The organism is Streptomonospora sp. PA3 (assembly GCF_009728995.1).
Taxonomy (GTDB): domain Bacteria; phylum Actinomycetota; class Actinomycetes; order Streptosporangiales; family Streptosporangiaceae; genus Streptomonospora.
On sequence record NZ_VTZW01000019.1, the window covers coordinates 1 to 57,671 of the forward strand.

44 protein-coding genes (1 of these 44 running past the window's edge) are annotated in these 57,671 nt (G+C 75.1%); 27 read left to right on the forward strand and 17 right to left on the reverse strand.

The window, feature by feature from the left end; genetic code table 11:
- Positions 1-966, forward strand: a 966-nt coding sequence (locus tag FZ103_RS19500; protein ID WP_186356554.1) for a glycoside hydrolase family 18 protein, incomplete at its 5' end; no start/stop codon positions are given.
- Positions 967-2,036: 1,070 nt separating this feature from the next.
- Entirely contained in the window at positions 2,037-3,302 is a 1,266-nt protein-coding gene (locus FZ103_RS19505; protein ID WP_186356555.1) for a multidrug effflux MFS transporter, read from the forward strand.
- Positions 3,303-3,457: 155 nt separating this feature from the next.
- Here the strand turns inward: FZ103_RS19505 and FZ103_RS19510 are convergent, their stop codons facing one another.
- Complete coding sequence (locus tag FZ103_RS19510) at positions 3,458-4,189, reverse strand: pentapeptide repeat-containing protein (protein ID WP_156003111.1); 732 nt, start codon at positions 4,187-4,189, stop codon at positions 3,458-3,460.
- Between the two features lie 56 nt (positions 4,190-4,245).
- Positions 4,246-5,874 carry a PucR family transcriptional regulator gene (locus tag FZ103_RS19515; protein WP_156003113.1) on the reverse strand — a complete coding sequence of 543 codons (1,629 nt, stop codon included), beginning with the start codon at positions 5,872-5,874 and terminating at the stop codon, positions 4,246-4,248.
- A 250-nt stretch (positions 5,875-6,124) separates the two neighbouring features.
- On the opposite strand from FZ103_RS19515, the gene FZ103_RS19520 reads away from it, so the two are divergent.
- The 5 genes from FZ103_RS19520 to FZ103_RS19540 all read left to right on the forward strand — a co-directional run bounded on the left by FZ103_RS19520 (position 6,125) and on the right by FZ103_RS19540 (position 12,177).
- A complete protein-coding gene (locus FZ103_RS19520) occupies positions 6,125-6,985 on the forward strand; it encodes a xanthine dehydrogenase family protein subunit M (RefSeq protein WP_156003116.1) in 861 nt (286 codons plus the stop codon).
- Positions 6,986-7,516, forward strand: coding sequence for a (2Fe-2S)-binding protein (locus FZ103_RS19525; protein ID WP_156003118.1), 531 nt, complete (start codon positions 6,986-6,988; stop codon positions 7,514-7,516).
- Positions 7,517-7,577: 61 nt separating this feature from the next.
- Positions 7,578-8,933 carry an 8-oxoguanine deaminase gene (locus FZ103_RS19530; protein ID WP_156003121.1) on the forward strand — a complete coding sequence of 452 codons (1,356 nt, stop codon included), beginning with the start codon at positions 7,578-7,580 and terminating at the stop codon, positions 8,931-8,933.
- A complete protein-coding gene (locus FZ103_RS19535) occupies positions 8,930-11,356 on the forward strand; it encodes a xanthine dehydrogenase family protein molybdopterin-binding subunit (protein WP_156003124.1) in 2,427 nt (808 codons plus the stop codon). Before FZ103_RS19530 ends, FZ103_RS19535 begins: the two co-directional genes overlap by 4 nt.
- 59 nt (positions 11,357-11,415) lie before the next feature.
- Complete coding sequence (locus FZ103_RS19540) at positions 11,416-12,177, forward strand: SDR family oxidoreductase (protein ID WP_156003127.1); 762 nt, start codon at positions 11,416-11,418, stop codon at positions 12,175-12,177.
- A 156-nt stretch (positions 12,178-12,333) separates the two neighbouring features.
- Here the strand turns inward: FZ103_RS19540 and FZ103_RS19545 are convergent, their stop codons facing one another.
- The 3 genes from FZ103_RS19545 to FZ103_RS19555 form a co-directional block, all read right to left on the reverse strand.
- Positions 12,334-12,837 carry a hypothetical protein gene (locus tag FZ103_RS19545; protein ID WP_156003130.1) on the reverse strand — a complete coding sequence of 168 codons (504 nt, stop codon included), beginning with the start codon at positions 12,835-12,837 and terminating at the stop codon, positions 12,334-12,336.
- A 103-nt stretch (positions 12,838-12,940) separates the two neighbouring features.
- The gene (locus tag FZ103_RS19550) at positions 12,941-13,246 is read right to left on the reverse strand and encodes a hypothetical protein (RefSeq protein WP_156003133.1); all 306 of its coding nucleotides are present in this window, start codon (positions 13,244-13,246) and stop codon (positions 12,941-12,943) included.
- A 9-nt stretch (positions 13,247-13,255) separates the two neighbouring features.
- Positions 13,256-13,948, reverse strand: coding sequence for a TetR/AcrR family transcriptional regulator (locus FZ103_RS19555; RefSeq protein ID WP_156003136.1), 693 nt, complete (start codon positions 13,946-13,948; stop codon positions 13,256-13,258).
- An 83-nt stretch (positions 13,949-14,031) separates the two neighbouring features.
- Between FZ103_RS19555 and FZ103_RS19560 the strand changes: the two genes are divergently transcribed.
- Both FZ103_RS19560 and FZ103_RS19565 read left to right on the forward strand, forming a co-directional pair.
- Entirely contained in the window at positions 14,032-16,626 is a 2,595-nt protein-coding gene (locus tag FZ103_RS19560; RefSeq protein WP_255430165.1) for a molybdopterin-dependent oxidoreductase, read from the forward strand.
- Positions 16,623-17,567 (forward strand): FAD binding domain-containing protein, encoded by a 945-nt coding sequence (locus tag FZ103_RS19565; protein WP_343233609.1) that lies wholly within the window; start codon positions 16,623-16,625, stop codon positions 17,565-17,567. Before FZ103_RS19560 ends, FZ103_RS19565 begins: the two co-directional genes overlap by 4 nt.
- A gap of 526 nt (positions 17,568-18,093) precedes the next feature.
- Here the strand turns inward: FZ103_RS19565 and FZ103_RS19570 are convergent.
- Positions 18,094-18,834, reverse strand: a complete 741-nt coding sequence (locus tag FZ103_RS19570) for an FCD domain-containing protein (protein WP_343233610.1) — start codon at positions 18,832-18,834, stop codon at positions 18,094-18,096.
- Between the two features lie 286 nt (positions 18,835-19,120).
- Here FZ103_RS19570 and FZ103_RS19575 point away from each other — a divergent pair, with 286 nt between their 5' ends.
- The 3 genes from FZ103_RS19575 to FZ103_RS19585 all read left to right on the forward strand — a co-directional run bounded on the left by FZ103_RS19575 (position 19,121) and on the right by FZ103_RS19585 (position 22,028).
- Positions 19,121-19,861, forward strand: coding sequence for a (Fe-S)-binding protein (locus tag FZ103_RS19575; protein ID WP_156003145.1), 741 nt, complete (start codon positions 19,121-19,123; stop codon positions 19,859-19,861).
- Between the two features lie 74 nt (positions 19,862-19,935).
- A complete protein-coding gene (locus FZ103_RS19580) occupies positions 19,936-21,402 on the forward strand; it encodes a lactate utilization protein B (RefSeq protein ID WP_156003762.1) in 1,467 nt (488 codons plus the stop codon).
- Positions 21,399-22,028 (forward strand): LUD domain-containing protein, encoded by a 630-nt coding sequence (locus tag FZ103_RS19585; protein ID WP_156003148.1) that lies wholly within the window; start codon positions 21,399-21,401, stop codon positions 22,026-22,028. Before FZ103_RS19580 ends, FZ103_RS19585 begins: the two co-directional genes overlap by 4 nt.
- 188 nt (positions 22,029-22,216) lie before the next feature.
- Here the strand turns inward: FZ103_RS19585 and FZ103_RS19590 are convergent, their stop codons facing one another.
- From FZ103_RS19590 to treY, 4 genes are all read right to left on the reverse strand, one after another.
- Positions 22,217-22,678 carry a PPOX class F420-dependent oxidoreductase gene (locus FZ103_RS19590; protein ID WP_156003151.1) on the reverse strand — a complete coding sequence of 154 codons (462 nt, stop codon included), beginning with the start codon at positions 22,676-22,678 and terminating at the stop codon, positions 22,217-22,219.
- 133 nt (positions 22,679-22,811) lie between these two features.
- Positions 22,812-24,572 carry a malto-oligosyltrehalose trehalohydrolase gene (treZ, locus tag FZ103_RS19595; protein ID WP_186356556.1) on the reverse strand — a complete coding sequence of 587 codons (1,761 nt, stop codon included), beginning with the start codon at positions 24,570-24,572 and terminating at the stop codon, positions 22,812-22,814.
- A gap of 53 nt (positions 24,573-24,625) precedes the next feature.
- Positions 24,626-25,522, reverse strand: coding sequence for a putative RNA methyltransferase (locus FZ103_RS19600; protein WP_156003154.1), 897 nt, complete (start codon positions 25,520-25,522; stop codon positions 24,626-24,628).
- Positions 25,523-26,374: 852 nt separating this feature from the next.
- Positions 26,375-28,702 carry a malto-oligosyltrehalose synthase gene (treY, locus tag FZ103_RS19605; protein WP_156003157.1) on the reverse strand — a complete coding sequence of 776 codons (2,328 nt, stop codon included), beginning with the start codon at positions 28,700-28,702 and terminating at the stop codon, positions 26,375-26,377.
- Between the two features lie 172 nt (positions 28,703-28,874).
- On the opposite strand from treY, the gene aroQ reads away from it, so the two are divergent.
- From aroQ to FZ103_RS19620, 3 genes are all read left to right on the forward strand, one after another.
- A complete protein-coding gene (aroQ, locus tag FZ103_RS19610; protein ID WP_156003159.1) occupies positions 28,875-29,330 on the forward strand; it encodes a type II 3-dehydroquinate dehydratase in 456 nt (151 codons plus the stop codon).
- Between the two features lie 731 nt (positions 29,331-30,061).
- The gene (gene pstS, locus FZ103_RS19615) at positions 30,062-31,180 is read left to right on the forward strand and encodes a phosphate ABC transporter substrate-binding protein PstS (protein ID WP_186356557.1); all 1,119 of its coding nucleotides are present in this window, start codon (positions 30,062-30,064) and stop codon (positions 31,178-31,180) included.
- A 382-nt stretch (positions 31,181-31,562) separates the two neighbouring features.
- Positions 31,563-32,135, forward strand: coding sequence for a hypothetical protein (locus FZ103_RS19620; RefSeq protein ID WP_156003162.1), 573 nt, complete (start codon positions 31,563-31,565; stop codon positions 32,133-32,135).
- 383 nt (positions 32,136-32,518) lie between these two features.
- On the opposite strand, the gene FZ103_RS19625 is transcribed toward FZ103_RS19620, so the two are convergent.
- Complete coding sequence (locus FZ103_RS19625) at positions 32,519-33,529, reverse strand: methyltransferase (protein ID WP_156003165.1); 1,011 nt, start codon at positions 33,527-33,529, stop codon at positions 32,519-32,521.
- A 262-nt stretch (positions 33,530-33,791) separates the two neighbouring features.
- On the opposite strand from FZ103_RS19625, the gene FZ103_RS19630 reads away from it, so the two are divergent.
- The 5 genes from FZ103_RS19630 (at position 33,792) to FZ103_RS19650 (ending at position 41,858) form a co-directional block, all read left to right on the forward strand.
- Positions 33,792-35,117 (forward strand): SWIM zinc finger family protein, encoded by a 1,326-nt coding sequence (locus FZ103_RS19630; RefSeq protein WP_343233611.1) that lies wholly within the window; start codon positions 33,792-33,794, stop codon positions 35,115-35,117.
- Between the two features lie 495 nt (positions 35,118-35,612).
- Positions 35,613-37,082 (forward strand): DUF5691 domain-containing protein, encoded by a 1,470-nt coding sequence (locus FZ103_RS19635; RefSeq protein ID WP_156003171.1) that lies wholly within the window; start codon positions 35,613-35,615, stop codon positions 37,080-37,082.
- A complete protein-coding gene (locus tag FZ103_RS19640; protein WP_156003174.1) occupies positions 37,079-38,176 on the forward strand; it encodes an AAA family ATPase in 1,098 nt (365 codons plus the stop codon). The genes FZ103_RS19635 and FZ103_RS19640 overlap by 4 nt, the downstream gene beginning before the upstream one ends.
- On the forward strand, positions 38,176-40,506 hold the full coding sequence (locus tag FZ103_RS19645; RefSeq protein WP_156003176.1) for a DUF5682 family protein: 2,331 nt from the start codon (positions 38,176-38,178) through the stop codon (positions 40,504-40,506). The genes FZ103_RS19640 and FZ103_RS19645 overlap by 1 nt, the downstream gene beginning before the upstream one ends.
- Before the next feature lie 113 nt (positions 40,507-40,619).
- On the forward strand, positions 40,620-41,858 hold the full coding sequence (locus FZ103_RS19650; RefSeq protein ID WP_156003179.1) for a VWA domain-containing protein: 1,239 nt from the start codon (positions 40,620-40,622) through the stop codon (positions 41,856-41,858).
- Positions 41,859-41,931: 73 nt separating this feature from the next.
- Here the strand turns inward: FZ103_RS19650 and FZ103_RS19655 are convergent, their stop codons facing one another.
- On the reverse strand, positions 41,932-43,101 hold the full coding sequence (locus FZ103_RS19655) for a magnesium and cobalt transport protein CorA (RefSeq protein ID WP_156003182.1): 1,170 nt from the start codon (positions 43,099-43,101) through the stop codon (positions 41,932-41,934).
- A gap of 285 nt (positions 43,102-43,386) precedes the next feature.
- Here FZ103_RS19655 and FZ103_RS19660 point away from each other — a divergent pair, with 285 nt between their 5' ends.
- A complete protein-coding gene (locus tag FZ103_RS19660) occupies positions 43,387-44,040 on the forward strand; it encodes an alpha-ketoglutarate-dependent dioxygenase AlkB (RefSeq protein WP_156003185.1) in 654 nt (217 codons plus the stop codon).
- A gap of 99 nt (positions 44,041-44,139) precedes the next feature.
- Here FZ103_RS19660 and FZ103_RS19665 read toward each other — a convergent pair whose 3' ends face one another.
- Positions 44,140-45,945, reverse strand: a complete 1,806-nt coding sequence (locus FZ103_RS19665; protein WP_156003188.1) for an NPP1 family protein — start codon at positions 45,943-45,945, stop codon at positions 44,140-44,142.
- 149 nt (positions 45,946-46,094) lie between these two features.
- Between FZ103_RS19665 and FZ103_RS19670 the strand changes: the two genes are divergently transcribed.
- Positions 46,095-46,322, forward strand: a complete 228-nt coding sequence (locus FZ103_RS19670) for an ECF-type sigma factor (protein ID WP_156003191.1) — start codon at positions 46,095-46,097, stop codon at positions 46,320-46,322.
- Between the two features lie 55 nt (positions 46,323-46,377).
- Here FZ103_RS19670 and FZ103_RS19675 read toward each other — a convergent pair whose 3' ends face one another.
- Positions 46,378-47,373: a DMT family transporter gene (locus FZ103_RS19675; RefSeq protein ID WP_156003194.1), complete on the reverse strand. Its 996-nt coding sequence runs from the start codon at positions 47,371-47,373 to the stop codon at positions 46,378-46,380.
- 71 nt (positions 47,374-47,444) lie between these two features.
- On the opposite strand from FZ103_RS19675, the gene FZ103_RS19680 reads away from it, so the two are divergent.
- On the forward strand, positions 47,445-48,404 hold the full coding sequence (locus FZ103_RS19680) for a LysR substrate-binding domain-containing protein (RefSeq protein ID WP_156003197.1): 960 nt from the start codon (positions 47,445-47,447) through the stop codon (positions 48,402-48,404).
- Positions 48,405-48,416: 12 nt separating this feature from the next.
- Here FZ103_RS19680 and FZ103_RS19685 read toward each other — a convergent pair whose 3' ends face one another.
- Together FZ103_RS19685 and FZ103_RS19690 are read right to left on the reverse strand one after the other, a co-directional pair.
- On the reverse strand, positions 48,417-49,358 hold the full coding sequence (locus FZ103_RS19685; RefSeq protein WP_156003199.1) for a LysR family transcriptional regulator: 942 nt from the start codon (positions 49,356-49,358) through the stop codon (positions 48,417-48,419).
- 102 nt (positions 49,359-49,460) lie between these two features.
- A complete protein-coding gene (locus FZ103_RS19690; RefSeq protein ID WP_156003202.1) occupies positions 49,461-50,396 on the reverse strand; it encodes a ketopantoate reductase family protein in 936 nt (311 codons plus the stop codon).
- Positions 50,397-50,832: 436 nt separating this feature from the next.
- Between FZ103_RS19690 and FZ103_RS19695 the strand changes: the two genes are divergently transcribed.
- From FZ103_RS19695 to FZ103_RS19710, 4 genes are all read left to right on the forward strand, one after another.
- A complete protein-coding gene (locus tag FZ103_RS19695) occupies positions 50,833-51,387 on the forward strand; it encodes a GNAT family N-acetyltransferase (RefSeq protein WP_156003205.1) in 555 nt (184 codons plus the stop codon).
- A 2,196-nt stretch (positions 51,388-53,583) separates the two neighbouring features.
- A complete protein-coding gene (locus tag FZ103_RS19700) occupies positions 53,584-54,246 on the forward strand; it encodes a pyridoxamine 5'-phosphate oxidase family protein (RefSeq protein WP_156003209.1) in 663 nt (220 codons plus the stop codon).
- Between the two features lie 37 nt (positions 54,247-54,283).
- Positions 54,284-55,534 (forward strand): hypothetical protein, encoded by a 1,251-nt coding sequence (locus FZ103_RS19705; protein ID WP_186356558.1) that lies wholly within the window; start codon positions 54,284-54,286, stop codon positions 55,532-55,534.
- 204 nt (positions 55,535-55,738) lie between these two features.
- Positions 55,739-56,410, forward strand: coding sequence for a cyclase family protein (locus tag FZ103_RS19710; RefSeq protein ID WP_156003212.1), 672 nt, complete (start codon positions 55,739-55,741; stop codon positions 56,408-56,410).
- 168 nt (positions 56,411-56,578) lie between these two features.
- Here the strand turns inward: FZ103_RS19710 and FZ103_RS19715 are convergent, their stop codons facing one another.
- Positions 56,579-57,671: the 3' portion of an FUSC family protein gene (locus tag FZ103_RS19715; RefSeq protein ID WP_156003215.1), read on the reverse strand. Its footprint extends 1,031 nt past the window's final position; only the last 1,093 of its 2,124 coding nucleotides appear in the window; the start codon falls outside the window, past its right edge; the stop codon is at positions 56,579-56,581.

Genomic DNA, 57,671 nt, shown 5'->3' on the forward strand with positions numbered 1-57,671 from the left:
ATCAACCAGCTGCGCGAACTCAAGGAGAAGCACCCCCACCTCAACGTGCTCATCTCGCTGGGCGGCTGGACCTGGTCGAAGAACCTCTCCGACGCCGCGCTGACCGAGCAGTCGCGCGAGCGGCTGGTCAGCTCCTGCATCGACATGTACCTGCGCGGCAACCTGCCGGTGATCGACGGCGCCGGGGGCACCGGAGCCGCCGCGGGCGTCTTCGACGGCATCGACCTGGACTGGGAGTGGCCGGCCTCGGCGGGGCACCCCGACAACACCTTCCGCCCGCAGGACAAGCAGAACTTCACCGCCCTGGTCCAGGAGTTCCGCGAGCAGATGGACGCCCTGGAGGCCGAGAACGGGCGCGAGTACCAGCTGACGTCGTTCATGGCCGCCGACCCGGAGAAGATCGAGGCCGGCTACGAGGTGGACGCCCTGATGGAGGACTTCGACTTCGTCACCGTGCAGGGCTACGACTTCCACGGCGCCTGGGAGGAGACCACCAACCACCAGTCCAACCTCACGCCCATCCCCGGCGACCCCGGGCCGCGCACCTACAGCGTGCAGGAGACGATCCAGGCCTACATCGACCGCGGCGCCGATCCGGCCGACCTGGTGCTGGGCGTGCCGTTCTACGGCCGCGGCTGGACCGGCGTGCCCGGCGGTCCCGACGGGGACGGCCTGCACCAGACCTCGACCGGCCCGGCGCCGGGTCCCTTCGAGGACGGGATCGACGACTACAAGAACCTGAAGGGCCTGAGCGGCTACACGCTCCACCGCGACGATGAGGCCGGGACCGCCTGGCTGTACAACGGCTCCACCTTCTGGACCTTCGACGACCCCACCGCCATGCGGCAGAAGGTCGCCTGGGCCAAGGAGCACGGCCTCGGCGGGATCATGGCCTGGTCGCTGGACGGCGACGACGCCCAGGGCAGCCTGATGGCGGCGATCGACGGCGCCCTCGACGGCGGCTGAGCCGCCCTCCCCCGGGGCCGGGCGCACTCCTCCCGGCCCGGCCCCGCCGGGCATAAGAACGGCGGCAGCCGCTTTCCGGGAAGCCACCTGGAACCACCCGGGGCGGCCGCCATCGAGGCTGCGGCAATGGGCGCGTCTCGCGAAGCGCAGTCGCAGCCTGCCGCTAAGCGCACGCTGAACGTGTCAGGCGGAGCCGTGCCACCAGTGGCGGGACTCCGGCGCAAAAGCGCGCCGTGCGCTCGGCGGCAAGCCGGCTCTGAACAGGTACGTGGCGCGAAGCGCCTCCGTTGGGGCGGCGGCGGGTGACGGGCGGGCGCTTCGCGCATCACAGCCCCATTGCCGCAACCGCTGCGGTGACCGACTTCTCAAAGAGGAAGTCATAGCCCGATCGGCGGTGGAGGACCGCGTCGGGCGGGCGCTCCTGGCGGCTGGAGAGCCCAACCCGACCGCAGACGGGCCGGGGCGCGGCGCCGCGTTGGGACGGACGCGCCGCGCCCCGGCCCCACCCCCTGCGGACCCGGCGGGCGGGCACGCTGCCCGCCGGGGTGGAGCGCTGACGCGCTCCGGTCGGCGCCTCCGGCTCCCCCCGAAGACCGGGAGGCGCCGACCTGGGGACGGTTTCCGCGTGGCGCGTACTCCCGTCCGGGGCGGTCCGGGTGTCCGTGTGAAGGAAGCCGGACACCCGCACGCGGAAGAGGCCCTCAACTCTCCCTTGTGCGTGCACGGGATCAGCTATCCGGGTGCGTAGGGATCATGCACGCCGATCGCCAAAGATTCGCCAATCATCCGGGCCGGGTTCCCCGCGGGGCTTTACCTCCGCCCAGCGCGATCGGTCGGGCGTGCGCCCGTTCACAACGCCCGAATCCCTGCACACAGGGCGTTCCAGCACCGTAATTCACATCACGGGCAGATCAAGGACATACCGGGACTTCGCAAAGGGGGTCCCGTGTTGCAGGCTCCGGTGTCCCGCGATGGGACGTCTCCCGAGCACCGGCCCTCCCGCGGCCTCGACGGTGCCTTTCTTTCCACCTTTGTCCCGGTGACCCTTCGTCATGCCTGCTGGAGTATGAGTGAGCCTTACCGCTGTGCGTCCGCGTCTGAGGAGCAACCCCGCACCGCAGACGCCGTCCCACCGCGCCGACCGTCCGCGCCGGTCGATCGTCCTTCTGGTGTTCATCCTGGGAGTCCTCTCCGCGACGAGCTCCCTGGCCACCGACCTCTACCTGCCCGCGTTCCCGCAGATCGCGGCCGACCTCAACGCCCCCGAGTCCCAGATCCAGCTCACGCTGACCGCGGTCATGGTCGGCCTGGCGCTGGGCCAGCTGATCATCGGCCCGCTCAGTGACCAGCTGGGCCGCCGCAAGCCGCTGCTGGTGGGTATCGGGGTCTTCGCCGCCACCTCGGTGCTGTGCATGGTCGTGCAGTCGGCCGAGGTGTTCACCGCGGTGCGCTTCGTCCAAGGGCTGGCCGCCGCGGCCGGCATGGTGATCTCGCGCGCCGTGGTGCGCGACACCTTCGACGGCGACTCCGCCGCCAAGTTCTTCTCCCGGCTGGTGCTGCTTGTCGGGCTGGCCCCGATGCTCGGCCCGCTGCTGGGCGGGCAGCTGCTGCTCATCGGTCCCTGGCAGCTGATCTTCGCGGTGCTGGGCGCGGCCGGGCTGGCCGGGTTCGCGCTGGTCTACTTCGGCCTGCCGGAGAGCCTGCCGGTGCACCAGCGCGAGCGCCAGGACCCCAAGGCGATGCTGCGGCACTTCGCCCGCCTGGTGGTCAACCCGCGCTTCATCGGCCCCACGCTGACCATGGGCCTGAGCTTCGCCATGACCTTCACCTACATCTCGGCGTTCTCCTTCGTCTCCCAGGAGGAGTTCGGGGCGACGCCGCAGCAGTTCAGCCTGATCTTCGGGATCAACACGCTGGGCATGATCCTGGGCAACCAGGTCAACGCCGCCCTCATCGGCAGGATGCACACCACCCGCCGGCTGCTCACCGGCCTGCTCGGCGCCGTCGCCGCCGTGGGCCTGCTGATGGGGCTGCACATGATCGGCCAGACCAACCTGGTCTCGGTGACCGCGGTGCTGTTCGTGATGATGTTCTGCACCGGTCTGATCTCGCCGAACGCCACGACGCTGGCCATCGTCAGCCAGCCGGCCTCCTCGGCCGGCAGCGCCTCGGCCCTGCTGGGCACCCTGCAGTTCGCCATCGGCGGCACCCTGGCCGCCACGGCCGGCCTGCACGGGGGCACCACGATGGCGAGCATGCTGGTCGTCATGCTGGTGACCGGCCTGGCCGCGACGGGCGTCTTCGCCCTGACGGCCGCCCGGGGACACGCCAAGTAGCCGGTCCACCGGCCGACTCAGGCCACTGAAGGAACCGGCGGCGCCGGCCCACCACCGGCACCGCCGCCGATCGGCACCCGCGCTCCAGGGCGCATGAGGCGGCCGGCGGCCCGAGGCTCACCGGGCCGCCGGCCGCACTGCTTGTGCGACGGGTCTCAGTGGGCGGGTTCGCCGGGCTCGCCCGCCACAACCTGGATGCCCAGGCTCGCGAGCAGCATGTGGGCCTGGTCCGGCGAGACCGCCGCCCCGCGCAGCACCGCGGCATCGGCCAGACCGATCTCGCCGAGGTCGGCGCCGCGCAGGTCGGCTCCCGCGAAGTCGGCTCCGCTCAGCACGGCGCCGCGCAGCCGGCTCTCCCGCCACACCGTTCCGCGCAGATCGGCCTTGGCCAGATCGGCCTCGTCCATGCGCACCCCGGTGAGCTCCTGGTCGCGCAGCACCGCCCCCTTCAGGCGCGCCAGCATCAGGTTGCAGCGGGTGAAGGAGTAGCCGATTCCGCGCACCTCGCACAGCCCGGCGCCGGTCATCCGGCAGGCGGTGAAGACCGCCTCGGTCAGCACCGCGCGGGCCCACTCGGTGTTGGCCAGATCGGTGCGGTCGAAGACGGTGCCGATGCACTCCGCTCCGGTGAAGCGGGCGCGCGCGGCGGTGCCGCCCGTGAACCGCGCCCCGTCCAGCGCGGCCTCGTCGAACAGGGCGCCGTCCATCCGGCAGTCGGCGAAGACCGCGTCGACGAGGTGGGCCCCGCGCAGGTCGGCGCGGGAGAGGTCGCACTCGGCGAACACCCGCGGAGCCTCGGGCCCGCCTTCGAGTTCCTCGCGCAGATCGCGGTCGGCCAGGTCGGCCCCGCGCAGTTCTCCGCCCGCCGCCAGGTCGTGGTCGTCCATGCCGCGACGTTAGCCGGGCCCGGTGACAGTCCCCGCCTCCGCGCGGTCGGGGGCCGCTAGCGGTGCAGTTTCAGCGCCAGGTAGAAGTCCACCCGGTTCTCCAGGCTCGCCAGGTCGCGCCCGGTGAGTTCCTCGACACGGCCGATGCGGTAGCGCAGGGTGTTGACGTGCACGTGCATGGCGGTGGCGCAGCGCTGCCAGGAGCCGGAGTAGGTCAGGAACCGCTCCAGGGTGGCGACCAGGTCCGAGCGGTGGGTGCGGTCGTAGTCCAGCAGCGGGCCCAGCAGGCGGTCGCGGTAGGACGTGCGGATCTCCTCGGGGACCGACGCCAGCAGCAGTTCGTGGGAGTCGAGCTCGGTTCCGGCGGCCACATGGGAGCGGCCGCCGCGCATCTCGGCCAGGCGGCGGGCGTTGTCGGCCTCCATCGCGGCGCCGCGCAGGGCGGCGATGCCGGGGACGGCGGCGCTGACGCCGATGGCCAGGCGGTGGTCGCGCAACCCCGCTTCCAACACCGCGGCGCGGCGCGCCAGCTCGGCGCGCAGCGCCTGGGCGTCGGCATCGGCGCCCGGTGCGGCCCCGCCGTCCCCGCCTTCGCCGGCGGCCGCCGCGTTCCGCCCGCCGCCCGCCACCGGAACCACGGCCATCGCCGCACCGTCGGCGGCCACCGCGACCGCGGAGAGGTCGGCGACCAGCTCGCCCAGGACGCGCCGCGCCAGGTCGGCCGCGGGGGGCTCGGGCAGCAGCACCGCGCTGACCACGACGTGGCGGGCGCGGGCGCGCTCCTCCTCGTCGGGGGACCCCGCCACCTGCAGCAGTGCGGCGACCTCGTCGAAGCGCTGGGCCGCCAGCAGCCGCGGCAGGCCCTGCACGTGGCGGGCGTCGTCGGCCGCCCGCTGCTCGACCAGGTTGCGGGCCAGGCCCGCCAGGGCCGCCAGCTCCTCCACCGAGTCCGCGCCGTCCTCGGGCCAGTCCTCGGCACGGCCCTCGACCACCAGCACCCACTCCGCCAGCGGATGGGACTCGCGCCCGCCCACCGGCACCAGGGTCACCCGGCGAGGCCGGGCGCTGGAGGCGGGCAGTTCGACGCTGTGCCGGCGGGGGCGCCGCAGCGCCTGCTCGGCGATGCGCTCGCGCTCCTCACGTGCCAGTTCGCCGCCGGCTCCGGCCACCGCCCGGCCGGTGCTGGAGACCACCCAGCAGCTCAGGCCCGCCTGCTCGGCGGCGGAGGCGAAGACGCCCGAGAAGTCCGCGCCCGCGGCCAGGTCGGCCATCAGGCGCCGGTGGCGCTGGCGGGTCTCGGCGATGCCGGCGAGCAGGCTGCCCGTCTGCGCGCGCTGCACCTCGTCGGCGACCGCGGCGAAGGAGGTCTCGGCCGGGACCTCCACCAGCGGCAGGCGGTGGCGTTCGCAGGCGGCCACCAGGTCGGCGGGGGCGGCTCCCAGGGCGGCGCCGGCGCCCAGGCCGGCCGCTCCGGACTCGGCGAGGCCGCGGACGAAGGTGTCGCTGTCGTCGGGGCCGCGGCGCCACATCAGCCCGGTCAGCACCAGTTCGCCGCCGCCGAGGTAGCGCTGGGGGTGCAGCAGGTCGGTGGTGTAGACCCGGCTGATCTCGCGGTCGGCGTGCTCGGAGGCGGCCAGGAAGCGCAGCCGCAGGTGCGTGACGGCGACCAGATCGCTGATCCGCATCGGCGCTCCCTCGCTTCCCAGACCGCGCGCGGCGCGCCGCGGTGTGCGCCCGCCTCCGCGTGGCGGACACGTTAGTGCACTCCCGGGGTTGTAGGAAACGACGAAGAGCACGAGGTGGCCGCCCGTGTACTTCATGCCATCATGCGCTGGTCGCGGAGGGGTGTGCGGGGGTCTACTGCTGCACAGGGCTGCGGCCGCGCCGGCGCGGTGCGGCGCCCGCCCGACCCCCGGCCCGACGAGGAAGCCGCCGATGGAGTTTCTGAGCCCGTCCACCTGGGAGGAGGCCCTGGCCGCCAAGAGCGGCCGCCCCGAGGCGGTGCCGATCACCGGGGGCACCGACGTCATGGTGGAGCTGAACTTCGACCGGCGCCGCCCCGGTGCCCTGCTGGATCTCTCCCGCCTGCCCGAGCCGGCGCAGTGGCGCGCCGAGGGCGGCCACCTGCGCCTGGGCGCGGCGGTGACCTACACCGCGATCGTCGAGCACCTGGCCGGGCACGCGCCGGCGCTGGCGCAGGCGGCCCGGTCGGTGGCCTCGCCGCAGATCCGCAACCGCGGTTCGGTCGGCGGCAACCTGGGCAGCGCCTCACCTGCCGGGGACTGCCATCCGCCGCTGGTGGCCGCCGGCGCCGAGGTCGAGCTGGCCTCGGTGCGCGGCGTGCGGCGCGTGCCCGCACGCGAGTTCTATCTGGGGCCGGGCAGCAGCGTGCGCGAGGCGGACGAGCTGATCTCCGCGGTGCTGGTACCCGCCCCCGCCGGCCCGCAGCAGTTCAGCAAGATCGGGACGCGCAACGCCATGGTCATCGCGGTCGCCTCGTTCTGCCTGGTCCTCGACGCCGGGGCGCGCACGGTCGGCACCGGGATCGGGTCGGCCGGCCCGCGGCCGCTGCGCAGTCCCGAGGCCGAGGCGTTCCTGGCGGCGGAGTTCGACTGGGAGGGCGGCGCCGAGCCGTCGGAGGCGGCGGCGCGGCACTTCGGCGCACTGGTGGCCGCGGCCGCCGAGCCCATCGACGACGTGCGCGGCACCGCCGCCTACCGCCGGCATGCGCTGGCGGTGATGGCGCGCCGCGCCTGGGTGTGGTGCGCCGCCGACTACCGGAAGGGAGCGCGCTGAATGCGTGTCGCGTTCACAGTGAACGGTGAGGACATGGCCGCCGAGGACGTGTGGCCCGGCGAGAGCCTGCTGTATGTGCTGCGGGAGCGCCTGGGGCTACCGGGGAGCAAGAACGCCTGCGAGCAGGGCGAATGCGGCTCGTGCACGGTGTATCTGGACGGGGTGACGGTGTGCGCGTGCATGGTGGCCGCCGGCCAGGCCGCGGGCCGCGCGGTGCGCACCGTCGAAGGGCTCGCCGCTTCCGGGGGCGCCGGCCCGGCGCCCGACTCCCGGCTCTCTTCGGTGCAGGAGGCGTTCGTCGAGGCCGGCGCCGTGCAGTGCGGCTTCTGCACCCCGGGACTGGTGGTGCAGGCCGACGACCTGCTCGCGCGCACGGTGAGGGCCGGCGGCCCCGCGCCCGGCGACGCCGAGATCCGCGAGGCGCTGGCGGGCAATCTGTGCCGGTGCACGGGCTACGAGAAGATCATCGAGGCGGTGCGCACGGCCGCCGAGCACGAAGAGCGCGCCGTCCGCCGGGGCGGTGCCCGATGAGGCCGCCGGAGGCGCCCGGCCCCGGCTCTCCCGGGCGGCACCCCGGCAGAGGAGGAAGCCGATGAGCACCGTCGTGATCGACGGAGCCCACATCGCCGCGGGCGACGGCACGGAGTACGAGGACGGCCACATCGTCGCCGCCGACGGCGTCGTCACCCGCGTGGGCGCCGGCCCCGCGCCGGAGGCGCGCGGAGCGCGGCGCATCGACGGCCGCGGCTGCCTGGCCACGCCCGGACTGGTCAACACCCACCACCACCTCTACCAGTGGGCCACCCAGGGGATGTTCGCCGACGCCACCCTGTTCGAGTGGCTGACCGGCTCCTATGAGCTGTGGCGCCGCCTGGACGCCCGAACCGTCCACGAGACCACCACCGCCGGTACGGCGTGGCTGGCGCTGTCGGGCTGCACCACCGCATCCGACCACCACTACGTGTTCCCGCGCGAGGCCGGCGCCATGGTGGCGGCCGAGGTCGAGGCGGCGCGCGCGGTGGGCATCAGGCTGGACCTGGCGCGCGGGTCGATGGACCGCGGCCGCTCGGCGGGCGGGCTGCCGCCCGACAGTGTGACCGAGACGTTCCAGGGCGCGCTCACGGCGACGGAGGCGGCCGTCGACGCCCACCACGACCCCGCTTTCGGCGCGATGACGCGGGTGGCCGTAGCACCGTGCTCGCCGTTCACCGTCAGCCGCGAGCTGATGGCGGCCTCGGCCGAACTGGCCCGTGCCAAAGGGGTGCGCCTGCACACCCACCTGGCCGAGACCCGCGACGAGGAGGAGCAGTGCCGAGCCGAGTTCGGCGCCGCACCGGTGGACTACGCCGAGCAGTTGGGGTGGCTCGGCGAGGACGTGTGGCTCGCCCACGCCGTCCACCTCTCCGACGGCGCCATCGCGCGGGTCGCGGACACCGGCACGGGCGTCGCGCACTGCCCCAGCTCCAACGCGCGCCTTGGTGCGGGCATCTGCCGCACCCCCGAACTGCTGCGGGCCGGCACCGCGGTGGGACTGGGCGTGGACGGGCCCGCCTCCAGCGAGCTCACCGGACTGGCCGGGGAGATGCGCCAGGCGGTGCTGATGGCGCGGGCCCGGAGCGGTCCGCGTGCGCTCAGCGCGCGCCAGGCCCTGCACATGGCCACGCTCGGCGGAGCGCGCTGCCTGGGCCGGCAGGCCGAGATCGGCTCGATCGAGACCGGAAAGCTGGCCGACATCGCGCTGTGGCGCATCGACGGCTTCGGCCACGACGCGATCGACGACCCCGTGGTGGCGCTGGTGTTCGGCCCGCAGGCGCGGCTGGAGCACCTGCTGGTGGGAGGTTCCGCCGTGGTCGAAGGCGGCGAGCTGCGCACCGTCTCCGCCGATTCGGCCGCGGCGGCCGGCCGCAGGGCCCACCGCAGGATCACCGCGCGGGAGGGAACGCGATGAGCCAGACCCCGGCCGCTCGTGCGCGCGGGGACGCCGGCTCCGCCGCCGGCACCCGCGCCGGCCTGTCGAGCACCGCCCGCGGCGGGGTGGGCACCAGCCCGCCGCGGCCCGACGGCGCCCTCAAGGCCGCGGGCGAGTTCGCCTTCTCCTCCGACATGTGGATGGAGGACATGCTCTGGGGCATGACGCTGCGCAGTCCCCATCCGCACGCGCTGATCCGCGCGATCGACACCGCCGAGGCGCTGGCCGTCCCAGGCGTCCACGCCGTGCTCACCCACGAGGACGTTCCCGGCGAGAAGCGCTACGGGCTGGAGACGCGCGACCAGCCGGTGCTGGCCTTCGGGAAGGTGCGCTACAAGGGAGAGCCGGTGGCGGTCGTCGCCGCCGACCACCCCGAGACCGCGCGCCGGGCACTGGCGCGCGTCCGGGTCGACTACGAGGTGCTGGAGCCGATCGCCGACGCGCGCCGTGCCGCGTTCGACCCCGACTGCCCGCTGGTGCACGAGGAGGGCGTCCCCGCGCACCCGGAGTACAATCAGCGCGGCAACATCGTCCGCCACCAGCCCGTGCGGACCGGCGCGTTCGCCGAGGGCGCCGATGCGGCCGACCTGCGTGCACGGGCCGCTGCGGTGGTGCGCGGGGAGTACCGGGTGGGCATGCAGGACCAGGCGTTCCTGGGCCCGGAGTCGGGCCTGGCGGTTCCCGCCCCCGACGGCGGGGTGGACCTCTACATCGCCACCCAGTGGCTGCACGTGGACCAGAGCCAGATCGCGCCGTGCCTGGGGCTGGAGCAGGAGCGGGTGCGGATGACGCTGGCGGGGGTCGGGGGCGCGTTCGGCGCACGCGAGGACCTGTCCATGCAGATCCACGCCTGCATGCTCGCGCTGCGCACCGGCCGCCCGGTCAAATTCGTCTACAACCGCGAGGAGTCGTTCTTCGGCCACGTGCACCGCCATCCCGCCGCCATGCGCTTCGAGCACGGCGCCGACGCCGACGGGCGGCTGCTGTACGCGACCCTGGAGATCGTGCTGGACGGCGGCGCCTACGCCTCGACCACCGCCGCGGTGGTGGGCGTGGCCTCGTCGCTGGGTGTGGGCCCCTACGAGATCCCGCATGTGTCGGTGGACGCCTACGGGGTCTACACCACGAATCCGCCCTGCGGCGCGATGCGCGGGTTCGGCGCGGTGCAGGCGTGCTTCGGCTACGAGTCGCAGATGGACCGGCTCGCCGCCAAGCTGGGGATGCACCCGGTGGAGCTGCGCCGCCGCAACGCGCTGGCCCAGGGCTCGCGCGTCGCCACCGGCCAGCGGATCGACATGCCGCTGCCCATGGCCGAGATGCTGGAGCGGGTGCGCGCGATGCCGATGCCTGCGCGCCGCGGCGAACTCGCCGATCCGGCCGACCCCCGCACGCTGCCGGGCGGCCTCGCGAACACCAGCCGCGGCGAGCGCGTGGTGCGCGGCGTCGGCTACGGGGTCGGCCTGAAGAACCTGTGCTTCTCGGAGTCCTTCGACGACTACTCCACCGCGCGGGTGCGCCTGGAGGCCATCGGCGGCGAGCCGGCGGCGCTGGTGCACACCGCCGCGGCGGAGGTGGGCCAGGGCCTGGTCACGCTCCAGGGGCAGATCGCGCACACCGAGCTGGGTGTGGAGCGGGTGACGGTCCATCCGGCGGACACCTCGGTGGGGTCGGCGGGCTCCTCCTCGGCGTCGCGCCAGTCCTATGTGACCGGCGGCGCGGTCAAGGCGGCCTGCGAAGCGGTGCGCGAGCGGGTGTTCGCGCTGGTGCGCGAGCGCGGCCTGGTGGCGCCCGACCACCCCGCCGGCGACCTGGCGCTGGAGGGCGGCAAGGTGGTCTCGGCGGCGCGGGGCGTCCTGGCGCCCCTGGCCGAGGTGCTGGGCACCGGCGCCGTCGAGGAGACGCGGGTGTTCCGCCACCGCCCCACGCGCGCGCTCGACCCGACCACCGGGCAGGGCGACTCCCATGTGCAGTTCGGCATGTGCGTGCACCGGGCGGTGGTCGACGTCGACGTGGAGCTGGGGCTGGTGAAGGTGGTGGCCCTGGACGCGGTGCAGGACGTGGGGCGGGCCATGCATCCCCGGCAGCTGCTCGGCCAGATCCAGGGCGGCTCCGCCCAGGGGCTCGGGCTGGCGCTGATGGAGGAGGTCCAGGTGGCCGACGGCGTGATCCGCAACCCCTCGTTCACCGACTACCTGATCCCCACCATCCTGGACACGCCGCCGATGCGCATCGAGGTCCTGGAGCACGCCGACCCGCATGCGCCCTACGGGCTGCGCGGCGCGGGCGAGCCGCCGACGCTGTCCTCGACGCCGGCGATCGTGGCGGCGGTGCGCGATGCGACGGGCCGGCCGCTGACACGCGCCCCGGTGCGTCCCGAGGACATCGCGGGCGTCGGGGACTGAGCCTGCGCGGCGCGCCGGGCAGGCGAGCGGGGCGGCGCACGGTCGCTAGTCTCTGGGCCATGAAGATCTCCACAGCATTCGTGACGGGGGCAAGCACGGGTTTCGGCGCCGAGATCGCGCGCCGCTTCGCGGGTTCGGGCGTGCGCGTGGTGGCGGCCGCCCGCCGGGGCGAGCGGCTGGCCGACCTCGCCGAGGAGCTGGCGCCCAACATGCACCCCCTGGAGCTGGACGTGCGCGACCGGTCGGCGGTCACCGCGGCGATCGACGGGCTGCCGGCCGAGTTCGCCGAGGTGGACGTGCTGGTCAACAACGCCGGGCTGGCCAAGGGGATGACGAGTGCGGCCGAGGCCGATCTGGACGACTGGGAGCAGATGGTCGACACCAACTGCAAAGGCGTCATGTACGCGACCCGCGCACTGCTGCCGGGCATGGTGGAGCGCGGGCGCGGCCACGTCGTCAACATCGGCTCCACGGCCGGGAACTACCCCTATCCGGGCGGCAACGTCTACGGGGCGACCAAGGCGTTCGTGCGCCAGTTCAGCCTGAACCTGCGGGCCGACCTGCACGGCACCGGGGTACGGGTCACCGATGTCGAGCCCGGTCTGGTGGGCGGCACGGAGTTCTCCGAGGTGCGCTTCGGCGGCGACCGGGAGCGCGCGCAGGCGGTGTATGAGGGCACCCGGCCGCTGGGGCCCGAAGACATCGCCGAGACGGTGCACTGGGTGGTGTCGCAGCCGGCGCACGTCAACGTCAACACCATCGAGCTGATGCCGGTCGCGCAGTCGTTCGCGGGGCTGAGCGTGTGGCGCGAGCAGGACTGAGAGCACCCCGCCGGACGGGCGGTCGCGGCCGGGCGCTACCCGGCCCGGTCCGGGCCGCCCCGCCGGTCGGGACCGTCCGGGTGCGGGCGAGCGGGCGGAGGAGCCGGTCGGCGCGGCGAGTGCGAGCGGACGGCACCGCCCTGTCCCGCGGCCGGATCAGTCCAGCGAGTCGACGAAGCGGGCGGCGTCGGACTCGCCCATCCCCGTCTGCTCGACGACCAGGCGCACGGCCTCGTCGCCGCGCTCCTCTGCGCGCAGCTGCCGCACCCGCCGGACCAGCTCGGGATCCGGCCGCTCCTCCGGCTGCCCGAAGCAGGGCACCGGCCGCCCGGCCTCGATCGCGTCGGAGATGTCCTTGGCCTCCTGCAGCCCGTACCCGGTCGCCTGGCGGATCTCCTTGATCGCCTGGAGGCGCTTGTTTCGGGCGAGGAGCTCGCGGGCCCGGTCCGCGGTGTCGGGCGGCACGGGCTTGGGCGGGCCGGACGGGGGCAGGCGGCGCGGCCGGTAGGTGTGGCGCACCCCGGGGTCCCAGAGCCCTCGGACCGTCCGCAGGCTCCGGGGGACCGACAAGAGCAGGACCAGTATCGCCGCCAGGATGAGCAGGGTCTCGGGAGGGAGTCCGAGGATCATGGCGGGCGGGCCGAGGGTTCCGGGGAGCATGGCGGGAAGCCTAGAGCCTGCCCGCACCGGCCGGAAGCCCACGGGGGTGTCCGCCCGCGGCGGGGTTCCCGGCGCCGTGTGCGGACACGGGCCCCCTGCCGGGTCAGTCGGCCGCGGCGTCGCCGAGGGTGGGGACGCGGCGGCCCTCGCTGATCGCGTCCACCACCGCCTTGGCCGAGCGCAGGTCGTAGCCGGTGGCGGCGCGCAGCTCCTTGATGGCGTGTACGGGCTTGCCCTCGTCGATGCGCTGCTGCACGCGCGCGACGACCTCGGCCGGCAGCGGCGCGTTCAGGGGCGCGGCGGGCGAGCTCCGGCGCTGGGCGTTCCGCCGGGACTGGCGGTAGAAGCCGAGCCCGAGCCCGGCGAGGACGACGGCAGCGGCCGCGGCGATTGCGATGTAGCTCTCCACGCCGCGATTCTAGGGTTCGCCGGCGGGGCCGCGGCCGCTCCGCCGGGCGGGCTCCCGCTCCTCGCGCACGGTCAGGCCGGCGACCAGGTCGGCGACGAGGTGGGTGAGCTCGCCGCCCTCGGGGGTGTCCAAGCCCTTTCGCGCCAGGTGGCCGGAGGTGGCCAGGGTCACCAGGCCGTGCAGGGCCGACCAGGCCAGGATGGCCATCGCCCGGGGGTCGCCCGCGCGGATGACACCGGCGCGCTGGCCGTCGGTGAGGGCCGCCACGCACGACTGCATGATCTCCTCGGCGGTCTCGCGCACGGAGCCGATGTCGGCCAGGTGCTCGCCGAAGGTCAGCCGGTAGTGCTCGGGGCGGTCGACGCCGTCGCGCAGGTAGGCGAAGAAGGCGCGGCGCAGGGCGGCCGGCACCTCGGCCGGCGGGGTGTCGGCGGTGGGCAGGGCGGCGACCACCTCGGTGCGCACCGCGTCGATGCTGCGCTGCGCGACGGCGCGCAGCAGGTCGTTCTTGTCGTCGAAGTGGCGGTAGGGCGCCGCGCGGGAGACTCCCGCCAGCTCGCCGACCCCGCGCATGGTCACGGCCTCGGGGCCGCCGCCGGCAAGCAGGCGGGAGGCGGCCTCGATCAGGCGCTCGCGGGTGTCGCCCGATCCGCCGGCCTCCTCTTCCCGAGCGGCCGCATTCTCCCCGTGGGCTGCGGACATAGGGCGACGATAGCAGGTTGTTGACAACGTCAACCCGGCCGCCTATGTTGACGACGTCAACATCTCTCCTTGGGGAGTCAGCGTTGGATACGACCGTCAACGGGACCACCGCACACCTCGGCCCCGATCCCGAAACCACCGCCGCCGAGTTCGTCCGCGACGGGCTCGGCCTGACCGGAACCAAGACCGCCTGCAACGCCGGGGTCTGCGGATCCTGCACACTGCTCGTCGACGGCACCCCCGCCGCCTCCTGCCTGCTACCCGCGACCGCCCTGGAGGGGCGCACGGTCACCACGGTCGAAGGGCTCGCGGCCCGCGGACCGCACCCGGTGCAGCGGGCCTTCGCCGCCCACGACGCCATGCAGTGCGGCTACTGCACACCGGGCTTCGTCGTCGAGGCCGCGGCCTTCGTCGACCGCCACCGCGCCGCGCACGGCGACACCGAACCCGCCCGCGAGGAGATCGCCGACGCCATGGCCGGCCACCTCTGCCGCTGCGGCGCCTACCCGGGGATCTACGCCGCCATCGCCGCCGCCTGCGCCGGAAAGCACGACCGGGACGGCGACGCGGCACCTCCCCGGGCCGAGGCCGCCGAGAAGGCGGCCGGCCGCGCCCGCTACACCACCGACATCCGACCCGAGGGCTGCTGGGAGGCGGTGATCGTACGCTCGACGCGCGCTCATGCGGTCGTGGCGGCCGTCGACGCCGGCGGCGCGCCGCACGTGGACCTGCTCGGCGCCGACCGCACAGTGCGCTATGTCGGCCAGCCGGTGCTGGCCGTGGCCGCGCCCACGCCGGCCAAGGCGCGGGCGGCCGCCGCGCAGGTCGCCGTGGACTACCGCGACCTGCCCGCCGCGCTGGACCCGGCCACGGCCCACCGCCCCGACGCGCCGGTCGTCTACCCGGCGCGCGCCGAGCGCCGCGCCGCCCCCGCCCACGCCGAGGGCGGGGTTCCGCCGGCCCGCTGGCGCGGCAACGTGCGCGGCCCCTTCAGCCTCAACTGGCGCGGCGCCACCGCGGTCGACCGCATCCGCAAGGCCGCCCGCACCGGCGACCCGCTCCTTGTCACCGGCGTGTTCAGCACGTCGGTCCAGGCGCACACGCCGCTGGAGCCGCACGCCTGCGTCGCGCGCTGGGACGACTCCGGCCACCTGCACATCCACGCCTCCACCCAGACGGTGATGGCGCTGGCCGCGGCCGCGGCCGACCGCTGGGGACTGCCCCGCGAGCACGTCCACGTCACCGCCGAGCACGTCGGCGGCGGGTTCGGCGCGAAGGCGGGGCTGCGGGTGGAGAACGTGGCCGCCGTGGAGCTGGCCCGGATCACCGGTGCGCCGGTGCGGCTGGTCTTCGACCGCGCCGCCGAGCTGACCGACGCCGGCCACCGGCCCGGTGCGCGCATCGAGGTGGGGCTGCTGGCCGGCGCCGACGGCGGCCTCGCGGCGCTGACGATGGACGCGTACTCCGACGGCGGCGCGTCCATCGGCGGCACCGTCGCGATCATGGGCCGGCTGGTGTACGGGCACGCCCCGCGGCGGCTGCGCGACTTCGACGTGGTCACCCACCGCCCGCCGGGCGCCCCGTTCCGCGGGCCCAACGGCGCCCAGCTGCTGTGGGCCCTGGAGCAGTCGGTCGACGAGGCCGCCCACCGCCTGGGCGAGGACCCCATCGCGCTGCGCCGCCGGTGGGACGGCAACCCCAAGAGGCGCGCGCTCTACGACTGGGCGGCGGCGCTGCCGGTGTGGCGCGAGCGCTCCACGGGCGCCGCCTCGGGCCGGTTCCGGCGCGGCGTGGGCGTGGCCGCGGCCAACTGGATCTACCTGCTGGATTCCTCGACCGCGGTGGACCTGGTGGTCGAGGACGGCGCGGTGGTGGCCGAGACCGCGGTGCAGGACATCGGCACCGGCGCGCGGTCGGTGGTCGCCGAGGTGGTGCGCGGCGAGCTGGGCCTGCCGGCCGGACGCGTCCGGGTGCGCGCCGGCAGCAGCGACCTCGCCTATGCGCCCTCCTCCAACGGCAGCCGCACCACCGCGTCGGTGGGGCCTGCGGCGCGCGACGCCGCCGAGAAGCTGCGCGAGGAGGCGCGCCGCAGGCGTGCGGGCGGGTCGGGCGGCCTGGACGCCGCGGCGCTGGCGGCGCTGGAGGGGGTGCGGGTGCGCGGCGGCCGCCGCCGCGACCGGCGCGGCTATGCGACCCCGTTCCCCCTTCCGGACGGCGGCGCCCTGGGCCGCGGGTTCACCGGCGCGGTGCACGTGATGGAGGTGGAGGTCGACACGCTGCTGGGCCGGGTGCGGCCCACCCGCTGCTGGGCCGGGATCGCGGCGGGGCGGATGTATGCCGATCGGCCCGCACGCAACCAGTGCGAGGGCGGCGTGGTGCAGGGCATCGGCTACGCGCTCTACGAGCAGCGCCGCGACGACCCGCACACCGGCGCAGTCCTGACGTCCGATCTGGAGGAGTACCGCATCCCCGGCATCGGCGACACGCCCGAGATCACCGTGCATTTCCACGAGGAGGGCTGGGACCACGTGCCCGGCGGGGGCGTGGGCATCGGCGAGGTGTCCACCATCGGCGTGGCCGCGGCGGTGGGCAACGCCGTCTACGACGCCACCGGCTGGCGGCCGCACGACCTGCCCATCAGGCCCGACCGACTGCTCGAAGGGATCGGTGCGAAGTGACCACACCACCAGTGGACGTCCCCGCGGCCGCCGCGGCGCTGCGCGGCGGCGCGGCCGAGGCGCGGGCCGGCGGCACCGACGTCATGGCGCGGCTGCGCGAAGGACTCGCCGCTCCCCCGTTCACCGACCTGCACCGGGTCATCGGACTGCGCGGGGTGCAGTGGCTGCCCGACGGGTCGGCGCGCATCGGCGCCATGACCACCGTCGCCGAGGTCGCCGCGGACGAGCGGCTGCGCGCGGCCTACCCGGCGCTGGCGGCGACCGCCGCCGCGGTGGCCACCCCGCAGATCCGGGCGGTCGCCACGGTGGGCGGCAACCTGCTGCAGCGCAACCGGTGCCCCTACTTCCGCAGCGCGGCGTTCGACTGCCTGCAGAAGGGCGGCGACACCTGCCCGTCGCGCACGGGCGACCACCTGCACGGCACGGTCGTCGACCAGGGCGCGGCGTGCGTCGCGCCGCACCCGTCGTCGCTGGCCATGGCGCTGCTGGCCTACGACGCCGGCGTGGAGGTCGAGGGCGCGGCCGCGCTGCCGGTGGACGGGCTCTACGACGGTTCCGACTCCACCCGCGACCACGTGCTGGAGCCCGGTCGGCTGGTCACCGGGGTGGCGCTGCCGGCGCCCACCGGCGGCGAGAGCGCGGCCTACCGCCGCGCGACCTCGCGCTCGCGCGGCGAGTGGCCGCTGGTCGAGGCGGTGGCGCGGGTGGTGCGCAGTGGCGGCGCCGTCACAGCGGCGGCGGTCGCCGCGGGCGCGGTGGCGCGCACGCCGCTGCGCCTGACCGCCGTGGAGGAGGCCCTCATCGGCGCGACGGGCCCGGAGGACGCGGCCGCCGCGGTGGCGGGCGTGCCCGACCTGTGCTCGCCGCTGCCGCAGACCGGCTACAAGGCGGCCCTGCTGCGCGACACGGTCCGCGACGCCCTGGAACGGGCGCTGGCGTAGCGGCGATGCCGTTCGGTCGGTGCACTCGGTGGGTCGGACGTCGGCTGCCCCCTCTCGCGGATCGTTTCGGGTGCGCGCCGGCGGAACGTGCGACGAGGCGCCAGAGGGGGCGGTCGACGCGGACCGGTTCGGGTGCCGTTCGGTGCTGGTGGGCGAGGGGGCAGCGCGGACCGCGAAGGTCCGGGACGGCGATCACTGGTTGCCGGCGGCGGATGGCGGGTCGCCCGGCGGAGCGGCAACGGCGGTGGATGGACCAGCCCGCGGTCATCGGTTCGGGTGTTCGCCGGTGGCCCGCGCGACGGGGGCGACGCGCCCGGGTGGCGTTCCGGTCCACCTCTTCCACCCGACGCCCCGGACCGGAATCCCGAACGCCCGATTTAATCTAACTCTCCGCCGCCGATCTTGTACCGGTGGTCATTGTGCGCGATCACAAGTGACCACAGGTACAAGATCACCGCCGCGGGGGCATATTCGGCGTCCAGCGCGGCCCCACCGACACCCGGACCCCGCCGGCGGGGGTCAGTCCTCACCCGTCCCCGTCCAGGTGGCCGCGCAGCCAGCGTTCGACCTCCATGACGTGCATGGTGGCCGCCGCGCGGGCCGCGTCGGGGTCGCGGTCGCGCAGCGCCTGGTAGATGCGCTCGTGGTCCTCGCGCAGGCGGGCGGTCAGGCCGGCTTCGCGGTGGCCGTGCCAGACGCGGGCGTGGAAGGTGCGCGAGGACAGCCCGCCGTTGATGGCCACCAGGGTGGCGTTGCCGGTGGTCTCCACGATCGCCTGGTGGAACGACAGGTCGGCGGCGACGGTCTCGCCCTCGCTGCGGCCGGTGCCGATCCGCTCCAGGATGCCGGCCAGCCGGTCCAGCTGGGACTCGTCGGCGCGCGCGGCGGCCAGCGCGGTAGCGGCCGGCTCCAGCATCCGGCGCACCTGGAGCACCTCGACGAGCGTCTCGCCCTGGGAGATCTCGGCGAGCACGGAGAAGGTCTCCAGCAGGTCGCCGGGGCGCAGCGGTGTCACGTAGACCCCGGCGCCGTGGCGCGCCTCCAGCACACCCAAAGCGGTCAGGGCGCGGATGGCCTCGCGCATGGAGCTGCGCGAGACGCCGAGGCCGGCCGCCAGGTCGCGCTCGGTGGGCAGGCGGTCGCCGGGGCGCAGGTCTCCGGCCGCGATCATCCGCTTGATGTGCTCGATGGCCCGCTGGGTCACCGGCAGGCGCTCGGCGGGGGCCGGGTGGGCGCCGGGCGGGGCGGAGCGGTCGGGCGTGGTCACCGGTGCCTGCCTTCCTTCGGTGGCGTGGGCCCCGCCCGGCCGCGCCGGAGCGGGGCCGGGCGGGTGCGCCGGCAGCGGTCGTCTTGACATCGGTGCCGGGCGCGGCGTAGAAGTGGTCGGACCAATCCGGTACCCGGACGCCGCACACCCCAGGGTACGCCGCTTTTTTCGGCTGGTCTGCGCACCTTGTCCCGCCCGGGGCCGGAGAAGACATCGGACCAATGGCGGTACGGTCGACCGCGGCCGGGGCGCAGTCCGGCGCGCCCCGCCGGAATCGAGGGAGCGCATGCGCATCGCGCTGTTCATCACGTGCGTGAACGACACCCTGTATCCCCGCACGGGGCGGGCGGTGGTGCGCCTGCTGCGCCGGCTGGGCCACGAGGTGGTCTTCCCCGAGGCCCAGACCTGCTGCGGCCAACTGCACTACAACACCGGCTACCGGCGCGAGGCCCAGAAGCTGGCGGTGCGCTTCGTCGAGACCTTCGCCGACGCCGACGCCGTCCTGGCGCCGTCCGGGTCGTGCGCGGCCATGGTCCGCGACAACTACCCGCGGCTGTGCGCGCCCGGCAGCCGGCTCGACCGGGCCGCGGCCGAGCTGGCGCCGCGCGTCCACGACCTCTCCGAACTGCTCGTGGACGTCCTCGGGGTGACCGACGTGGGCGCCTACTTCCCGCACACGGTCACCTACCACCCCACCTGCCACGGACTGCGCCTGCTCAAGCTGCGCGACCGCCCCTACCGCCTGCTGCGCAACGTCCGCGGCATCGACCTGCGCGAACTGGAGGGCTCCGCCGAGTGCTGCGGGTTCGGCGGCACCTTCGCGATGAAGAACGCCGACGTCTCCGCCGCCATGGCCGCCGACAAGGCCCGCAACGTCGCCGCCACCGGTGCCGAGGTGCTGTGCGCCGTCGACAACTCCTGCCTCATGCACATCGGCGGCACCCTGCGGCGCCAGCGCGCCGGCGTCGCGACCGTCCACCTCGCCGAGATCCTCGCCTCGACCGAACAGGAGCCGGCCCGCCTATGAGCCCCGACCACAGCTCCCCCGGCGCCGGGCACGCCGCGCAGGACCGCGCCGCCGGCCACGCGACCTTCCTGGGGATGCTGCCCTTCCCCGAGGCGGCCGAGCGCGCCGTCGGCGACTCCCAGCTGCGCCACAACCTGCGCATGGCCACCCGCACCATCCGGCACAAGCGCGAGGAGGTGGTCGGCGAGCTCGACGACTGGTCCGCCCTGCGCGCGGCGGGCAAGGCCGTCAAGGACCGCACGCTGCGCCACCTCGACACCTACCTGGAGCGGTTGGAGGCCGCGGTCACCGCCGCCGGGGGCCGGGTGCACTGGGCGGCCGACGCGGCCGAGGCCAACGAGATCGTGACCGGCCTGGTGCGCGCCACGGGCGAGACCGACGTGGTCAAGGTGAAGTCGATGGCCACCCAGGAGATCGAGCTGAACGAGGCCCTGGCCCAGGCCGGCATCATCGCCTACGAGACCGACCTGGCCGAGCTGATCGTCCAGCTCAGCGACGACCTCCCCTCCCACATCCTGGTGCCGGCCATCCACCGCAACCGCGCCGAGATCCGCGAGATCTTCCGCGATCGGATGGCCGCCTGGGGCGTCGCCGCTCCGGAGGGGCTCGGCGACGACCCCCGCGCCCTGGCCGAGGCCGCCCGCGTCCACCTGCGGGAGCGGTTCCTGCGCAGCAGGGTGGCGATCTCCGGCGCGAACTTCGCGGTGGCCGACACCGGGACGATGGTGGTGCTGGAGTCGGAGGGCAACGGGCGGATGTGCCTGACCCTGCCGCAGACGCTCATCTCGGTGGTGGGCATCGAGAAGGTCGTACCCACCTGGTCGGACCTGGAGGTGTTCCTGCAGCTGCTGCCGCGCTCCTCCACCGGCGAGCGGATGAACCCCTACACCTCCACCTGGACCGGTGTGGCACCGGGCGACGGCCCCCAGGAGTTCCATCTGGTGCTGCTGGACAACGGCCGCAGCGACGTGCTCGCCGACGAGGTGGGGCGCCAGGCGCTGCGCTGCATCCGCTGCTCGGCGTGCCTGAACATCTGCCCGGTCTACGAGCGCACCGGCGGGCACGCCTACGGCTCGGTCTACCCCGGCCCCATCGGCGCGATCCTCACCCCGCAACTGCGCGGGACGGCCTCGGCGCAGGAGGCGTCGCTGCCGTATGCGTCGTCGCTGTGCGGCGCCTGCTACGAGGTCTGCCCGGTGGCCATCGACATCCCCGAGGTGCTGGTGCACCTGCGCGAGGAGGTCGCCGCCTCCCCCGGGCACCGCGCGGAGAAGGCGGCCATGGGCGCCGCCGGGTGGGTGCTGGGCGGCGAGCGCCGGCTGGGCGCCGCCCAGCGCGCGGCCTCGGCGGCGCGCTCGGTCGTGCCGCGGCGCATGCCCGGGCCGGCGTCGGCCTGGACCGACACCCGCGACATCCCCGAGATCCCCGAGGAGTCGTTCCGCGCCTGGTGGCGCCGCGAGGGCGCCGCCGAGCCGGCGCCCGGTGCGGATCCGGCGGAGCCCGGTCGAAGCGGCGGCGATGAGGAGGGCGGTCGGCGATGAGCGGTTCGCGTGAGCGCGTCCTGGCACGGGTGCGCGCGGCCCTGGCGGACGTCCCCGCAGGCGAGGCACCCGAGGACGTGGCGGTGCCGCGCGACTACGCCCCCGCCCACGACCAGGGCGAGACGACGGCGCTGTTCGCCGAACGGCTGGAGGACTACAAGGCGCTGGTGCACCGCACCCCGCCCGAGGGCCTGGCCGCGACCGTGGCCCGGGCACTGGCCCGCCGCGGCGCCGGGCGCGTCGCCGCCGCCGAGGACGCCCCCGAGGACTGGTTCGCGCAGGCGGAGGCGGAGGTGGTGCGCGACGGCGGGCTCGACGTCGCCGGGCTGGACCGGATGGACGGGGTGGTCACCGGCTGCGCGGTGGCCGTGGCCGAGACCGGGACCATCGTCCTCGACGGCGGCCGCGCCCAGGGCAGGCGCGCCCTCACCCTGATCCCCGACTACCACCTGTGCGTGGTGCGCGGCGACCAGATCGTCGCCGGCGTCCCCCAGGCGCTGCCGCGCCTTTCCCCGGCGCGCCCGCTGACCTGGATCAGCGGGCCGTCGGCCACCAGCGACATCGAACTCGACCGGGTCGAGGGGGTGCACGGGCCGCGCACCCTGGAGGTCGTCATCGTCGAGTGACGCCCGGCCCGCGGTCGCCCGCGGTTGCCCCGGTGTTCACCGCGGCGTCGACCGCGGGCGGCCGCGGCGCCGCTATCCTGCTGTGTCCTCCGCGCCGGGCTGGACGGACCCGGCGCGGACCGGCGGCGATCGGGCACCCGGCGCGCGCCGGGGCGCCCGCCTGAGCGCGCCGCCGGCCGGCGGTGCGCTCAGGCCAGCCGCGGGGGGAACCCGCCGGTGGCCACGGGCCCCCAGCGCTGCGGGGTGAGGCGGACCAGCGCCTTGCCCTGCCTGCGCATCGCGTCGCGGTACTCGTCCCAGTCGGGGTGCTCGCCGGAGATCACCCGGAAGTACTCCACGAGCGGCTCCACGGCCTCCTCGCCCTCCACGACCTCGGCGGTGCCGTCGACCTGCACCCAGGGGCCGTCGAAGTCGTCGGAGAGCACGACGACGCTCACCCGGGGGTCGCGGACGGCGTTGCGGGTCTTGGCGCGCTCGGGATAGGTCGAGACGACGATGCGCCCCTGGCCGTCGACACCGCAGGTCACCGGCGAGGCCTGGGGCTCCCCGCCGGCGCGGCGGGTGATGATCAGCGCCTTGTGCCGGGGGCGGACGAAGTCGAGCAGCTCCTCGCGGGAGACGCGGGTGCTGGTGGCGATCGACGGGCTCATCTGCTGATCCTCCACGGTGGCTGCAGCGGACGGCGGGCGGCGGCGCCCCGCACCGGAGCACGGCGGCGGGCGACGGCCCGCCCGGCAGCCTATACCGGGCGGGGCGCGGCGCCCCGCTCCCGCGCCCGCCCGCTCAGGCCTCGGAGCCGGCCGCCTCGACGACGGCGAAGGACTCCGGAGGCAGGCGCAGGCGCGCGCCCTCGGCCGCGGCACCGGCCGACGACAGCAGCACCCTCCCGGCAGGCCGGTCCAGGTGCGCGTCGGCGGCACCGGAGCGCAGGTTGCAGGCGACGCGCAACCGCCCGCGGCGCAGCACCAGCACGCGGCCGTCCTCGGCGGCGTCTACGCCGAACCGGTCCAGGCGGGGATCGGCGAGTTCGGTGCGGGACCGGCGCAGCGCGATGAGGCGGCGGTAGACCTCCAGCGTGTCGCGGTGCGGCGGCCGGTCGCGCTCCTCCCAGCGCAGCACGGCCTGGTCGCGCGTGCGGGGATCGACGGGATCGGGCACGTCGGCCTCGTTCCAGCCGTGGGCGGCGAACTCGCGGCGCCGCCCCTTGCGCACCCCCTCGGCCAGGCCCGGATCGGTGAAGGAGGCGAAGAACGGCCACGGGGTAGAGGCCCCCCACTCCTCCCCCATGAACAGCATGGGCGTGTAAGGCGAGCACAGCACCAGCGCGGCGCCGCAGGCCAGCAGGCCGGGCGAGGCGGTGGCGGGCATGCGGTCGCCGGCGGCGCGGTTGCCGACCTGGTCGTGGTTCTGCAGGTAGGCCAGGAACCGGTGGGCCGGGATGCGGGCCGGGTCGACGGGGGCTCCGTGGACGCGGCCGCGGAAGCCGGAGTAGCGGCCGTCGTGCCAGAAGGCGCGCCGCAGGGTGGCGGGCAGCACTTCGGGGGCGGTGAAGTCGCGGTAGTAGCCGTGGCCCTCGCCGGTGAGCGCGGCGTGCAGGGCGTGGTGGATGTCGTCGCACCACTGGGCGGTCATCCCGTGCCCGCCGGCCTCGCGCGCGGTGACGGTGGCGGGGTCGTTGCGGTCGGACTCGGCGATGAGCGCGAGAGGGCGGCGCAGCCCGGCCGCCAGCGCGTCGACCTCGGCCGACAGTTCGGTGAGCAGGTGCCGGGCGCGCGAATCGTGCAGCGCGTGCACCGCGTCCAGGCGCAGCCCGTCCAGGTGGTAGTCGCGCAGCCAGCCCAGGGCGTTGCCGATCACGTAGCGCCGCACCTCGTCGGAACCGGGGCCGTCCAGGTTGAGCGAGGGGCCCCAGGCGGTGTCGCCGCTGAAGTAGGGGCCGAACCGCGGCAGATAGGCGCCCTCGGGTCCGAGGTGGTTGTAGACGACGTCGAGCAGGACTCCCAGGCCGCGGCGGTGGCAGGCGTCGACGAAGCGCTTGAGGCCGTCGGGGCCGCCGTAGGGCTCGTGCACCGCTCCCCACAGCACCCCGTCGTAGCCCCACCCGTGGTCGGCGCCGCCGAACGCGTTGACCGGCATCAGCTGCACGAGGTCGGCGCCGAGGTCGGCGAGGTGGTCCAGGCGCCCGATCGCGGCGTCGAACGTGCCCTCGCGGGTGAAGGTCCCGATGTGCAGCTCGTAGAGCACCGAGCCGGGAAGCGCGCGCCCGCGCCAGTCGGCGTCGCTCCAGGCGAAGGCGGAGTGGTCGTAGACGCGGGAGGGCCCGTGCACGCCGAAGGGCTGGTGCAGGGAGCGGGGGTCGGGCAGCGGCTCGTCGGAGCCGTCGAGCACGAAGGCGTAGTCGTCGCCGGGGGCGCAGGCGGCGCGGACGTGCCACCAGCCGCCGTCGCCCCGGCTCATGGGATGGTCCTCGCCTCGGATGCGGAGATCGACACTGCCGCACTCCGGTGCCCAGACCCCGAACCACTGCCCCGCGCGCTCGCTCACGCGGCGGTTCCTACCCGGGCGCGGGTGCGGTAACGCGCCGGGTGAGCGGGCGCTCAGGCCGGGCGGTAGACCGCGACGGCGAAGGACGCGCGCGCCGCGACCGGGTCGCCGAGGGCTGCGATGCGCTCGGCGGTCTCGCCGGTCTCCAGGTGCCGGGCGCTGGGGCCCATGCCGACCAGGGCGGCGGCCTCGCCGGGAGTCAGCGACAGCTCCAGATCCAGCTCCTCGCGGTGGGTGCGGGAGAAGTGCGCGCCGAGCCCGCCCTCCAGCCGCTCCTCCTTGCTCGCGTCCACGCTCACCAGCCCCAGGTTCGAGATCAGCTCGGCGAGGTGGCGGGAGGTGGGGGTGACGACGATCAGCGCGCCGCCGCCGCCCAGTGCGCGGTGGAACTCGGCGGGCCGACGGGGGGCGAACACGTTCAGCAGCACGGCCGCCGAGCCGGTGCGCAGCGGCAGCCCGCGCCAGGTGTCGCAGGCGGCGGCGCCCGCGCGCGGGTGGGCGCGGGCGGCGCGGCGCAGTGCGAACTTGGACACGTCCAGGGCCAGCCCCCAGGCGCCGGGCGCCGCGTCCAGCACCGCGCCGAGGTAGTAGCCGGTGCCGGCGCCGATGTCGGCGACGAGCCCGCCCTCGGCCAGGGGCGGCCGGGCCGCCGCCGCGGCCAGTTCGGCCAGCCGGTCGGCCAGCGGCGCGTAGTGGCCGGCGGACTGGAACTCCTGGCGGGCGCGCACCATCTCCTTGGTGTCGCCGGTGCCAGCGGTGCGATGGCCGGTGAGCAGGCCGGCATAGCCCTCCCGGGCGACGTCGAACCGGTGCCCCGCAGAGCACGCCAGCGCATTGCCGCCGGGCCCGAGGGCGGCGCCGCAGACGGGGCAGGCCAGTGCGTCCAGCACCGGCCGGGGCATCCGCAGCCGGTCGAGCACGGCAGGCCGGTCGTCGTCGGTGGAGGTCATGGGCCTCCAGCTTAGGGCGTGGACTGGGGACCGCCCGCCGCCCACCACCGCCGTGAAGGAGGCGCCTCGCGGCCGCGCCGGTGTTCCGCGCCGGCCCGCCGCCGAGCGCACGTCGCGTCTTCGAGGCGGAGTCCCGCCACCGACGGTGCGGCTCCACCTGGGAAGAACCGCGTGAGCTCGGCGGCCAGGAAACACGTGACGCGCAGCGTCTCCGCCGGGGTGGCGGCGGGCCGACGGGCAGGCAAGCACGCGGCGCGTCAGCGCCACCGTTGGGGCGGTGGCGGGCTGACGGGCGGGCCGCGCTGCGCGAACCGCGCCCATTGCCGCACCCCCGATGGCGACCGCCCCAGGTGGTACGCGGGGGGTTCCTCCGCCCTGGCGACAGGAGGAACCCTCCGGGGACCCCCCAGGGCGGTCACCACAGCGGCTGCGGCAATGGGGCTGAGATGCGCGAAGCGCTGTGCGCCGGCTTGCCGCCGAGCGGCGGTGCACCTTTCCCTCAGAGGCCCGCCACCGGTGGCACGGCTCCGCCTGACACATTCAGCATGCGCTCGGCGCCAAGGAAACACGTGACGCGAAGCGTCTCGGTTGGGGCGGTGGTGGGCTGACGGGCGGGCACGTGACGCGAAGCGTCTCCGCTGGGGTGGCGGTGGGCGACGGGCGGGCACGCGGCGCGTCAGCGCCACCGCTGGGGTGGTGGCGGGCTGACGGGCGGGCTGAGCTACGCGAAACCGCGCCCATTGCCGCACCCCCGTGGTGGCCGACCCCACAAGCGTCCCGGCGGGTGCCGGGAAGGCGGAGCCGCGGCGCCTTCAGCCAAGGCCGAGGACGAGGGCGCGGCGGCGGCCGGGCTCAGTCGCGCACGAGCAGGGCCACCGGGTAGCGGTCGAGCACCGATGCCAGGTGCGCGGCGCAGAATCCGTCGGTGCGCTCGGGCAGGACCACGCGGCCGGTGAGGGCGTCCCGCCAGGTGCCCCGCCCTCCGGGCAGCGGCACGCAGGTGTCGGACCAGCCTCCCTTGGCCGCGAGGCCCAGCGGCAGGCGGGTGGCGACGGCGACGGCCCCGCGGTCGGGTCCGCGGGCGAAGGCGACCGCGTGGTCGGATTCGGGGCCCACCGGCTCCAGCGGGAGGTAGCCGCTGAGGTCGCGGTCGCGGCGCAGGTGCAGCGCCGAGCGGACCACATGCAGCTTGGCCTCGCCCGTGGCGTCGACGGCGGGCAGGCGCCCGCCCTCCAGGCGCTCCAGGTGGGTGCGGCGGCAGGTGAAGTCGACGGGGCGGCGGTTGTCCGGGTCGACCAGGGAGAGGTCCCACAACTCCGAGCCTTGGTAGAGGTCGGGCACGCCCGGCCCCGCCAGCTGGAGCAGTTTCTGCCCCAGGGAGTTGCTCCAGCCCGCGGCGCGGATGCGGGCGACGAACGCGGCGACTTCGGCGCACAGGTCGTCGTCGGAGAGCACCCGCTCGGGCCAGGCGGCCACCTCGGCCTCGAAGGCGGGGTCGCCGTCGATCCAGGAGGTGCGCACCTTCTGCTCGCGCGCCGCCTTGAGCAGGTAGTCGCGCAGGCGGGCGGCGCTGATCGGCCAGGTTCCCACGAGGCTCTGCCAGGCGAGCAGGTCCAAGGCGGGGTCGCCGAGCCCGCGGGCGCCGCGCCAGCGGCGCACGGCCGCGGCGAAGTCGTGCGGGATCTCGCTGATGGCCGCCAGGCGGGCGCGCACGTCCTCCGAGCGCTTGGTGTCGTGGGTGGACAGCGCGGTCATGGCCTGCGGCCGGCACGCCTCGCGCCGGGCGCAGCAGTCGTGGAACTCCTCCGGGGAGACGCCGAAGCGCGCGGGGTCGCCGCCGACCTCGTTGAGCGCCACGAAGCGGGTGGCGCGGTAGAAGGCGGTGTCCTCGGTGCCCTTGGCCATCACCATTCCGCTGGTCTGCTGGATGCGCACGGACAGCTCACCGGCGGGGTCTGCGCGCACCCGCTTGTCGATGTCGCCGAGGACGGCGGCCAGGTCGGGGCGGGCGGCCTGTGCTGCGGCCACGGCCCGGTCCCAGGCGGCCCGGCCTTCGGGCAGGTAGCTGCGGTAGGTGTCGAAGGAGGCGAGCAGTTCGGCGACGGCGGCCTCGGCCTCCTCGGTGTCGGCCGCGTCGAGCAGCGCGGCGATCCGGCGCACCTCGGGCGCCAACAGCTCCCGGGCCGCCAGCCTGCCCGACTCGGCCCGCACGGCGGCGACGTCGGCGGGGGCGCCCAGCGACGCCGCCAGCTCCGTCAGCGGCCCTTCGCCGGAGGGGTCGACGAAAAGCCCGCAGACCTCGCGCAGCGCGTCGTAGCCGGTGGTGCCGGCGACGGGCCACGAGGCGGGCGGGGACTCGCCGGGGGCGAGGATCTTCTCGGCGACGATCCAGCCGCCGAAGGCGTCGTGCAACCGGCGCAGGTAGGCGCCCGGGTCGCTGAGGCCGTCGGGGTGGTCGACGCGCAGGCCGTCCAGCTCGCCGCGTTCGGCCCAGCGCAGGATCTCGGCGTGGGCGGCGGCGAACACGTCGGGGTCCTCCACCCGGACGGCCGCCAGCCCGGTGATGTCGAAGAAGCGGCGGTAGCCCAGCCGCTCGCGGCCGCGCCGCCAGGACACCAGCCGGTAGTGCTGGCGCTCATGGACGTCGGCCGGGCCGTCGCCGGGGTTGTGGCTGCCCGGCGCCAGCGGGAAGCGGTGGTCCTCATACGTCAAGCACCCGTCGGCGATACCCAGCCGGTCCAGAGCCGCCGCGCCGCCGTCGCCGTCGTCGGCCAGCACCGGCAGTTCCAGGCGCTCGGCCGACCAGTCGATGTCGAAGCAGCGGGCGTAGGGGGACTCCTTGCCCAGCCGCAGCACGTCCCACCACCAGGGGTTGGCGGCCGGCTCCGCCACCGACATGTGGTTGGGCACGATGTCGACCACCGCGCCCATGCCGCGCTCGTGCAGCCGGCCCACCAGCTCCCGCCGGGCCTGGTCGCCGCCGAGGACGGATGAGACCGACCCGGGGTCGACCACGTCGTAGCCGTGCTGGGACCCGGGCGCGGCGGTGAGGATCGGCGACAGGTAGGCGGCGCCCACCCCCAGGCGGTCGAGGTAGTCGACGAGCCCGGCGGCGTCGGCGAGTGTGAGCCCCGGCCCGAGCTGCAGCCGGTAGGTGGAGGTGGGGCAGTACGGCTTCATCGACGTGTTCCCTGCCCCGCTCACGCGCGCCTGAACCCCGGCCGCCGCCACCGCCGGGTGCCGGAGCTCCGCGGTCGCGCCGCCCGCGGGGCGCGGTCCGCGGCGCCCTCGCCCAGCGGAATAGGATCATGGGCGTCCGACGACCGCCGCGATCCCGGGAAAGGGCCGCTCCATGGCCGATACCGCCGTCCGCGTACTCCTGCTGAACGGCCCCAACCTGAACCTGCTCGGCAGCCGCGACCCGCAGCAGTACGGCTCGGTGACGCTGGCCGAGGTCGAGCGCCGCGTCACGGCGCTGGGGGCCGAGCTGGGCGCCGAGGTGGAGTGCGCGCAGAGCAACCACGAGGGGGTCATGGTCGAGCACATCCACCGGGCCCGCGAGCTGGACGGCGTCGTGTTCAACCCGGGCGCCTTGGCCCACTACAGCATCGCGCTGCGCGACGCGATCGACGCGGTGGAGACGCCGTGCGTCGAGGTGCACATCTCCAACGTCTACGCGCGCGAGCCGTTCCGGCACACCTCGGTCACGGCCCCGGTGGTGCAGGGCTACATCGCCGGCTGCGGGGTCGCCGGCTACGAACTGGGCCTGCGCGCCGTGCTGGCGCGGATCGGAGAGCGGCAGGCTTAAGAACGGCGGGGGTGCCGCTTTCGAGGAACCCGCCGGGTACCACCTGGGGCGGCCGCCATCGAGATTGCGGCAACGGGTGCGCCTCGCGCAGCGCGGCCCGCCGCCACCCCAGCGGAGACGCACCACCGGTGGCGGGCCTCTGAGGGAAAGGTGCACCGCCGCTCGGCGGCAAGCCGGCGCACAGCGCTTCGCGCATCACAGCCCCATTGCCGCAGCCGCTGTGGTGCCCGCCCTGGGTGGTCCCCGGTGGGTTCCTCCGGTCGCCAGGGCGGAGGAACCCACCGGGTTCCACCTGGGACGGCCGCCATCGGGGTTGCGGCAACAACGGGTACGCCCCCGCAGCGCGGCCCGCCCGTCAGCCCGCCACCGCCCCAACGGTGGCGCTGACGCGCCGCCTGCTTGCCCGCCCGTCAGCCCGCCACCGCCCCAACGGAGACGCACCACCGGTGGCGGGCCTCCGAAGCACAGGTGCACCTCCACTCGGCGGCAAGCCGGCGCACAGCGCTTCGCGCATCACAGCCCCATTGCCGCAACCTCTGTCGTGCCGTTATGCGGGGACGGTCCCGGTCAGCGGCGAGGACGGTGTCACAGGGGCCCCGTTGGGCAGCACGGTTCACCTCTTGTTACATTCCTTTTCGGCCTCCGGACACCTCGGCGAAACCGGACCGGCCACACGAACCCTGGAGTGACCGCAGGGTTGCCGCACGCTCGCAAAGGGGAAAGTCAGACCCGTGACCCTGCCCGGCCACCGCACCGCGTCCGCGGCCCTCTTGGCCGTCGTACTGGCGCTGACCAGCGCGTGCGGCAGTGACAACGCGCTCAGACGGGGCCAGGAGCCGCCTCCCGTGCCCGCGGACCTCGACTGCTTCGAGGGCAGCCTCTCGGGGGCCGGCTCCAGCGCCCAGGAGAACGCCATGTACACCTGGGTTGCGGGTTACCAGCTGGCCTGCGAGGACGCCCTGGTCCTCTACGACTCGGTGGGTTCGGGCGCTGGCCGCAGCCAGTTTCTGGACAGCGCGGTCGACTTCGCCGGCTCCGACGCGGCTCTGGACGAGCGCGAGCACGAGCGCGCCCGCGAGCGCTGCGCGGCCGGCGCCCCCGCCGTCAACATCCCCGGCTACGTCGTGCCCATCGCCGTCATCTTCGAACTGGAGGGCGTCGACTCGCTGAACCTGCCGCCGGAGACCCTGGCCAAGATCTTCAACCAGGAGATCACCCGCTGGAACGACCCGGAGATCGCCGAGCACAACCCCGGCGCCGACCTGCCCGACATGCGCATCACCCCGGTCACGCGCGCCGACGAATCCGGGACCACGGAGAACTTCACCGCCTACCTCGCCGCGGCGGCCGGCGAGGCGTGGCCGCACGAGCCCAGCGGCAGCTGGCCGATCAACCCGGTCGAGGCCGCGCAGGGCAACAGCGGGATCGCCGAGGCGGTCGAGAGCGGCCAGGGCACCATCGGCTACGTCGAGGCCTCGCACACCGCGGACATGTCCACCGCGGCGATCGGCGTGGGCGGGGAGTTCGTCGAGCTGTCCCCGGAGTCGGCGTCGGAAGTGGTCGCCTCCTCCCCCGAGCGTGAGGGAGGGCCCAAGCACGACCACGCCCTGGACCTGGACTACGGCACCACCCGGCCGGGCACCTACCCGATCGTGCTGGTGACCTACGAGATCGCCTGCCTGCGCTACGAGTCGGCCGACGACGCCGAGCGCGTGCGCGCGTTCTTGAACTACGTGATCAGCAAGGAGGGCCAGCAGGCCGCCTCCCGCGAGACGGGATCGGCCCCGCTGCCCGCGGACTTCCGCAGGAAGCTGCAGGCGTCGGTGGCGGCCATCAGCGCTGGCGGGTGAGCCGCCGCGCGGCCCAACGCACCCGGCGCGGCCCGGCTGCGCCGGCGTGCCCCGGACCGCCGCCCGGTGGCCACGGTCGGCCGCGGCGCTGATCGCGCCGACCTGGGCCGCTAGTCTAGGATCGCCGCTGCGGCGGACCCCGATGCGGGCCACCGCCTTCCGCGCCCCGGATCCTCCGGCACGGGATTCCGCCGGGACGCGCGCCGCCCTCCACCCGGCGATCCGCCCGAGCGGCACCGGCTCGATGCCGGCGGCCCGCCTGACCGGGGCGGACACGTCTGCGACGGCGGCGAACCGTCCGAATGTGCCGCGGTTGCGGCCACCCGCTAGGATCAGCCGGGTTCATGCCCCCCTTTGTCCCTCCGAAATACAAGGAAGCCCGATGAACCAGTTGCAGACGCTGACGCAGCTCGCCGTGCGGCAGCGAATCCGGATGATGGTGAACCAGTACGAGGTCCGGACTCTGCTGCCCGACGGCAACGAGGGCGACCTGATCGCCTTCGCCCAGCAGAAGCGCCTGGCGTTCAAGGAGCAGGTGACCCTCTACACCGACGACTCCAAGCAGTACCCGGTGCTGGGCTTCAAGGCCCGCCAGGTGGTCGACCTGGGCGCGACCTACGACGTCACCGACCACAACGGCCAGCCGATCGGCAACTTCCGCAAGGACTTCAAGCAGTCGCTGCTGCGCTCGACCTGGCACCTGGAGCAGCCCGGCCTGTTCACCGCAACCGGCCAGGAGCGCAACCAGCTCCTGGGGATCCTGCGTCGGTTCATCGACGCCGCCAAGTTCATCCCCTACCACTTCGACTTCTACGCGGGCGAGTACCCGATCTTCAGCGTCGACAAGAAGTTCGGCCTGCGCGACCGCTACACCGTGCAGATCCAGGACCCCAACGTCGACCGCCGGCTGGTCATCGCCATGGCGGTGGCGCTGGACGCGCTGCAGGCCCGCTGAGGCCCGACGGCGCCCGCAGCGGGGGCGCCTCCGCGCACGGCCCCGCCCGGCGGCGGGCCGGCACCGCGGTCGGCACCGGTCCGAGGAACCCGGCGGCGCCGGCGAGACGCCGCAAAGGCCCTGCCCCAGCCTTCCCCCCGCGCCCGGCCGCCCGCGGCGGCGCCCAGGCGCATCCCCTTCGCAGCAGGAGCAGCACCGGCCGACCTGCGCATCATCTCCTGACCTGGCCCGTCCCACGCTGATCGGCCAGACTTCAGGATGCCGTCGGCACGGACCCGGGTATCCCCGCGCGTGTCCTTGACGACCTCAACCCCCTTGCAGACGGGGACCGCGTGTCCCGGGTCCCTGCCGGCGGCAGCACGAACGCGGCCCGCGGCAGCCCCTCACAGCGGGCCCGCCACCAGGACGCGCATCTCGGCGCCGAGATCGCGCAGGTCCAGGGTGCGCAGCCCCGCCGGGCGCAGCAGCGCCTCGTATTCCTCCGCGGTGCGCTCCCGGCCCTCGGTCATGACCATCATGTGCACGTCATAGGCCTGCGACAGCCACGGCCGGCGGTCGTCGGGCATGACCCGCTCCACGATCAGCAGGTGCGAGCCCGGCCCCATCGCCGCCGCGCAGTTGGCGAGGATGCGCGCCGCGGAGTCGTCGTCCCAGTTGTGCAGCACGCGGCAGAGCAGGTAGACGTCGGCCTGGACGGGGATCTCGCGCAGGAAGTCCGCCCCGGCCAGCCTGCAGCGGCCTTCGTCCAGGAAGGGCGCGAGCCGCTCGCGGGCGCCGGCGAGGACCTGCGGGCGCTCCAGCAGGGTGCCCTGCAGGCGGGGGTGTTCGCGCAGCAGTGCGGCGAGCCGGCTGCCGTCGCCGCCGCCGATGTCGGCCGCGTGCGCGGCGCGGGAGAAGTCGTAGACGGCCGGCAGCGCGTCGGCGAAGGCGCCGCCCGCCGCCATGCCCGCGTCGAAGAGCGCGGCGTCGCCGGGGTGGTCGGCCAGGTAGGTGTAGACGTCGCGGCCGTGCACGGCTTCGAACGCCCGCCGACCGGTGCGCACGGCATCGCCGAGGCCGCGCCAGGCGTCCAGGAAGAAGCCGCTGCTGTAGAGCAGCGCCAGGGCGCGCATCGAGGACGGGTGCTCGCTGTGCAACCGCTCCCCCATCGGCGCCAGGCGGAACCGGCCGCCGCTCTCCTCACGCAGCACCTCCAGTCCCACCAGAAGCCGCAGCAGCCGCCCCAGCGGTTCGGGGGCCAGGGACAGCTCGTCGGCGAGTTCGCCGGCCCCGGCCGGGGCCTCGCCCAGCCGGTCGATCACCCCCAGCCGCACCGCCGCCGCCACCGCCTCGGCCAGCCACGGTCCCATCAGCAGCCGCAGCAGCTCGCGGCTTTCGGTTTCGCTTCCGGCCATCCCGCCCCCATCGTCCCCGGCGACCCCCACCACGGTAACGCCGGGTGGACCCCGCATCACCCCGGGCGCCCGCCGGAGCCGCCGGGGCACTCGGCCACCGCCGCCATGGGTCACGGCGTCCGCCCTCGAAGGGAGGTTCGTGCGGGCGGACGGCCGGCGCACCGGCGGTGCCGGCGCCCCCGTCCTCAGGGCGCGGAAACCCCGGGCCGCGGGGCGCTTCAGGCACCGGGAAATGTCGGTGGCCGGGTCTAGATTCAGGGCTGTGAGCACACGTTGGACCACCGACGACGTCTGGGCGCTCGCGCCCGACCCCTCCTCCCGCAAGGCCGCCGTCAAGACCGCCGCGCCCGCCCAGTGGAGCGGCGCCGGACACCGCCCCGCCGACGGCGCCGCCGCTCCCGCCGTGTGGGGCGACTGCGCCGGCAGCGGCAAGACCCCCTACCGCGTCATGGCCGAGCTCAGCACGCCGCCCGCCTACCGCTGCAGCTGCCCCAGCCGCAAGACCCCCTGCAAGCATGCGCTGGCGCTGCTGCACCTGTGGGCCGAGGGCGGCGTGGAGCCGGGCGAGCCCCCCGAGCACGTGGCCGAGTGGCTGACCCGCCGGGCGGCCGCGCACAAGCGCACCGCCGCGTCCGCCGACCCCGCGGCGGCGGCCCGCCGGGCCGAGCAGCGCGAGGAACGCGTGGCCGCGGGCCTGGCCGAACTCGACCTGTGGCTGCGCGACCAGGTCGAGGCCGGGCTGGCCGCCGCCCGCGACGACGGATACCGGCGCCTGGACTCCATGGCCGCTCGGCTCGTCGACGCCCAGGCCGGGCGGCTCGCCGACCGCGTGCGCGACCTCAGCCGCCTCGGCACCGCCCGCGACTGGCCCGACCGCATCCTCGGCGAGTACGCGCTGCTCCACCTGCTGGCCGGCGCCTACCAGCGCCGCGGCGACCTCCCGGCGGACCTGCGCGCGACCGTCCTCTCCCGGGCGGGGCTGCCCGCCTCCGCCGACGAGTCCGCACCGGTGCGCGACACCTGGCACGTGCTGGGCCTGTGCGACTTCCCCGCCGGGCAGGTGCGCGGCCGGCGGGTCTGGCTGCGGGGCGCGGTGTCCGGACGCACGGCCGCGCTGGTCTCCTTCGCCCCCTCAGGGCAGACGCCGCACACGCCGGTGCACCCGGGTACCGCTGTCGATGCCGACCTGGCCTTCTACCCCGCCGAGTGGCGGGCCGACGTCGTCGCCGTCCATGCCCGGCGGCCCGCCGACCCACCCGTGGGGGCGAGTGCCGATGCCGCCCTGCGCTCCTACTCCGATGCCCTGGCCGCCGACCCGTGGCTGGAGGCGTGGCCGGTCGTCCTCGCCGACGCGGTCCCGGTGCGCGCCGATCCCTGGCTGGTCGCCGATTCCGCCGGCAGGGCCCTGCCCCTGCTGCCGGAGTGCTCGCCGTGCTGGCCGCTGGCGGCCGTATGCGGCGGCTCGCCGGCCACGATCGCCGGCGAGTGGACGCCGCAGGGCCTGCGGCCGCTGGCCGTGTGGGACTCCGCCGGGAGATTCGCGGCGCTGGACCGGTCGGTGCCGGCCCGCCTCTCCGCGGACGTGTGACGCGCCGCGCCGCCGCCGAAGCCGCCGATCCGCTGCGGCCTGTGCCGCCCGTATGCGCAGAGGAGTCCCCATCACCGCCCCGAACCCCCGATCGGCCGCCGCCGGGAAGCCGCGGGGCCTCGCCCGCTCCGCAGCCGCTGAGCCGAGTCGTCCCGCCCCGATGCCGGCGAACGCCTCGCCGCCCCGATCAACCGGCACTCCCGGTCCGCCGCCACCCGGCGCAGGCGCCTGCGATCGCACCTCCCGCAGCCGAGCGTGCACCGGCACGCCGGAGGCCCGCCGGGGCGCGGCTCCGCCGGGCAGTCCCGGCGCGCACTCGGCGGCAGGCCGCACGGCGCGCTGCGCGCACGGCACACCGCAACCCCGGATTTCCCGTCTGCGGCGGCCGCCGGAGGCTCCCTCGCCGTCCTGAGCGCGGTATAGGGCCCCCTACCTCGCCGCCTGACCGCAGCGCCCCCACGATCCCCCCGCCCCCGACCTGTTGAGGACCGCTCCTTGACGACCCTCGCCGATCCGCCCCCCGACACGCCCCCTTCGCAGCCCGGCTCCTGGTCCGGCCTCGTCTCCGCCGCCCTGGTGGGAACCGCGCGGCGGCCGGTACCGCCGCCGCCCGCGGGCCCGGGTGACGCCGACCGCACCGACCCCGCCCTGACCCTGCTCGACCGCGCCGCACTGGCCGCCGTCCACGCGCGCGCCGGACGGCTGCCCGCGCGCAGCGGCGCGCAGGATCCCGGCGGATTCGATCCGGCGCCTCCCGAAACCGCTCCCCCGGCGCCGCCCCGTGCCGCACGCCGGCTCGCCGATCTTCTCCTGGGAGATTCGCCCCTGCTGCTGCAGGAGTGGCTGGAGCTGGCAGCGCAGGCCGGCGTCCGGGTCCCGCCCGAGTGGCTGCCCGACCTCCTCGACCGCTGCGGTCGCGCCCCCCGCCGACTGGGGCGTGCCCTGCTGCCCGTGGCCGGGCGGCGCGGGCTGTGGCTGGCCGGCCTCGATTCGGGGTGGGCCTACCTGCGGCTCCTCGCCGAGGCCGCGGAGTTCACCGCCGAGCAGTGGCGCGCCCGGCCGGCCCAGGAGCGCCACGCTTTGCTGGAGGCCCGCGAGCCCCACCTCACCCCCGCCGACGAACCCCTGCTGGAAGAGGCGGTGGGCGACCGCAGCACCCGTGTGCGGGGCCTGGCCATGGCGCTGCTCGCCCAACTGCCCGGCACCGAGCGCGGGCGCCTGCTGGCCGACTATGCCCGCCGCCACCTGCGGCGCGGCTCCGACGGCACGCCCGAGATTCGCCTTCCCGACCTGTCCGACCCCCGTTTCCTGCGGGCGCTGGGCGCCCGGCCGCGCGCGGAGCAGATCCGCGGCGCCGAGACCCGCCGCGAGTGGCTGTGGACGCTGATCTCCCACGCCCCGCTGCGCACCTGGTGCGGGCACCTGGGCGCGGACCCCGGCGAGGTGGCCGGGTTCGCCGCAGCCCACGACGACGAGTTGCTGCAGGCCATCGCCAACGCCGCGGTCCTCCAGCGCGACCGGGACTGGGCGCGCGCCCTGCTGCCGATCGTGCTGGAGCGCCTGACCGACACCCACGACGTGCGGGCCAGCCGCGGGCCCGCGCTGCTGGCCCTGCTGCCGCCGGACGAGCAGTGCGCCTGGGCCCTGGAGCGCGCCACGCGCCTGCGCTCCGGGCGGCGCGGCGACACCCCCGGGGCGCTGCTTCCCATCGCCGAGGCCCTCGACTGCCCCTGGAGCCGCGAGTTCGGCGCCGTGGTCGCCGACGCGCTGGCCGCCGCCCGGCGCGGCGACACGTCGGCGGGCCGGCTGTGCCGGGTGGCGGCCACCCGGATGCCGCCCTCGCTGCATCCGCGGGCGGCCGCCGCCGCGCATAGTTCCGAACTCGGCGAGAGCGGCCGCAAGGCCCTCAGCGAGCTTGCCGAAACCCTGAGGTACCGATCCGAGATGCACGAGGAGTTCCGTTGACCCTGCCCCCTCCCGCCGCCGCGCTGCGCCCGCACGCCGAGCAGAGCTTCGCCGAGGAACTGGCCGCTCTGGAGCGCGCCGACTCCCGGACGCGCCCGCCCGGGTGGCGGCTGTCCCCGTGGGCGGTGACCCGGTACATCCTGGGCGGCACCCTCGAGGACGGCACCGAGATCACCCCCAAGTACATCGGCGCCCGGCGCGTGGTCGAGGTGGCCGTGGCCACGCTGGCCACCGACCGCGCCCTCCTGCTGCTGGGAGTGCCCGGCACCGCGAAGACGTGGCTGTCGGAGCACCTGGCGGCGGCCATCGCGGGCGACTCCACCCTGCTGGTCCAGGGCACCGCGGGCACCGCCGAAGAGGCGATCCGCTACGGCTGGAACTACGCCCGGCTGCTTGCCGAGGGCCCCTCGGAGGCGGCGCTGGTGCCCAGCCCGATCATGACCGCCATGTCCGAAGGGCGGCCGGCGCGCGTCGAGGAGCTCACCCGCATCCCCTCCGACGTGCAGGACGCGCTGATCACCGTGCTGTCGGAGAAGACCCTGCCGGTTCCCGAACTGGGCACGGAGGTGCAGGCCAAGCGGGGCTTCAACGTGATCGCCACGGCCAACGACCGCGACCGCGGCGTCAACGACCTCTCCAGCGCCCTGCGGCGCCGGTTCAACACCGTCGTCCTGCCGGTTCCGGCGACCGTGGAGGACGAGATCGACATCGTCACCCGCCGGGTCGCCGACCTCGGCCGCTCCCTGGAGCTGCCGGAGGTGCCCACGAGCCTGGCCGAGATCCGCCGGGTCGTCACCGTGTTCCGCGAGCTGCGCGAGGGCGCCACCGCCGACGGCCGCGCGAAGGTCAAGTCGCCCAGCGGCACGCTGAGCACCGCTGAGGCGATCTCGGTGGTCACCAGCGGCATCGCGCTGGCCGCGCACTTCGGCGACGGGACGCTGCGCCCGGCCGACGTCGCCGCGGGCATCCACGGCGCCGTGGTCCAGGATCCGGTCTCCGACGGGGTCGTCTGGCGCGAGTACCTGGAGACCGTGGCGCGCGACCGCGACGGCTGGGACGACTTCTACCGCGCCTGCCGCGAGGTGAGCGGCTGATGGCGCGCGTCGACACCGGCCGCGTGCACGTGCTGGGCGTGCGCCACCACGGCCCCGGGTCGGCCCGCTCGGTCCTTGCCGAGCTGGAGCGCGTCGGTCCCGAGCTGGTGCTGATCGAGGGTCCGCCGGAGGCCGACGAACTGGTGGGGCTCGCGGGCGAGCTGACGCCGCCGGTCTCGCTGCTGGCCTACGTGCCCGATTCCCCGTCGCGTGCGGCGTTCTGGCCGTTCGCCGCCTTCTCACCGGAGTGGGCGGCACTGCGCTACGCCGCCGAGCACGGCGTCGAGGCGCGCTTTTGCGACCTGCCCGCCGCCCACACCCTCGCGGCGCAGGAGGCGGACGCCCCGGAGGGGGCCGACCCGGAGCCGGCTCCCGGCGGGGGCGGCGAGGCCGCGCCCGAGGACCCGGAGGCCGCCGGCGCCGGCCGCGCGATCGCCGACCCGCTGGGCGTGCTCGCGGAGGCCGCCGGCTACGACGACCCGGAGCGCTGGTGGGAGGACGTCGTCGAGGGCCGCGCGGCGGTTCCCGGCGCCTCCTCCCCCGGCGCTCCCCCCGCCGGAGCATCGCCCTTCCCCGCGATCGCCGAGGCCATGGCGGCGGTACGCGCCGAATCCGGCCCCGCACCCGCCGGGCCGGCGGCCCTGCGCGAGGCGCGCCGCGAAGCCCACATGCGCCAGGTCCTGCGCCGGGCGATGCGCTCGGTCGGCGGCCCCATCGCCGTGGTGTGCGGCGCCTGGCACGTCCCCGCGCTGCTGGAGCACCCGCGGGCGGCCGAGGACACGGCGCTGCTGCGCGGCCTGCCGAAGACCAAGGTAGCCGCCACCTGGATCCCGTGGACGCACGGCCGGCTGGCGGCGGCCTCGGGCTACCGGGCCGGGGTGCGCTCGCCCGGCTGGTACCACCACCTGTTCACCGCCCCCGACCGCCCGGTCGTGCGCTGGCTGGCCGAGGCCGGCCGGCGCCTGCGCGAGAAGGACCAGCCGGTCTCCTCGGCGCACGTCATCGAGGCCGTCCGCCTCGCCGAGGCGCTGGCCGCCCTGCGCGGGCGCCCGGCGGTGGGGCTGGAGGAGGCCGCCGACGCCACCGAGTCGGTGCTGTGCGAGGGCGCCCCGGCGCGGGCGCACCTGCTGCACCGCGAGATGGTCGTCGGCGAGCGCCTGGGCGCGGTGTCCGAGCGCACCCCGCTGGTTCCGCTGCAGCGCGACCTGGCCGCCCAGCAGCGTCGGCTGCGCCTGAAGCCGCAGGCCGAGCCGCGCGAGGTCGATCTGGACCTGCGCGAGGACTCCGGTCGCCGGCGCAGCGCGCTGCTGCACCGCCTGCGGCTGCTGGGGATCGACTGGGGCACGCCGCGCGGCGACTCCGTCCGCGCCCGCGGCACCTTCCGGGAGCCGTGGCTGCTGGCCTGGCAGCCCGAACTCGAACTGCGGCTGATCGAGGCCGGAGTGTGGGGCACCACCGTCGAGGCCGCGGCCGCCGCCCGCGTGCGGGCCCTGGCCGCCGACGCGGACCTGCCGCAGCTGACCGAGCTGGCCGAGCGCTGCCTGCACGCCGACCTCGGCGGCGCGATCGGCGACGTGCTGTCGGCGCTGACCGCCCGCGCCGCCGAGGACACCGACATCGAGCACCTCATGACCGCCCTGCCGCCCCTGGCGCGGTCGGCGCGCTACGGCGACGTCCGCAACAGCGACTCGGCTGCGCTGCGCACCGTGGCCGCCCAACTGCTGGCCCGCATCCGCGCGGGCCTCGTCCCGGCGGTGTCGGGGCTGGGCGACGACGCCGCGGCCGCGATGGCCGCCGCCATCGACGGCGTGCACGGCGCCGCGGTGCTGCTCGGCGGCGGCGACGAGGACGCGTGGCTGGCGGCGCTGGAGGCCGTGGCCCTGCGCGAATCCGCACCCGGGCGGGTCTGCGGGCGGGCCGACCGGATCCTGCACGACTCCGGCCGGCTGGCCGACTCCGCACTCGCCGACCGGCTGTCGCGGGCCGCCTCGCGCGGCACCGCGCCGACCCGCACCGCTCACTGGATCGAGGGGTTCCTCTCCGGCAGCGGACTCCTGCTGGTCCACGACACCGCTCTGCTGGGGGTGATCGACCGCTGGCTCGGCGGACTGGCCGGCGACGCCTTCACCCAGGTGCTGCCGCTGCTGCGGCGCACGTTCGGCGCGTTCGCCGCCCCCGAGCGCCGCGCCATCGGCGACAGCGCCCGCGCTCTGGGCGGGCCCGGCGGACCGGGCGCGGCCGCCGGCGCCGAGCCGGTCGACGCCCGGCGCGCCGCCCCGGCGGTCGCGACGGCGGCGGCGCTGCTGGGGCTCGGCGCAGGAGGCGGATGAGCGGGGGACCCACGCGCGCCGAAGGAACCGCGCGCTCCCCCGCCGCACCGACGACCGTCCATCGAGAGGAGGAGCGGCGGCCCGGCCCCGCCGCGGCCGCCGCGGAACACCGTATGAACGAGCAGACCGCACACCCCGGCGACACCCCATCCCCGGGCGAGGAGACCGAGCGCCTGCGCCGCTGGCGGCTCGTCCTGGGCGGCGCGGCCGAGTCCGCCTGCGGCGGCCTCGCCGGCGGCGACACCGGCATGGACGCGGCGCTGGCCGCCCTGTACAACCGCGACGGCGAGGGCGAGGGCGGCGGAGGCGACCGAGGCGCGCAGCGCTCGGACCGGCGCAGCGGCGGCCTGGGCGGTTCGGCCCCCGCCGTGGCCGACTGGCTCGGCGACATCCGCGGCTACTTCCCCTCCAGCGTCGTACGGGTGATGCAGACCGACGCCGTGGAGCGCCTGGGCCTGCAGCGGATGCTGATGGAGCCGGAGATGATGGAGGCGGTCGAGCCCGACGTCCACCTCGTGGGCACACTGCTGTCGCTGAGCCAGGTCATGCCCGAGGCGGCCCGGGAGTCCGCGCGCGCGGTGGTGCGCAGCGTCGTGGAGGACCTGGAGCGGCGCCTGGCCCAGCACACCCGCTCGGTGGTCCAGGGCGCCCTGGACCGCTCGGCCCGCACCCACCGACCCCGCCGGGTCTCCGACATCGACTGGGACCGCACCATCCGCCGCAATCTGGCGCACTACCTGCCCGAGTACCGCACCGTGGTGCCCCAGAACCTGGTCGGCTACGCCCGCCGCAGCCGCGGCGTGCAGCGCGACGTGGTGCTGGCCGTCGACCAGAGCGGTTCGATGGCGGAGTCGGTCGTCTACTCCGGCGTCTTCGGTGCGGTGCTGGCCTCGATCCGGGCCCTGAAGACGTCGATGGTCGTCTTCGACACCTCGGTGGTGGACCTGACCGACCGGCTCGGCGACCCCGTCGAGGTGCTCTTCGGCACCCGCCTGGGCGGCGGGACCGACATCAACCGGGCGCTGGCCTACTGCCAGGGGCTGATCGCCCGGCCGCAGGACTCGGTCCTGGTGCTCATCAGCGACCTGTACGAGGGCGGGGTGCGCGAGGAGATGGTCCGCCGCGTGGCGTCCATGACCGCGGCGGGAGTGCAGGTGGTGGTACTGCTCGCCCTCTCCGACGAGGGCGCGCCCTCCTACAGCCGCGAGAACGCCGCCGCCCTCGCCGCGCTCGGTGTCCCCGCCTTCGCCTGCACCCCCGACCGCTTCCCCGACCTGATGGCCGCCGCCGTCCAGGGGCGCTCGCTGAAGGCCTGGGCCGAGCAGGAGGAGGGCGCTTCGGACGCCGTGTAGCCGCCGCCGGACCGCGGGGCGGCGCCTCCCGCCGGCCGCCGGGGCGGCCGGCGGGAGGCGCCGCACGCCGCGCTCACATCCAGCGGCGCCACTTGAAGACGGCGTAGAGGGTGACGCTGATGCCCGCCATCAGCGCGAGTGCGAAGGGGTATCCCAGCACCCAGTCGAGTTCGGGCATGTAGTCGAAGTTCATCCCGTAGACGCTGCCGACCAGGCTGGGCGCGAACAGGATGGCGGCCCAGGCCGAGATCTTCTTGACCTGCTCGCCTTGGCGGTAGCTGGCCTCGGTCACCCGGCGCATCTCCTCGTTCTGGGCCTCGTTGACCAGGGTGGCGTTGACGGTGAGGATGCTCTGCAGCATCTCGCGGAAGCCGTCGACGCGCTCGGCGACCGTGGTGGCGTGGTCGGCGACGTCGCGCAGGTAGCGGCGCAGCTCCTCGTCGGTGCCGTACTTCTCGAAGCCCTCGCTGAGCGAGCGCAGCATCGGAAGCAGGGGCCGGGCGGCGCGCTGGAACTCCACCACCTCGCGGGAGAGCTTGTAGATGCGCCGGGAGACCGCGGGATCGCCCTCGAAGACCTGGGTCTCGATCTCGTCGATGTCGTTCTGCAGGCCCGCCACCACCGGGGCGTAGCCGTCGACGACCGCGTCCAGGATCGCGTACAGCACCGCCTCCGGGCCGTGCGCGAGCAGTTTGGGGTCGCCCTCCAGGCGGCGGCGCACGGCCGAGAGGTCGGGCGCCTGGTTGTGCCGGACGGTCAGCACGAAGTCCCGGCCGACGAACAGGTGCAGCTCGCCGAAGCGCACCTCCTCGCTGGCGTCCAGGTAGAGGGCGGACTTGAGCACCACGAACAGGGTGTCGCCGTAGCGCTCCAGCTTGGGGCGCTGATGGGCGACGATGGCGTCTTCCACGGCCAGCTCGTGCAGCCCGAACTCCTCGGCCGCGGCCAGCAGCTGGTTGCTGGAGGGGCGCAGCAGCCCGATCCAGACCATCGCGCCCTCTTCGTCGGGGGTGCGGCGGTGCAGCTCGGCCAGGTCGCGCAGCTCGGTGGGAGCCTCCTGGCGCCTTCCGTTGACGTAGATCGCGCCGTCGATGACGCTGTCCTGGACCGGCGGCGTGGGGCCGCCGCTGTCGTCGGGGCGGGGATCCATGGAGTACTCCGGCGGTCGGGGCCGGGCGATCCTGCGCGTGTGCTGGTTGTGCCGGATTCCGGGAAGCCAGGCCAGTGGATTGCGTTGGGCCATGAGGAAACCCCTAGACATGGAGGCGAGCGGAGACGGCGGCGGGCGCACCGGAGCCCTGCGCCGCGGGATGTCGGATGAACGCGGCGTCAAGCCGTACTGGGAGGTTGGCTCATGATCGGCCCCACCTCCCCGGTTCCGCTCAGCTTCTCAACGCGCCTCCATCGTACCGCGATGCCGGAACGTTGCCCGATGCGCCGCGGCGTGGTCGGATGGACGCGTGCGGATCTGGAACATCACCAGCGGCGCGGCGGCGCCCCGGGCGACGTCGTTCGGGGCGGTGGCGGGTTGAACGAGCCCCTTTTCGGCGCCGAGCCCGTCACCGTCGCGCCCGGGGCGGTGCACCTGCCCGGCTGGCTGGGCGCCGAGGCCCAGCGCGACCTCGTCGAGCGCTGCCGGGAGTGGTCCCGCGGCCCCGGCGGGATGATCCGGCACCGCATGCCGCGGGGCGGCGTGATGAGCGTGCGCATGACCGCCCTCGGGTGGTTCTGGGAGCCCTACCGCTACTCGCGCACCCTGCCCGGCGGCGAGCCGGTGCCGCCGTTCCCCCGCGTCCTGGGCGAACTGGCCCGCGACGGGGTGGCCGCCGCCTTCGGCGCACCGCCCGGCCCCGACACTCCGCCCTACGACGTCGCCCTGGTGAACTTCTACGACGCCGGCGCCAGGATGGGCATGCACCAGGACCGCGACGAGCAGGCGGATGTGCCCGTGGTATCGCTGAGCCTGGGTGACGCCTGCGTCTTCCGGTTCGGCAACACCCGCACCCGCGCGCGCCCCTACACCGACGTGGAACTGGCCAGCGGCGACCTGTTCGTCTTCGGCGGCCCGGCGCGGATGGCCTATCACGGGGTGCCGCGCACCCGGCCGGGTACGGCGCCGCCCGGACTCGGCCTGGCGGAAGGGCGGCTGAACATCACCATCCGCGCCTCCGGACTGGGCTGAGCCGATCACGCGGGCCCGCCCGCGGCCGGCCCGCCCCTGCGGTCCGGATGATCGCGCACGCCTCCCACGGGCGCGAGGCCGCGGCAAGCCGCGGGGCGCTCAGCCGCGGATGAGGTCGCGGATGTTCACCCACAACAGCACGACGACGATCAGCGCGGTGGGTACCAGCAGCGCGATCCGCCAGGCCACGGCGAAGGCGACGATGATCCCGGCGATCAGTCCGCCGACGACGAGCACGATCGCCACCCCGGTCAGGAACGAGGTCAGCTTGCGGCGTGCGACGGCGTCGATCAGGGCGAAGGCCAGTACCACCCCGATCATGGCCGGGGCGGTGTAGGTGCCGCGCACGAGCAGCATGCCGCCCAGCGCGCAGATGAGCAGCGGCGTGCTCAGCGCCGCCCACACGTGCAGGAACCGGGTGGTGCGCTGCTGGCCGGTGGCATAGGGCAGGTGGGGGCGGTGCAGGTGCTCGGTGGGCGTGGGGGCCACGGGCCGCTCGCCGGCCAGCGCGTCGCGGCAGGAGTCGCGTTCGTCGGCCATCATGGCGCGGCGGCGGTAGGTGGCGGAGAGCTCCCGCTCGTCGGCGCGGATCCGCTCGTCGTACTCCTGGGCGCGGCTCTGGGAGTGGCTCTCGTGGCCGAGGACGAGCCGGGCCGCCGAGAGCCGGCGCAGGGCGTCGCGCCGGCGGACGATCTCGGCGTCGGCTTCGGCGATGCCCTTCTCCAGGTCGCCCAGATGGGCGGCGAGCTCGGCGCGCGCGGCCTGCTCGGTGGGCGCGACCTTCTGCAGGCCCACCCAGGCCAGCGGGTCGGCCCAGGACCAGCGGATGGTGCCGTCGCGCTCGTAGCGGGGGCCGCTGGGCGCCCGCTCGCCCTCGAAGAAGTCGCGGGTGTCGCGGCCCCACAGGCCGCGGAAGCCGCGCACCCAGGGGGTGTCGTCGTCGATGATGTGGGCGCGCCATTCCAGGTCGGCGCCGGGTCCCACCCGCGTGCCGTCGCCGCGCGCGTAGTCGACGAAGGGCACGCCGATGCCGTGCCGGACGATGGCGCTGTCGCTGCGGAACAGCCGCAGGGTCAGCCGCCGCCACATCCGCACGGCGCCGCGCAGCACCGCTGGGTCGACCTGGATGAGGTAGTCGCCGGGCAGCATCTGGTGGGAGTGGGAGCCGGCGCCGACGAAGATGACGGGGTGGTCGCCCTCGCGCCGCAGCTCCTTGTCGTCCCAGCTGCGCCGCAGGTCGTCGCCGTAGTACTCGTGAGAGGACGCGCCCACCCACATCGGCCGGGTGCGGCCCTGGGAGTCCTCGACCAGGTAGACGGTGACCTTCTCCCAGTCGGCCTCGTGGTCGTTGACGCCGCCGTAGGTGGAGCGCCAGTCGTTCATGGCGTAGAAGAACCAGTACTGCAGGGCGATGTAGCCGCCCTCGCGCACGACGCGCCCGTAGTAGCTGGCAGGGCGGTCGGCGCCGCCGATCCGGTCGCGGTAGCGGGTGGCGGCCGCGGCTGCCACGCCTCCGGGGACGGCGCCGCGGATCAGCAGGGAGAGCTTCATCAGGATGTCGACCACGCGGCCGAGGACGCCCACGGCGGCCAGGCGGCCGCTGCGCGGGATGACCCGGCGGGCGGACCGGCGGTGCCGGCGCGCCTCGGCGCGCAGCGAAGACTCCTGGACGAAGCGCAGGTGCTTGTAGCGGCCGGGCCATTCGCGCTCGGCGTCGGCCAGGCGGTCGAGGGTGAGCTCGCCCGCCGGGACGCATTCGACCTCCTTGCCGTCGCCGTCTTCGCACCACAGGCTGCAGCAGCGCACGTAGGCGTCGACGTCAGCGGGAAAGAAGAGCTCGCCCCGGGTGAACACGAGGACGGGCTCATAAGCACGCAGGAGTTCGAGGTCGGATTTCGTACCCATGATCGCTGCTGACCTTATTGCATCCGGTGCAGGCGCCGCATCGCGCGCTGTGCGGCGGGTCCCGGCGCGGGCGGGGTCGCCGGGCGGGCGTGGTAGCGGGCGGCTGCCGACCGTGTCCCGCGCAGGTCGGCGCGGCGTAGGTTGGGGGTATGGAGGAGGATCTGATCGCTCCGCTGCTGGAGTCCGCTCGGGGGGACGCGCCGCTGGCCGCCCTGCGCGCCACCGTCGAACTGCGCCAGGAGGTCGAGCGCCTGGAGGCGATCCAGGTGCGGCGCGCCCGGATGCAGGGCTACACCTGGAGCGAGATCGCCGTGATCCTGGGCATCAGCAAGCAGGCGGTGCACAAGAAGTACGGCGGCGCCCGCAAGGAGAAGTGAGCGCGCTCCGCTCGTACGCGGCCCCGGGCGCCCGGGGCCGCGCGCGAGCGGCGGCTCAGCCGACGCGTTCGGGCGCGCGGGCGCGCCCGGGTGCGCCGGAGTCGGTGGCGGGGGCCGGCGGAGCCGGTGCCTGCGAGCCGGCGGCTCCGGCGCCGCTGCGCTTCGGGCGGAGGGCGCGGCCGTCTCCGCGGGCGGCTCCGATTCCCGCCGCCACCACCAGTGCCATACCCGCGATCTGGATCCAGGCGGGCCATTGGCCGATGACGGCCATTCCCATCAGCAGGGCGACCGCGGGTTCGAGGCTGGCGAAGGTGGAGAAGGCGGAGCGGCTCATGCGCTGCAGCACCACCATCTCCAGCAGGAACGGCACCAGGGGGAAGAGGACCGCGATCACCAGGGTGACCGCCAGCACGTGCCCCGGGTCGGGCGCGGCCAGTACCGGCGGCAGGCCGAGGGGGGCGGTCAGCACCGCGCCGACCGCCATCGCGACGGCCAGCCCGTGCACCGCCTTGAACCGGCTGCCAACGCGCTGGGTGAGCACGATGTAGAGGGCCACGCACACGGCGCCGGACAGCCCCAGCGCGATGCCCACCGCGTCGGCGCCGCCCGTCCACGGGCGGGTCAGCAGCAGCACCCCCGCCGCGGCGGCCGCGATCCACACGCCTTCGCGCCGGCGCCGGAGCGCCAGCACCGCAACGGCCAGCGGCCCGAGGAACTCCAGTGCGGTGGCCGTGCCCAGGTCGATCCGGGCCGTCGCAGCGGAGTAGAGGACCATCATCCCCGCGCTCGCTGTGCCCAGGATCACGGCTGCGCCCAGGTCGCGCGGCGTCGCCGAGCGCAGGGCGCGCCACAGGGGGCGCCCGCCCAGCGCCGCCAGGATGAGCGCCGCCCACAGCAGGCGCAGCCAGGTCACGCCCAGGGGGCCGGCCTCGCTGAAGGCCCGCACGGCCAGGGCGCTTCCGGTGTGCAGCACGAACATGCCCGCGAGCAGCAGCAGGGCGGGCGGGATCCGGTTCAGGGCAGCACGTACCGGGGTCGCGGAGGTGATCATGGGATCATTCCACTCACCACGTCTGTTTCTGTCCACGGACCGTTGGCGGATCGATCGTGTAGTTTCGGTGGATGGACTTGACGCGGTTGCGGCTGCTGGTGGAGCTGGAGCGGCTGGGGACCATGGCGGCGGTCTCGGAGACGACGGGGATGGGCACCTCCGCGGTCTCCAAGCACTTCGCCGTGCTGGAGCGCGAGGCGGGCGCGCAGCTGCTCGTGCCCGACGGGCGCCGGGTGCGCCTGACCCCGGCCGGCCATCGGCTCGCGCGCCACGCCGCCGACATCCTCGCGAGGGTCGACACCGCGCGGGCCGAACTGGCGGGCGAGGGCGAGCCGGTGGGGCGGGTGGAGCTGGTGAGCTTCGTCAGCGTGGCCGGGCCCATCGTGCTCCCGGCGGTGCGCCGCCTGCAGGCTGACCATCCCGGTATCGAGGTGCGGTTGGTCGAGCACGAGCCCGACGAGGCGCTGGAGCTGCTGCAGTCGGGGGCCGCCGACCTGGGATTGCTCTACGACTACAGCCTGGTGCCGCGGCGCTTCCCGGGCACCCTGACGCTGCGGCCGATCGGCACCGAGCCGCTGCTTTTGTCCCAGCCCTCGGGCGGGGAGGCCACCAGCCGCATCATGACCCGGCGCCGGCTGAGCGGGCTCGCCGAGGCGTCGTGGATCGCCAACTCGCGCGGCAGCGACGAGGACGAACTGGTCCGGCGGCTGTGCGCCGGCGCCGGGTTCGCGCCGCGCATCCGGCACCGCATCGACAACCTGGAGATCGTCGAGCAGGTGGTGGCGGCGGGGATGGGGGTGGGGGTCATGCCCAAACTCGCCGCGGCCGCGCGCCGCGGAGTGGTCCACTCCCCGCTGGGCGACCTCGGCGGCACCCGGCGGATCTCGCTGGCGAGCAGTGCCGGGGGCTGGGCGTGGCGGCCGATCGCGCTGCTGGCCGACTACCTGTGGCAGGCCGCGCAGGGGGTGCTGGACGACGTCGCCCCGACCCCTCCGGTCTCCGGCCGCGGGTCCGGCGGCGCCGAGGAGTGAGGTGACGGCCGCTCAGGCCGCGTCGCCCCCGGAGACCATCAGCGGTCCCACCGAGGGCACCGGGACCTTGGTCGCGGCCTCGCGTACCGCGCTCAGCAGCGGCTCGGTGGTGTAGCCCGCCCGGCTGAGGGCGACGATGTGGCGGCGGGCGGTGTTGCGCACGGTGCGGACCACGATGTGCGGCGCGGACAGCCCGGCCCAGCCCAGGCGCGGCATCAGCGCCACGCCCAGCCCGGCCTGCACGAGCGCGAAGACGGCGCTGAACTCGTGGACGGTGTGGGCCACCCGCGGGTGGAAGCCCGCCTGGTGGCAGGCCGCGGTCACGCAGTCGTACCAGGGAGACCCCGGCGCCGACATGATCCAGTCGGCGTCGGCGAGATCGCCGGCCAGCTCCAGGTCGTTGGAGGCGGCCAGCGGGTGGTGATAGGGCAGCACCGCGTCGAAGGGCTCCACCATGATCGGGTCGATCTGGAACTCGGTGGTGCCGCTGGGCGGGAGGTGCTCCGAGGACATCGTGATGGCGATGTCCAGCTCGCCCGAGCGCAGCATCTCGGTGCTCTCGTCGGGTTCGGCCTGCACGATCTCGAAGCGCCATCCGGGGTGGGTGCGCGCCAGCCCGGCCACCGCCGGACCCACCAGGTCGCAGATCCCGGTGGCGAAGGAGCCGACGCGGGCGACACCCACCGCGCCCTCGGCGTACTCGGCCAGATCGGCCTGAGCCCGTTCCATCTCGGCGAAGATGACGTCGGCGTGCTCAAGGAGCACGCGGGCGGCGCCGGTGAGGATGAACCTGCGCCCCTGCCGTTCAACGAGGGCGACGCCGGTCTCCTTGGCCAGGGCGGCCAGCTGCTGGGAGACCGCCGAGGGCGTCACACCGAGCGATTCGGCCGCGCCGGCGACCGTCTGGTGGCGGCCCAGGGCCTGCAGCAGCTGCAACCGGCGCACATCGATCATGCCCTCAATCTATTCCGCCGCGCAGCGCGGCCGGGGCGCTGTCGGCGGCCGGCGCCGAATCGGCGGAGTGATCATGGCCACGCAGCCGGCCGGGCGGCCCGCTCAGCTCGCGCGGTCGACGCGGCGCAGGTCGGCCACCAGGCGCTCCACGACGGGCACGGAAACGCCCGCCCGCCGGGCGGCGCGCAGCAGCGCTCCGCCGAGCGCATCGACCTCCATGGGGCGGCCCGCCTCGCGGTCGCGCAGCATCGACGGCTTGGTGGGCACCGGAGCGGCGTCGAACATCTCCACGACGCGCCCGGTGTCCAGGTCGATGCCGTTGGCCGAGGCGACCGCCGCGACCTCCTCGGCCACGGCGACCAGGTCGTCGCGGCGCTGGGCGCGCGCGGTGCCGATGTCGCTGCGGTTGTGGGTGCACACCAGGGCCGTACCGAGCAGGAACTGGAACTTGCGCCACAGGACCCCGTCCTCGTCGTCGCTGAGCCGCACCTGCAGGCCGGCCGAGCGCAGGGCCGCCGCCAGGTTCTCCACCCGCTCTTGCGGCGCCCCGGAGTAGGCGATGTCCAGCGCCGCGAAGGGACTCGTCTGGGCGATGCGGCCGGGCTCGGTGCGGGTGGACTCGACGCGGATCGCGGCGGCCAGGACGTGGGCGCCGGCGTAGTGGGACCGCAGTAGGTCCATGTGCTCGAAGCCGTTGAGCAGCGGCACGACCAGCGCGCCTTCGGCCAGCTCCGGCGGCACCCGCTTGAGGGATGCCTCCAGCGCGGTCGCCTTGGGGGCCACGATCAGCACGTCGGCGGGTTCCGTGGCCGCCGACACCGCGGGCACGTCGACCCGGAAGTCGCCGAGGACGGCGGAGTCGATGCGCAGGCCGTGCGCGGCGATGCGGTCGGCGGTGGACTCGGTGGCCACGACCGTCACCGGGTGCCCGTCGCGGGCGAGCGCGCCCGCCAGGAGCCCGCCGACCCCGCCGGGGGCGAGGACGGTGATGCGGCCGGGGCCGGCCGCGGATCCGGAGTCGGTGGTGTGCGCGCTCATGTGCGGCTGCCTTCCTCGTCGAACGGCCGGACCGGGCGCGGCGCGGCCGCAGGGGCCGGCGCGCCGGAGGATCCATTGTCGCGCCCGTGTTCCGCCGGGGCACCTTCGGGGTAGCGCCGTCCCCACCGGCAGCAGGCGCGGCCCGGTGGGCGCGGGGCGGACGGCGGCGGACGGCGGTCGAAGCGGCGCCGGCGCGGGAGCCGCAGGGGGAGCACGGGAAGCGCGGGGCCGATCACGGGGAACGGAGGGTGTGAATTTCTGCGGAACTTTCGTCGCTGTTACTACACAGGCACCTTTCCCTCGTGTCGTGGCGGCGCAGGCGGCTGCTGCGACGTACCGTCGGAAATACAGCCCACCTCGCCGATCGGTCTGCATCACAGCACCGGGTGCGGCGAGGCCGGGGTGCGCGGACGCATCGAGAACGGGTGGAAAGAACATGGAAACTTCGTTGGCGACCAAAACATTCGGTGGAGTTCCGACGCTGCGCTTCCGGTACCTGGGCCCCGCAGACGTAGACGAGCTGGCCGACCTGTGGGCGGCGCTGCACGAGCAGCACACCTCCACGGCGCCGCACCTCGAGGACATGATCACCCGAGTGACCGCCGACGAATCGTGGCGCCGCCGCCGGGCGCAGTACCTGGCTTGGCTGAGGGAGCCCGAGACCCTCGCCGTCGTGGCCGAGCGCAACGGGGAGTCGGTGGGCTATGCGATGGTGACCGTCCGCGAGAACCAGCAGGGTTCCTGGGACCGGGGCTCGCGCGTCGCCGTCGTGCAGACTCTTTCCGTCCACCCCGACCACACCGGCACGGGTGTGGGGTCGGGCCTGCTGGAGGAGCTGCGCCGCCAGGTCGGCGGCATGGGCATCCGCGATCTGGAGCTGACCGCCTTGGCCACGAGCTCCGAGGACATCCGCTTCTTCGAGCAGGAGGGCTTCCGCCCCTTCGTGACGACGATGGTGAGCCGGATCGGCGCGTTCAGCGGCCACGACTGAGCCCTGGTCGCTCAGACGCGCACGCCCGCTGAACGCTGAACCTGAGCACCGGCATCGTGCAGGAACCGGGTGTTCGGGGGTCGAACCGGGTGTTCGGGGGTCGAACCGGGTGTTCGGGGGTCGAACCGGGTGTTCGGGGGTCGGGGCACTCAGCGATTCGGTTTGTGCATAGGTCGGGTGCACCAGGCACGGGATCGGCGTGATCGCCGATAGCCGATGGCTGATATCCGTTCGACGCGATTTGGGGGCGGCGCGCCGCGCCGCCCCCAAGCCCATCGAACCGGGCGCCCTTGGGCTGGAACTGCTGGGAGTAGCGGTCAGGGCGTGTTGTCGGCAGGCGTGTTGTCGGCAGGAGATACCGGCAGAAGGCCGGCCCCGACGGGGCGGCGAGGGAGGAACGGGGTTCAGCCTGTGCCCATCGGGCTGGGTGCCCGCCGGTGGCCCACGCGACGAGGGCGGCGACGGCCGCAGGGGGTCCAGCCCGCGCCCACCGGACCCGGTGCCCGCCGGTGACCCGTGCGACGGGGGCGGCGAGGACGGCGGATGGCCGGGCCCGAGCCCACCGGTTCGAGTGCCCGCCGGTGACCCGTGCGACGGAGGCGGCGAGGACGGCGGATGGCCCGGCTATGCGGTCATCGCTTGGTGTCGGCCGATGGCTGATCATCCGGCGCAGCAGCGACGGCCGCACGGGGTCAGCCCGCGCCCACCGGACCCGGTGCCCGTCGGCGCGGCAGGCGACGGTGGCGGCGAGGGCGGTGGTGGGGCGGCCTACGTCGGGTTTAAGGAGTCGGGCACCCCAGGAGGTTGCGGCAATGGGGCTGTGATGCGCGAAGCGCGGTGCGCCAGCTTGCCGCCGAGCGGCGGTGCACCTGTGTTTCGGAGGCCCGCCACCCGTGGTGCGGCTCCACCTGGGAAGGACTGCGTGCGCTCGGCGGCAAGCTGTGACCGCGCTTCGCGAGGCGCACCCATTGCCGCAGCCCCGATGGTGACCGCCCCGGGTGGTACCCGGTGGGTTCCTGCAAAGCGGCCCCCGCCGTTCTGACACACCGCCCGGGCGCGGACGTTTCGGGCATTTCACTCCGGGTGGGGCCACGATGCCCGCCGATGGCGCGCGGTGAGGCTGCGCGGCGCGCCGCAACCCCGGGTCTTCCGGGATGCGGAAGGAAACCGGGATGTTTTGCCCGGACTGCCCGGATGCGGCGGGGGGTGAAGGCGGCCGGGGTGCCACGAGGTGCGCGTTTGGAGCGGTTTCGGCGCGGATCCCCGGTCCAAACGCCATGATCATCGCCGATCCGGGCCGCGCGGGCCGTCCCGGCGCCCCCGCATACCGGACACCGCGGGAGGATTCGACGCCGCGGGCGGCCCCCCGCGCGGCCCGGAGCCGCCCCGGCGATCGCGCGGCGCACCTCGTCGCCCCGCCGCCGCCCCGAAGGTGTCGAATGTCGGGTTTCCGTGCCCGGCTTCCGCGTCGAGGGTGTCGATGGGGACACACTCGGCGCCGAGCGTGGCCCCACGGCCACCCTCGACGCAACCGGGGTGCGGTGCGGCAGCCGACCCGGCGGACGAACCGGGACATCGGAGGCGATCCCTCGGGGTCGATGCTCCCAGCGGCGGCGATCTTGTACCTGTGGTCGCTTGTGAAGGCTCACAATGACCACAGGTACAAGATCGCCGTTGGGGAGTTAGATTAATTCGGGCGTTCCGGGTTTCGGGTCGGGCGCGTGGGTTGGTGGGGCGTACCGGAACGCCACCCGGGCGCGCAGCCGTCCCCGTCGCCCACCGACACCGGCGCCCACCCGAACCGATCCACGCGGCCCGAGCCCTGCACGGCCGTCGCCGCCTCGTCGGGTGACCGGCCATCCGAGGGCGGCAACCGATGATCGCCGACCCGAACCCCGCGCAGTCCTCGCCGCCCCGTCGCCCACCGACACCGGCGAACACCCGAACCGACACGCGCAGGCCCAGCCACCCACCGCCCTCGCCGCCCCCGTCGCCCACCCGCACCGGCGAACACCCGAACCGACACGCGCGGGCCCAGCCCCCGCCGCCGGCCCCGTCTTCACCCGTCCGCGCCCCCTCCGGCGGCTTCGGCGCCCCTCCGGAGCTCCCCTCGGGAACGCCTTGACACGGAACACCACGTCAGCACATCATCCTAATACAGACGACTATTTGAACTAGTTCAAAATTGGTGGATCGATGGCCGATCAGGAAGCCGCCTCCTACGCCCCCTCCCCGCGCACCTCCCCCACTCGCCACGCCGACCGTGCCGCCTACGACCGTGAGACCGTCCACGCAGTGCTCGACGCCGAGTACATCTGCCACCTGGGATTCGTGGCCGACGGCGATCCGGTCGTGCTGCCCACCCTCTACGCCCGCGTGGGCGAACGCCTCTACCTGCACGGCTCCACCGGCGGCCGCCCGCTGCGCAACGCCCGCGAGGGGCTGCGGGTCTGCGTCACCGTCACGCTTGTGGACGGCGTGGTCCTCGCCCGCTCGGCCATGCACCACTCCCTGAACTACCGCTCGGTCGTGGCCCACGGCCTCGCCCGCCGGGTCACCGACCCCGCCGAGCACCGCGCGGCGCTGGACGCCCTGCTCGACGCCCCATTCCCCGGCCGGGCCGGCGACTGCCGGCCGCCCACCGCCAAGGAGCTGGCCCAGACCGCCGTGCTCCGCCTCGACCTGGAGGAGGTCTCGGCCAAGACCCGGTCGGGCGGCGTCAGCGAGGAGCCCGAGGACGCCGGCCTTCCGTACTGGGCGGGGGTGGTGCCCGCCCGGCGCGCCTACGGCTCGCCCGAGCCCGACACCGGCGGTGTCCCGGCCGCACTGCCCGACTACCTGCGCGCCCTGCCCTCCTGAGCGCGCCCGCGGGCGGCGGAGCACTAGGCTCGGCTGCGTGGCAGCAAGCGACGCGAACACCTGCAACTTTCCCGGCTGCACCCGTCCCGTGCCGCGCAGTTCCGCGCCGGGGCGGCCGCCGCAGTACTGCGACCTGCCCGAGCACACCCGCTGGCGTGCCTGGCGCGAACGCCAGCGGCTGCAGCAGGAGACCGACGACGGCATGGGCCGGGAGGCGCCCGCCGATCCCTCCCCCGCCGACGGCACCGCGTCGGCGACCGCGGAAACCCCCGTCACCGACGCCCGCCTGCGCGCCGAAGAGCTGCTGACACGCTTCTCGGTCCAGGTCGAGCAGCTGTCCGCGACGCTGGGCTCGGCCCGCGACGCCTTCGCCACCATGACCGACCCCGCGAGCGTGGAAGCGCAGGTGGAGGCGGCGCGTATCGACGCGGCCCGGCGGATCGCCGAAGCCGAGTCGGCCCGGCTGGACGCCGACAACCGCCGCCGCGCCGCCGACCAGGAGCGCCGCTCCGCCGAGGACGCGGCGGCCTCGGCGATCGCGGCCGCGGGCGCCGCGGAGCGCATGGCCGATGCGGCCATCTCCCGGCGCGAGGCCGCACTGGCCGAGCGCGACCGCGCCACTGAGGAGGCCGAGCGCGCACGCACGGATGCGGCGGCGGCCCGCGCCGAGTGCGAAGCCGGACTCTCCGAGGCCCAGCACCGCGTCGACGCCGCCGAGCGGGCGGCCGCCGAACGCGTCGACGCCGAGAGGCAGCGCAGTGCGGCCGAGCTGGCCGAGGTGCGCGAGCGGGCCCGCACCGAGGAGGCCGAACTGCGCGGGCTGATCGACGAGCAGCGCAGCGCCGCCGAGGAGGCCGACCGCCGCGCCGCCGACTCCCAGCGGCGTGCGCAGGAGGAGCAGCGCCGGGCCGAGCGTGCCGAATCCGAGGCCGCGAATCTGCGCGCCCGCCTCGACGAGGTGTCGGCGGAGCGCGACCGGCTCACCGAAGCGCTGGAACGGGCGCGCACCGCGGCTGAGCAGGAGCGCGCCGACCACCGCGCCGAACTCGCCCGCCGGCAGGCCGCGACCGCCGACGCGCTCTCCGAGGCCAGGCAGGACGCCGCGGCCCGGCTGGACGCCGTGGACGATGCCCGCGCCCAGGCGGTGCGCCGCGCCGAACGCGCCGAGGCCCACCTGGACGATGCGCTGGCCGAGCTCAAGCGCCTGCGCGCACGCGGCGATGCCGAGCCGGCGTCCCGCGCCCGGCCGGCCGGCGGCGACGGCGGGGCCGCCGCGGATCCGAACTGAGCCCGGACGGCGTCCGGGGCGGGTTGCGGCGGGCGGGCGGCGATGAGCGCAGGCCGGGCGACCGGAGGTGCGGGGACACGGGACCGGGGAAAGGGCGGGGATGCTCTCTTCCGAAAAGCGCTGGTGACGCTAGAGTTTGGTCTAGACCTCTGCCCCCGCCTCGGGGGCAGCGACCTCGGGACGCGCAGAGAAGAGGGCGGATCTATGACGCAGCTGGTCGACGTCAGCCACCAGATCGCGGCGGGCATGACCACCTATCCCGGCCTGCCCGGGCCGGTCATCGAGGAGCACCTGTCCTTCGAGGAGTCGCAGGCCTCCTACGCCCAGGGCACGGAGTTCACCATCGGCCGGATCTCGCTCGTCTCCAACACCGGCACCTACCTGGACACCCCCGCCCACCGCTACCGCGACGGCGCCGACCTGGCCGACCTGGACCTGGAGAAGGTCGCCAACCTGCCGGGGACGGTGATCGACCGGCGCGACAGCGGCGAGCGCGCGATCACCGCCGACGCCGTCAAGGGCGTCGACGTCGCGGGCAAGGCCGTCCTGCTGCGCACCGGCTGGGACCGGCACTGGCGCTCCGAGCACTACGGCTCGCCCGAGCACCCCTACCTGGCCGCCGACGCGGCGCGGGCCCTGGCCGACGCCGGTGCCGCGCTCGTGGGCATCGACTCGGTCAACATCGACGACACCTCGGTGCAGAGCCAGGGCTCGCGGCCGGTCCATTCGCTGCTGCTCGCGGCGGGCATTCCGGTGGTGGAGCACCTGTGCCTGCTGGACCGGCTGCCGGCCACGGGGTTCACCTTCTTCGCCGTGCCGGTGAAGATCCGCGGCCTGGCCACCTTCCCGGTGCGCGCGTTCGCCGTCGTGGAGTAGCCCTCGCCGGTCGGGGACGCGCTTGCCGAGCGTCCCGGACGCGCGGACCAGTGCGCGCGGCCGCTCGTCAGCGCCCGGGCCCGTGCGCGCGGCCGCCGACTCCGGCGTGCCGAGCCCGGCAGAGCAGACCGTGTCGGCGCGGCGCCCGCCGCGGGCGCCGCCCGCCGCTCACAGGTCGGCGTCGATCTCCTCATGGGCCCTGCGGCGCTCGCGCTGGGCGCGGCGCTCCCGCTCGCGCTCGGCGGTGCGGGCGTCCTCGGCCACCGCGGTGCGCAGCGCGGAGGACAGCGCGTGCAGCTCCATGTTGATGCGCGGATAGTCCACCAGCCGCGGCACCGCGCCCAGCCGCGGTGTGCGCCGCTCCAGCAGGGCCGCGATCAGCTCGTCGAAGGCGACGTCGAGCCGCTGCAGGGTGATCTGGGATGCGGGCGGCGGTTTCTCCAGGGCCAGCGCCGACAGCGCCAGGTACCCGCTGCGCTGGGCGGCCACGACCACCGGCCACAGCGGACGGGTGGTGGTGGCGCGCGGTACGTCGCCCATCGCGCTGTCGTAGACGCCGCGCAGGCTGACCAGCGCCGACCTCAGGTCGCGGCGCAGCCGGTAGGTGCGGGCCGGGCCCGGCTCCACGTCCGGGTCGAGTACCGCCAGCAGCACCGTGCGGGTGGTGCCGAGGACGTCGGCGATGGTCTGGGGCAGCCGCGCCGCCGCAGCGCGCCGCCACAGCAGCACGGCGCCGGCCACTCCGGCCACCGAGCCCAGCAGGGTGTCGACGATGCGGGCTTCGGCGAGCTGCTCCACCGGGTGGGGCGCGGCGGTGTAGGCGAGGATCAGCGCCATAGGCGTCATGAAGATGCTGGCGTAGAAGAAGTTGCGCCCCACCACGAGCTGGGTGAGGCCCATGAAGCAGGCCGGCAGCAGGATGGTGGCGGCCAGCGGGAGCTGATAACTCAGCAGCAGCGCGCCGATCACGACGCCGACGAGGGTGCCCAGCGCGCGCTGCAGCGAGCGGTTGGCCGACAGCACGACGTTGCCGGCCTGCAGCACGGAGGTGGCGGTGATCGAGATCCAGTAGAACCTCTCGATGCCCAGCGCCAGTCCCGCCACCCCCGCCACGGCGACGGTGATGCCCATGCGCAGCGCGGTCGGGCGGATCAGCGAACCGGCGGCCAGGCTGGAGCGCAAGGTCTGCAGCAGCGGCGGAGTCGCGGTGTCGTGCAGCTTCAGCCCGCGCCCCTCGGCCTCGTGGTCGCTGCGCCGGGCC

Bases quoted from the DNA above. Each gene is read 5' to 3' on its own strand.
- FZ103_RS19510 (WP_156003111.1), bottom strand. From the start codon at position 4,189: ATGGACGACCACGACCTGGCGGCGGGCGGAGAACTGCGCGGGGCCGAC.
- FZ103_RS19515 (WP_156003113.1), bottom strand. From the start codon at position 5,874: ATGCGGATCAGCGATCTGGTCGCCGTCACGCACCTGCGGCTGCGCTTC.
- FZ103_RS19520 (WP_156003116.1), top strand. From the start codon at position 6,125: ATGGAGTTTCTGAGCCCGTCCACCTGGGAGGAGGCCCTGGCCGCCAAG.
- FZ103_RS19525 (WP_156003118.1), top strand. From the start codon at position 6,986: ATGCGTGTCGCGTTCACAGTGAACGGTGAGGACATGGCCGCCGAGGAC.
- FZ103_RS19530 (WP_156003121.1), top strand. From the start codon at position 7,578: ATGAGCACCGTCGTGATCGACGGAGCCCACATCGCCGCGGGCGACGGC.
- FZ103_RS19535 (WP_156003124.1), top strand. From the start codon at position 8,930: ATGAGCCAGACCCCGGCCGCTCGTGCGCGCGGGGACGCCGGCTCCGCC.
- FZ103_RS19540 (WP_156003127.1), top strand. From the start codon at position 11,416: ATGAAGATCTCCACAGCATTCGTGACGGGGGCAAGCACGGGTTTCGGC.
- FZ103_RS19545 (WP_156003130.1), bottom strand. From the start codon at position 12,837: ATGCTCCCCGGAACCCTCGGCCCGCCCGCCATGATCCTCGGACTCCCT.
- FZ103_RS19555 (WP_156003136.1), bottom strand. From the start codon at position 13,948: ATGTCCGCAGCCCACGGGGAGAATGCGGCCGCTCGGGAAGAGGAGGCC.
- FZ103_RS19575 (WP_156003145.1), top strand. From the start codon at position 19,121: ATGCGCATCGCGCTGTTCATCACGTGCGTGAACGACACCCTGTATCCC.
- FZ103_RS19580 (WP_156003762.1), top strand. From the start codon at position 19,936: ATGCTGCCCTTCCCCGAGGCGGCCGAGCGCGCCGTCGGCGACTCCCAG.
- FZ103_RS19585 (WP_156003148.1), top strand. From the start codon at position 21,399: ATGAGCGGTTCGCGTGAGCGCGTCCTGGCACGGGTGCGCGCGGCCCTG.
- FZ103_RS19590 (WP_156003151.1), bottom strand. From the start codon at position 22,678: ATGAGCCCGTCGATCGCCACCAGCACCCGCGTCTCCCGCGAGGAGCTG.
- FZ103_RS19600 (WP_156003154.1), bottom strand. From the start codon at position 25,522: ATGACCTCCACCGACGACGACCGGCCTGCCGTGCTCGACCGGCTGCGG.
- treY (WP_156003157.1), bottom strand. From the start codon at position 28,702: ATGAAGCCGTACTGCCCCACCTCCACCTACCGGCTGCAGCTCGGGCCG.
- aroQ (WP_156003159.1), top strand. From the start codon at position 28,875: ATGGCCGATACCGCCGTCCGCGTACTCCTGCTGAACGGCCCCAACCTG.
- FZ103_RS19620 (WP_156003162.1), top strand. From the start codon at position 31,563: ATGAACCAGTTGCAGACGCTGACGCAGCTCGCCGTGCGGCAGCGAATC.
- FZ103_RS19625 (WP_156003165.1), bottom strand. From the start codon at position 33,529: ATGGCCGGAAGCGAAACCGAAAGCCGCGAGCTGCTGCGGCTGCTGATG.
- FZ103_RS19645 (WP_156003176.1), top strand. From the start codon at position 38,176: ATGGCGCGCGTCGACACCGGCCGCGTGCACGTGCTGGGCGTGCGCCAC.
- FZ103_RS19650 (WP_156003179.1), top strand. From the start codon at position 40,620: ATGAACGAGCAGACCGCACACCCCGGCGACACCCCATCCCCGGGCGAG.
- FZ103_RS19655 (WP_156003182.1), bottom strand. From the start codon at position 43,101: ATGGCCCAACGCAATCCACTGGCCTGGCTTCCCGGAATCCGGCACAAC.
- FZ103_RS19665 (WP_156003188.1), bottom strand. From the start codon at position 45,945: ATGGGTACGAAATCCGACCTCGAACTCCTGCGTGCTTATGAGCCCGTC.
- FZ103_RS19670 (WP_156003191.1), top strand. From the start codon at position 46,095: ATGGAGGAGGATCTGATCGCTCCGCTGCTGGAGTCCGCTCGGGGGGAC.
- FZ103_RS19675 (WP_156003194.1), bottom strand. From the start codon at position 47,373: ATGATCACCTCCGCGACCCCGGTACGTGCTGCCCTGAACCGGATCCCG.
- FZ103_RS19680 (WP_156003197.1), top strand. From the start codon at position 47,445: ATGGACTTGACGCGGTTGCGGCTGCTGGTGGAGCTGGAGCGGCTGGGG.
- FZ103_RS19685 (WP_156003199.1), bottom strand. From the start codon at position 49,358: ATGATCGATGTGCGCCGGTTGCAGCTGCTGCAGGCCCTGGGCCGCCAC.
- FZ103_RS19690 (WP_156003202.1), bottom strand. From the start codon at position 50,396: ATGAGCGCGCACACCACCGACTCCGGATCCGCGGCCGGCCCCGGCCGC.
- FZ103_RS19695 (WP_156003205.1), top strand. From the start codon at position 50,833: ATGGAAACTTCGTTGGCGACCAAAACATTCGGTGGAGTTCCGACGCTG.
- FZ103_RS19700 (WP_156003209.1), top strand. From the start codon at position 53,584: ATGGCCGATCAGGAAGCCGCCTCCTACGCCCCCTCCCCGCGCACCTCC.
- FZ103_RS19710 (WP_156003212.1), top strand. From the start codon at position 55,739: ATGACGCAGCTGGTCGACGTCAGCCACCAGATCGCGGCGGGCATGACC.